We start from the raw sequence: 55,284 nt of genomic DNA on the forward strand, positions 1-55,284 counted from the left end.
GGCGAACCGTCACACCCCGATGTCATCCTCACGCCCACGCGGGCTCAGAACCCCGACGATCATGAACCCCGACAAGATCACGAAAGATCAAGGCTAGCCCGCCGGACCCCAGCCCGCCGGAGCCGCGCCGCTCGGGCGGCGCCACTAGGGTCGACCCGGCCGCCGGTCGCACCGGCCGCGGCGGGGCGAGTGCGAGGGTGAGCTGTTGTCCGACCTGTCGTCGATCATCAAGGCCTACGACGTGCGGGGCGTCGTCCCGGACCAGTGGGACGAGGGCGTGGCCCGTGCCATCGGCGCCGCCTTCGCCGAGTTCGTCCACCTGGAGTCCGGCGCGACGGCGGTGGTGACCGCCCACGACATGCGCGACACCTCGGTGCCGTTGTCCCGGGCCTTCGCCGAGGGCGTCCTGGAGCGGGGCCTCGACGTCGTGGAGGCCGGCCTGGGCTCCACCGACATGCTGTACTTCGCCGCCGGCTCGCTGGACCTGCCCGGCGCGATGTTCACCGCCAGCCACAACCCGGCCCGGTACAACGGCATCAAGCTCTGCCGGGCCGGCGCCGCGCCCATCGGCCAGGAGTCCGGGCTGGTGCGGATCCGCGAGTGGGCCGAGCAGCTGACCGACGAGCAGGGCAGCCGGCTCGAACGTGTGCCGGAGCGGGTGGGGTCGGTCACCGGCCGCGACGTGATCGACGAGTACGCCACCCACCTGCGCGGGCTGGTGGACCTGTCCGGCCTCCGGCCGCTGCGGGTGGTCGTCGACGCGGGGAACGGCATGGGTGGGCACACGGTCCCGGTGGTGCTGGCCGGGCTGCCGCTGATCGTCGTCCCGATGTACTTCGAGCTCGACGGCTCGTTCCCGAACCACGAGGCCAACCCGCTGGACCCGGCCAACCTGGTCGACCTGCAGGCCGCCGTGATCGAGCACGGCGCCGACATCGGGCTGGCCTTCGACGGCGATGCGGACCGGGTCTTTATCGTCGACGAGCGCGGCGAGGCGGTCAGCCCCTCGGCGATCACCGCGCTCGTGGCGGTGCGCGAGCTGGCCAAGGGAGCCGGGACGACGATCATCCACAACCTGATCACCTCGCGGGCGGTGCCCGAGATCGTCCGCGAGCACGGCGGGAACCCGGTCCGCACCCGGGTCGGGCACTCCTTCATCAAGGAGGAGATGGCCCGGACCGACGCGGTCTTCGGCGGTGAGCACTCGGCGCACTACTACTTCCGCGACTTCTGGCGTGCCGACACCGGGATGCTCGCCGCGATGCACGTGCTCGCGGCGCTGGGCGAGCAGTCCCGCCCGCTCTCGGAGCTCACCGCCGCCTACAGCCGGTACGCCGCCTCCGGGGAGATCAACTCCACGGTCGCCGACGCCGCCGGCCGGATCGCCGCGGTGCGCGAGACCTGGGGCTCCCGCGAGGGCGTCACTCTCGACGAGCTGGACGGGCTGACCGTCCAGCTGCCCGACGGTGCCTGGTTCAACCTGCGGGCCAGCAACACCGAGCCGCTGCTGCGGCTGAACGTGGAGGCGCCGGACACGGCGCGGATGCGCGACGTGCGCGACGAGGTCCTGGAGGTGGTGCGGTCATGAACGAGCGGGACCCGAACGGCGGTGCGGGAGAGGCGACCCTGGGCATCGACCCGGCGTTGCTGGCCGTCCTGGCCTGCCCCGACACCCACCACAGCCCGCTCACCGTCGACGTGGCGGCCGCCGAGCTGGTCTGCGGCACCTGCTCCCGGGCGTTCCCGGTGCGCGACGGCATCCCGGTGCTGCTGCTGGACGAGGCGCGGCGGCGCACCGCATGAGCTCCGCGGAGCTCGCCGAGGAGGTCTTCGACGACCTGGACCTGCTGCGCTCGCGCGATCCACGGGGTCTGTTGCCGGCCGTCGCCGGCGCCGGGGCGCAGGTCCGCGAGACCGCCCGGTTGACCGGCGAGGTGGGCCTCGAGCGGGTCACCGCCGGAGGTCGCCCGCGGGGCCTGGTCATCGTCGCCCGCCGGGAGGGCGCGGTGGCCGCCATGGTGCTCCGGGCGCTGCTCGGCCCGGCCAGCCCGGTCACCGTCGACGTCGTCCCGGGCCCGGCGCTGCCGGTGTGGATGGGTGCCAGCGACGTCGCCGTCGTCGCCACCCGGACCGGAGCGGGCCGCTACGCGGTCGCCCCGGCGTACGAGGCCGCCCGCCGGGGCGTGGCCGTGGTGGGCATCGGTGCCGAGGACGCGCCGCTGCACGCCGCTTGTGCCCGTGCCCGCGCGCCCTACGTCGCGCTGCCGGCCTCCCGGGTGCGGCACACCACGCTGTGGTCGCTGCTCACCCCGATGCTGCTGCTGGCCGACCAGCTCGGGTTGCTGCCCGAGGGGGTTGCGGACACCGAGGTGGTGGCCGCGGCGCTGGACGAGATCGCCGCGGAGTGCGGGCCGGCCAGGGAGTCCTTCGTCAACCCGGCGAAGACCCTCGCCCTCGAGCTCCTCGACGCGCTACCGGTGATCGTCGCCGAGGGCCCGCTGGCCGGCGCGGCCGCCGGGCGGGTGGGCGACCAGCTGGCCACCCTCGCCGGCCTGCCCGTCACCGGCTTCCGGCTGCCCGACCAGCGGGTGGCCGCCCGCGCCGTGCTGGCCGGCCCGCTGGCGCCCGAGGGCGGCCAGGACGACTTCTTCCGCGACCGGGCGGACGACGCCGGCCGGCGGCTGCGGCTGCTGACCATCCGGGACGCCGACGCCGGCGACTCCGACGGTGCCTCCGAGCGGAAGCCGCGCTCGGCGGCCGAGGCAATGCAGGAGGTCCTCCGCACCGCCGCCGACTCCAACGTCCCGGTCAGCCGGCTGGCCGAGCACGGCGAGCCCGACCGGCACCCGCGGCTGTGCCAGCTGGCCCGGCAGCTCGCGGTCGCCGACTTCACCGCCGTCTACCTGGCCCTGGCCCTGGACCACGAGCGCTCCCGCCCGTCCTGACCCGGCGCGCCGCTGCGGGTAGGCCCCGCCCGGTACAGCGGGCGGGGGCACCCCCGCCGGGTGAGGCCGGCTGTGGTGCAGCTCGCCGCCGGTCGACGTGTACCGGGTGACCGGTACAGCCGTAGCCTCTCGGGTGATGTGGCAGCTCACCAGCACCGTGCGGCACTACCCGTGGGGCAGCCGGACGGTCATCCCCGAGCTGCTGGGGCTGGACTCGCCCGCCGCTGAGCCCTACGCGGAGCTCTGGATGGGCGCCCACCCCGACGCCCCGAGCCGGATGGCCGACGGCACCCCGTTGGACGCGGCCATCGCGGCCGCGCCCGACGAACTGCTCGGGCCGGTGGTGAGCGCGCGGTTCGGTCCCCGGCTGCCCTTCCTCATGAAGGTGCTCGCCGCGGACCGGCCGCTGTCGCTGCAGGCGCACCCCACCCGCGAGCAGGCCGAGACGGGGTTCGCTGCCGAGGAGGCCGCCGGCGTTCCGAAGGACGACCCGACCCGCACCTTCAAGGACCCGTTCCACAAGCCGGAGATCCTGCTGGCGATCACCCCGGTCGAGGCACTGTGCGGGTTCCGGCCGGTCGAGGAGTCGCTGCACTGCCTGGCCAAGCTGCAACTGCCCGAGCTGATGCCCACCATCGCCGCGCTGGCCCGGGGCGGGCTGCGGACGGCGATCCCGCAGTTGCTCGCGCTGTCCACGAAGCGGCGCGAGTCACTGGTGAGCGCCGTCGCCGAGCGGGCCGCCAGCTTCGTCGCCGCGCACGACCCGGAGTTCATCAACACCTACCGCTGGGCCGCGCAGCTGGCCGGCACCTACCCGGGTGACCCCGGCGTCGTCATCTCGCTGATGTGTAACCACCTCAAGCTGGCGCCCGGCGAGGCCGTGTTCCTGCCCGCCGGCAACCTGCACGCCTACCTGTGCGGCGCCGGCGTCGAGGTCATGGCCAGCTCCGACAACGTGCTGCGCGGGGGGCTGACCACCAAGCACGTCGATCTCGCCGCGCTCATCGAGGTGGTCGACTTCAGCGACGGCAAGGTGCCCGTGCTGCACCCCGTGCTGGGCCCCGGCGGGCTGCGCTACCCCGTGCCGGTGGAGGATTTCGACCTCACCCGGGTGGAGCTCGGCGTCGATGCCGGGGTGCTGACCACCGCCGGTCCGCAGGTGGTGCTGTGCGCACGGGGCGCCGCCGTGCTGGGCTCCGCCGACGGCGAGCTGGAGCTGACCCGCGGCCAGTCGGCGTTCGTGCCGGCCGGCGCGCCCCTGTCGGCCCGCGGGCCGGCGCTGCTGTACCGGGTGACCACCGCCCTGCGCTGAGAAAGGACCCCGTCCTCCTCACCCCTCGCACGCTCGGGGCGAGCCTCTGGACGGGGTCACTGCCCCCCACCGCTCGCAAGCTCGCGGCGGGACCCTGCAGAAGGGCCGGACGGGGGAGGCGCGCGCGGCGGTACCCTCGATCCCGGTACGAGCCCCGCCGAAGCCTCGGCATGCTCGCTCAACCCCGCACACACCTCCCGCGCCCGCGCGCGCCCCGACCGGGGACGGCGCCCGGCCGGACACTGGAGCGACATGACCGCCACTCCCGGCACCCGCATCCTGACCACCGACGACTACAAGGTCGCCGACCTCTCCCTCGCCGGCTTCGGCCGCAAGGAGATCTCCCTCGCCGAGCACGAGATGCCCGGCCTCATGGCGCTGCGCGCCGAGTACGGCGACGAGCAGCCGCTGGCCGGCGCCCGGATCGCCGGCTCGCTGCACATGACCGTGCAGACCGCCGTCCTCATCGAGACCCTCGTCGCCCTGGGCGCCGACGTCCGCTGGGTGAGCTGCAACATCTTCTCCACCCAGGACCACGCGGCCGCCGCGATCGCCGTCGGCGACGGCACGCCCGAGGAGCCCACCGGCGTCCCGGTCTTCGCCTGGAAGGGCGAGACGCTGCCGGAGTACTGGTGGTGCACCCAGCGGCTGTTCGAGTTCACCGACGACGAGGGCACCGTCATCGGCCCGAACATGCTGCTCGACGACGGCGGTGACGCCACCCTGCTGATCCACCTCGGCACCCGCTTCGAGGCCGAGGGCGCCGTTCCGGACACGACCGACGCCGACTCCGAGGAGTACGGCGTCATCCTCGACGTCCTCCGGCAGAGCCTGACCACCGACCAGCAGCGCTGGACGAAGGTGGGCCAGGCCATCAAGGGCGTCACCGAGGAGACCACCACCGGCGTGCTGCGGCTCTACGACCTCGCCCGCGAGGGCCGGCTGCTCTTCCCGGCGATCAACGTCAACGACTCGGTGACCAAGAGCAAGTTCGACAACCTCTACGGCTGCCGGCACTCGCTCATCGACGGCATCAACCGGGCCACCGACGTCATGATCGGCGGCAAGGTCGCCGTCGTCTGCGGCTTCGGCGACGTCGGCAAGGGCTGCGCCGAGGCCCTCCGCGGCCAGGGCGCCCGGGTGATCGTCACCGAGATCGACCCGATCTGCGCGCTGCAGGCGGCGATGGAGGGATTCCAGGTCACCACCCTGGACGACGTGATCGGGACCGCCGACATCATCGTCACCGCGACCGGCAACAAGGACATCATCTCCGCCGAGCAGCTGGCCGCCACCAAGCACCAGGCGATCATCGGCAACATCGGGCACTTCGACAACGAGATCGACATCGCCGGGCTGGCCCGCACGCCGGGGGTCACCCGGACGACGATCAAGCCGCAGGTGGACGAATGGCGGTTCGCCGACGGCCACACGATCATCGTGCTGTCCGAGGGCCGGCTGCTGAACCTGGGCAATGCCACCGGGCACCCCAGCTTCGTGATGAGCAACTCGTTCTCCAACCAGGTGCTCGCCCAGCTGGAGCTGTGGACCAACCAGGCGGCCTACGACGGCCAGATCCCCGGGGTCACCGTGCTGCCCAAGCACCTGGACGAGAAGGTCGCCCGGCTGCACCTCGGCGCCCTGGGCGTGAAGCTCACCGAGCTCAGCAAGGTGCAGGCGGACTACCTCGGGGTGCCGGTCGAGGGCCCCTACAAGAGCGACCACTACCGCTACTGAGGAAGGACCCCGTCCTCCTCACCCCTCGCAAGCTCGGGGCGAGCCTCTGGACGGGGCCTGACCGTTCCAGCGGGTGCGGCTGGCATTCCGCCCCGCCCGGGGGACTCCACCGGGCGGGGTGGACCGCTTCCCTGCCCGCGTCACGCAGAATGGGTTCCGTGCCACCTTCCGCTCCCCCCGCGGGGACCAGCCGCGGCCGCGTCCTCGTCGTCGACGACGACGCCGCCCTCGCCGAGATGCTGGGCATCGTGCTGCGCCGGGAGGGGTACGAGCCGGCGTTCGTCTCCGACGGTGCCCGCGCCGTCGCCACCTTCCAGCAGCTGCGCCCCGACCTGGTGCTGCTCGACCTGATGCTGCCCGGTCGCAACGGCCTGCAGATCTGCGCGGACATCCGCACCCAGTCGACCGTGCCGATCGTCATGCTCACCGCCAAGGGCGACACCATCGACGTCGTCCAGGGCCTGGAGGCCGGTGCCGACGACTACGTGACCAAGCCGTTCAAGCCGGTCGAGCTGGTCGCGCGGGTGCGCGCCCAGCTGCGCCGCGGCGAGAACGGCCAGGCCGAGAACCTCACGATCGGGGACGTGCAGATCGACGTGCCGGCCCACCAGGTCACCCGCGGCGGCGCGCCGATCCCGCTCACGCCGTTGGAGTTCGACCTGCTGGTGGCGCTGGCCCGCAAGCCCCGGCAGGTGTTCACCCGCGAGCTGCTCCTGGAGCAGGTGTGGGGCTACCGGCACGCCGCCGACACCCGGCTGGTGAACGTGCACGTGCAGCGCCTGCGCGCCAAGGTCGAGCGCGATCCCGAGCGCCCCGAGGTCGTGCTCACCGTCCGCGGCGTCGGCTACAAGGCCGGACCCCCGTGATCGCGGCACCGTCCGCGTGAGCCGGCCGATGTGCACGGTGACCGGCCGGGCCACCGGCCGGTGAGGTCCGTGGCCGGGTCGCCGGTGGCCCGTGCCGGGGACCCCGCGCCCCGGCCGGACGACGTGATCCCGGGTGCGGCGGGCGGTGCCGACGGCGCGGCACCGGATCCCGTGCCGGCGCGGCGACGCACCACGGTGGCCCGGCGGATGAGGTTGCGCCTGCGCCGCCGCGCGCTGCGCGCGCGGCGCACCGGTCGCCGGGTCGTCCGGGCCGGGCTCCGCGCCTGGCGGGCGTCGCTGCAGCTCCGGATCGGTGCCATCGCCGCGGTCGTCGCGGCGGTCGTGGTGGTGATCGTGAGCATGGTGCTCTTCCGGCAGATCAGCGACCAGCTGCTCAGCGTGAAGCGTCAGGCCGCGGTCGACCAGTCCCTGGCCGGGGTGCTCTACGCCCAGTCCGAGGTCAGCGGGATCGCCACCGGCGACGCCGCGAGCGTCCGCTCGGCGCTGGACCGCGCGGTCCAGGGGCTGCGGTCCCGCGGCGGCGCGGCCGGTGACTTCGACGTCGTCATGCTGTACCGGTCCGGTGGCACCGAGCGACCGGCCTGGAGCCGGCCGCTGGTCTACGGCGCCCTGCCCGCCGACCTGCGTGCCCAGGTGGCCGACGGGTCGCAGGCCTACCGGTACGCGATGGTGCCCGACGCCTCCGGAAACCCGGTGCCCACGCTGCTGGTCGGGGCGCCTGTCCCGGCCGACGGGCAGAGCGGTGACCGGGTCGAGGTCTACTTCGCCTTCCCGCTGGAACAGGAGCGGGAGAGCCTGGAGCTCATCCGCAGTACCGTGGTGATCAGCGGGATCGCCCTGGTGCTGTTCGTCGTCGGCATCGGCGTGCTGGTCACCCGGCTGGTGGTCGACCCGGTCCGGCGCGCCGCGGAGAGCGCGCAGCGGCTGGCCGAGGGGCGGTTGGAGGAACGGCTGCTGGTACGCGGCGAGGACGACCTGGCCCGGCTGGCGACCAGCTTCAACGCGATGGCCGACAGCCTCCAGCGGCAGATCACCCAGCTGGAGGCCCTGTCCCAGCTGCAGCAGCGGTTCACCTCCGACGTCTCGCACGAGCTGCGCACCCCGCTGACGACGGTGCAGATGGCCGCCGACGTGCTGCACGACGCCCGCGGCGAGTTCGATCCGGCCGTGGCCCGGTCGGCCGAACTGCTGCACGCCGAGCTGGACCGCTTCGAGCGGCTGCTGTCCGACCTGCTGGAGATCAGCCGCTACGACGCCGGGGCGGCGGTGCTGGCGGCCGAGCCCCAGGACCTCGCCCAGGTCGTCGACCGGGTGGTGGCCGGGATGTCGGCGCTGGCGCAGCGGCGGGGCTGCGAGCTGCGGGTGCGGGTTCCCGCGTCGCCGGTGATCGCCGAGGTCGAGGGACGGCGGGTGGAGCGCGTGCTGCGCAACCTCGTCGGCAACGCCATCGAGCACGGCGCCGGAGAGCCGGTGGAGATCACCCTCGCCGCGTCCCGGACCGCTGCGGCGATGACCGTGCGCGACCACGGCATCGGGCTCAGCTCCGCGGACGCCCAGCACGTCTTCGACCGGTTCTGGCGGGCCGACCCCTCGCGGGTACGCACCGTGGGCGGCAGTGGGCTGGGCCTGTCGATCAGCCTGGAGGACACCCGGCTGCACGGCGGCTGGCTGCAGGTGTGGGGGCTGCCCGGCCAGGGCGCCCAGTTCCGGCTGACCCTGCCGCTCACCGTCGGTGCCGAGCTCACCGGTTCGCCGTTGCCGCTGCGCCCGGTTGGGCTGCGCCGCACCGGAGGGTCGTCGTGAGGCGGGTCCGCGGCGTGCTGGCGGCGCTGCTGGCCGGCGGGCTGCTGGCCGGGTGCAGCACGGTGCCCAGCAACTCCCCGACGGTCCGGATCACCCAGGTGGCGGAGGCCCCTGACGGACCCGTGGGCATCGAGCCGGTGCCGCCGGCCTCCGGGGCGGCGCCGGAGGAGGTCGTCGGCGGCTTCATCGACGCCAGCGCCAGCCTCATCCGCAACCATCCGGTGGCGCGGCAGTTCCTCACCGGGGAGGCCGCGCGCAGCTGGTCCGACAGCGGCGGCGTCACGGTCATCAGCGCCTCCTACTCGGCCGTGTCCACCCAGCAGGGCACGGTGGAGGTCACCGCCGAACTGGTGGGCACCGTGGACAGCCGCGGGGTGTTCGAGGTCGGTGACGGCACGGTCTTCACCCGCTCGTTCACGCTGACCGATGACTCGGGGGAGTGGCGGATCACCGACCCCGAGGACGGACTGCTGCTCCTCCTGCCCGACTTCCAGCGCACCTACGACCAGGTCGACGCCTACTTCCTCGACCCGACCGGCAGCCGGCTGGTGCCCGACCCGCGCTTCCTCGTCACCGGCCAGGCCCAGCCGAACGCGCTCGTCGAGCGGCTGATCGCAGGGCCCTCGTCGGCCATCGCCGCCGGGGTCACCAACCCCCTGGCCGACGCCCGGCTGCGCACCACCGTGGCCAGTGACGGGCAGACCGCGACCGTGGACCTGACCGGCTTGGAGGATGCCTCCGATGCCCGCCTCGCGGCTCTCTCCGGGCAGCTGGTGTGGTCGCTGGAGCAGGTGGGGTTGCGCTCGGTGCGGGTGTTGCGCAACGGCCGGCCCCTCGGCCTGCCCGACGTGCCCCCGCTGCAGAGCGTCGACGACTGGGCCGGGCTGGCCCCCGACGTGTCCCCGGTGGAGGCGGTCGGCCACTACCTGGAGGCCGGCGCCCTGCGGCGGGCCGACGGGCAGCCGGCGCCCGGGCCGGCCGGCGAGGGGGCCTACGGGCTGGCCTCGGCCGCTGTCTCGGCCGACGCCCGCACCGGCGCGCTCGGCCTCACGGCCGGGGTGACGACCGCCGGTGGCACCGCCACGCTGATCGCCGGACCGTACGGCGGCGAGCTGGTCCCGGTGCTCACCGGCGGAAGTTTCACCGAGCCCACCGCGGCGGGCACCCGGCCGGAGATCTGGACGGTGCGGGACGGCTCGGAGGTGATCCGGTTGCCCTCCGGTGGTGCCCCGCAGACGGTGAACGCCCCCACCCTGGCCGGCCTGGGCCGGGCCACGTTGTTCCAGCTGTCGCCCGACGGCGTGCGGGCGGCGGTGGTCGTGGAGACCGTGCAGGGCGGCCGGCTCCTGGTCGGGACCGTGGTCCGCACCGACGACGTCGTCACCGTGCGCGATCTCCGGTCGGTCACGCCGTCGTTGAGCCAGGTGATCGACGTGGCCTGGCGGAGCCCGGGGTCGTTGCTCGTGCTGGCCGGTGATCCGGGGGAGCAGCGCACGGTGCCCTACTCGGTCGGGGTCGACGGCTGGGGGCTCACCACGGTGACCACCGCCGGACTGCCCGGACAGCCGACCGCCATCGCCGCCGCCCCCAGCCGGCAGCCGCTGGCGGCGGCGGACGGCACGGTCTGGCTGCTGGCCGGGGGGAACTGGGTCACGCTGGTGCGCGGCGAGCAGCCGCTGACGGGCACGGCGCCCTTCTACCCGGTCTGACCCGGGGACGACGGCGGTCGTCCCCAGCGCACCCCGCGGTCCCGAGTCCCGCCGGGTGGCCGCGGTGCCGACCCGGCCGGCGGCAGGCTGACGCGGTGCCCACCCGGGGAGACGGACCGCCGGCCGGCTGGCGCGCGCTGACCGACCTGGTGCTGCCGCGCACCTGCGCCGGGTGCGGCGTCCCGGGCTGCGACGTGTGCCCCCGCTGCGGCCGCTGGCTCACCGCCCCGCGGCTGGCCGCGCCGCGCCGGCACCCGCCCGGGCTGCCGCCGACGGTGGCGGCCGGTCCGTACGCGGGGCCGGTCCGGCCGGTCGTGCTGGCGTTCAAGGAGCACGGTCGCGCCGAACTGGCCCGCCCGCTCGGCGCCGCACTGGCACTGGCGGTGACCGTGCTGCTGCGGGCCGGCCCCGACCTGCTTCCGGGGAGCGGCCCGGTGCTGCTCGTACCGGTGCCCAGCTCGGCGGCGGCCGTGCAGCGGCGTGGTCGGGACCATGTGCGGGAGCTGGCCGGGTGCGCGGCGGCCGAGCTGCGCGCGGCCGGGGTGCCCGCCCGGCCGCTCCCGGTGCTGCGGCGTGCCCGCGGCACGCGCGACTCCGCCGGGCTGGACGCCCGGGAGCGGCGGCGCAACCTCGCCGGGCGGTTCCGGGGCCGGCCGCCGCCCGGAGGGGCGCTCCCGCGCGGCATCCTCGTGCTGGTGGACGACGTCGTGACCAGCGGCGCGACGCTCACCGAAGCGGCGCGGGCGCTGGCCGCACTCCTGGCCGCGGGCTTGCCGGCGGGTGGTCCGCCGGGCGCCGGTCGGCAGCTCGGGAACGCACCCGTGGTGGCCGCGGTCGTCGCGGCGACCCCGCGCCGACCGTTGCAGCCGGCCCACCGGGACCGACCAGCAACCTTCACGGTCCGCAGTTGAGCTGGTGCCGGTCGGTCACGGCTCTGACTGTCGGGGTAACGATTTGGGGGCTAGCGTCGGTGGATCACAGCCCGCTCAACCGGGAGGTCCCATGGAGATCGTGGTCCGTGGTCGTAACGTCGAGGTTCCGGAGCACTTCCGGCAACACGTCGAGGACAAGGTCGGACAGCTCGAGCGGTTCGACGGGAAGTTGATCCGCATCGACGTCGAACTGCTGCACGAGAAGAATCCACGCCAGTCCGATCACTGCCAGCGGGTGGAGATCACCCTGCGGGGCAAGGGCCCGGTGGCGCGCGCCGAGGCCTGCGCCCCGGACTTTTACGCGGCGCTGGAACTGGCCGCGAACAAGCTGGAGAACCGGCTCCGGCGGGCCAACGACCGCCGGCGGGTGCACCACGGCCGGCGGACCCCGGCCAGCGTGCGGCTCGACGCGGTGCCGCTGGATGCCACCACGCCCGCGGTGGAGGCCGTCGAACGCGACCGGGCGCTCGCCGACGGACCCCACGTCACCGACCTCGACGAGCACCTGCCCGGGCAGATCGTCCGCGAGAAGGTGCACCCGGCGATCCCGATGACCGTCGACCAGGCCCTGCACGAGATGGAGCTGGTCGGCCACGACTTCTTCCTGTTCGCCTGCGCAGACACCGGCCAGCCGTCGGTCGTCTACCGGCGGCACGCCTACGACTACGGCCTGATCCGACTGGCCGCCCCGATCACCAGCGCCAACGGCGCCGCCGCGCCGAGCAGTGAGCGCCAGCCGGCGACCGTCTGACGACAGCCCGTTCGGCGGGCCGCCTCCCCGGCCGGGGAGGCGGCCCGTCGCCGTCCGGCGCTGCGGTCACCCAGGTGGAGCCACCTGCCCGACCGGTGAGCCGCGTCGCGACCCGGCCCACCGATCGGTCCGGCGGCCTCACCTCGGGTCCGGGTCAGTCGCCGGGCAGCCGGGAGAACAGCAGGGCGTCGGCCCAGCTGCCGTCGCGGCGCTGCAGGGCGGCCCGAACCCGGCCCTCCTCGGTGAACCCCGCCCTGCGTGCCACGGCAGCCGAGGCGGTGTTGTCGACGTCGACGAACGCGTGCACCCGGGCGGCGCCCAGCCTCAGCGCCCAGGCGGCCAGCGCGTGCGCAGCCTCGGCGGCGTAGCCGCGCCGGCGGGCCTGCGGCGCCGTCCACCACCCGATCTCCGGCCCCAGCCGGCCGGGGCGCAGGTGCACCCCCGCCGAGCCGACCAGCTGCCCGGCGGCCTCGATCGCGACCGGCATCCCCAGCCCGTCGGCACGCTCACCCGGTGCCAGCCGGGTCACCCAGTCCGCGGCGTCCGCACGGGTGTAGGGCGACGGCAGCGCCGGGAGCCAGATCAGCGTCTCCCGGTCCTGGCAGGCGGCGAACACCGCGTCGGCGTCTCCGGCCCGGTGGGGGCGCAGCGCCAGGCGCTCGGTGCGCACGGTTTCGGTGCGCAGGTCGACGGTGGACAGGTCCGGTTCGGCGGACAGAGGTGGCTGGCTCACCGCGCCATCGTCAGGCGTTGCCGAGCACCCGGTCGACCGATATCTCGATCACCACGCGCGCCGGGTTCTCCCGCGGCGTGCGGTAGCGGCGGGCGTAGCGCGCCTCGGCGTCGGCCACGGCGGCGGCGTCGTCCCGGACCGCTGCCAGACCCTCCAGGGTCAGCCAGCGGCGCCCGTCGACCTGGCACACCGCGACCCGCTGCTGCCCGGCGCGCACGTGGCGGGCCTTCTGCGAGCCGCCCGAGGTGATCACCCGGGCCGTACGGGTGGCCGGGTCGTAGGTCACCCCGACCGGGACGACGTGCGGGCTGCCGTCGGCGCGCAGCGTGGTCAGCGTGGCGAGGTGCCGTTCCTCGAGGAAGGTGAGCGCACCCGCGCCGAGGTCGGTCGGGTCCCTGGACACCCCGCGCACGCTACGGCCACCCTTCTCGCGCCCACCCTGCCCGCGCCCACCCCGCCGCCCCGCGCCGCACCGGTCCGGTCGGGTGAGCACCCTTGCCCGCTGGTCCGCCTACGCTGGGGGACGTGGTGTTCAACAAGATCCTGCGTGCCGGCGAGGGAAAGATCGTCCGACGGCTGACGAAGATCGCCGACGCGGTCGAGTCCCACGAGTCCGACGTCGCCGATCTGACCGACGCCGAGCTGCGCGCGAAGACCGACGAGTTCAGGGAGCGGTACGGCGACGGGGAGTCGCTGGACCGGCTGCTCCCCGAGGCGTTCGCCGTCGTTCGCGAGGCGGCCAGCCGCACACTCGGCCAGCGGCACTACCGGGTGCAGCTGATGGGCGGGGCCGCGCTGCACCTGGGCAACATCGCCGAGATGAAGACCGGTGAGGGCAAGACCCTGACCGGGGTGCTGCCGGCCTACCTCAACGCGCTGTCCGGCGACGGCGTGCACGTGGTCACCACCAACGACTACCTGGCCCAGCGCGACGCGGAGTGGATGGGGCGGGTACACCGCTTCCTGGGGCTGTCGGTGGGCACCATCCTGTCCGGGCAGAAGCCGGCCGAGCGGCGCGAGCAGTACGCGTGCGACATCACCCACGGCACGAACAACGAGTTCGGCTTCGACTACCTGCGCGACAACATGGCCTGGAGCAAGGGCGACCTCGTCCAGCGCGGGCACGCCTACGCGATCGTCGACGAGGTCGACTCGATCCTCATCGACGAGGCCCGCACGCCGCTGATCATCAGCGGCCCGGCCGAGACCAGCGCCCGCTGGTACGGGGAGTTCGCCCGCATCGCCCCGCTGCTCAAGCGCGACCGGCACTACGAGGTCGAGGAGTCCAAGCGGACGGTGGCGATCACCGAGGAGGGCGTCGAGTTCGTCGAGGACCAGCTCGGCATCGACAACCTCTACGAGGCGGTCAACACCCCGCTGATCGGCTACCTGAACAACGCGCTGAAGGCCAAGGAGCTCTTCCACAAGGACCAGCAGTACATCGTCAGCAACGGCGAGGTGCTCATCGTCGACGAGTTCACCGGCCGCGTGCTGTCCGGACGGCGATACAACGAGGGCATGCACCAGGCCATCGAGGCCAAGGAGAAGGTGCAGATCAAGGACGAGAACCAGACCCTCGCCACGATCACGCTGCAGAACTACTTCCGGCTCTACGAGAAGCTCGCGGGGATGACCGGCACGGCCCAGACCGAGGCCGCCGAGCTCTCCCAGACCTACTCCCTCGGCGTCGTCCCCATCCCGACCAACCGGCCGATGGTCCGCGAGGACGGCGCCGACGTCATCTACAAGACGGAGAAGGCGAAGTTCGACGCCGTCGTCGACGACATCGCCGAGCGGCACCAGGCCGGCCAGCCGGTGCTGGTGGGCACCGCGAGCGTCGAGAAGTCGGAGCTGCTGTCGAAGTTCCTGGTCCGCAAGGGCATCAAGCACGAGGTGCTCAACGCCAAGAACCACGCCCGGGAGGCGGCGATCATCGCCGAGGCCGGGCGGCTGGGCGGGGTCGTGGTGGCCACCAACATGGCCGGCCGCGGTACCGACATCCAGCTCGGCGGGAACCCCGACTTCCTCGCCGACGAGGCGCTGCGTGCCCGTGGTCTGTCGCCGGCGGAGACGCCGGAGGAGTACGAGGCCGCCTGGGACGACGCGCTGGCGAAGGCCAAGGAGCAGGTCGCGGCCGAGCACGAGCAGGTCACCCAGGCAGGTGGTCTCTACGTGCTGGGCACCGAGCGGCACGAGAGCCGCCGGATCGACAACCAGCTACGGGGCCGCTCCGGCCGCCAGGGCGACCCGGGGGAGTCCCGGTTCTACCTGTCGCTGGGTGATGACCTGATGCGGCGCTTCAACGGCCCGATGCTCGAGTCGATGATGAACACCCTGCGGGTGCCGGAGGACCAGCCGATCGAGTCCAAGATGGTCAGCCGGGCGATCCGGTCGGCGCAGACCCAGGTCGAGCAGCAGAACTTCGAGATCCGCAAGGACGTCCTCAAGTACGACGAGGTGCTCAACCGGCAGCGCACCGTCATCTACGACGAGCGACGCAAGGTGCTGGACGGTCAGGACCTGCACGTCCAGGTGCAGAGCATGGTCGACGACGTCGTGGGCGCCTACGTCGACGGCGCCACCGAGACCGGCTACGCCGAGGACTGGGACCTGGAGAAGCTCTGGACCGGGCTCAAGTCGCTCTACCCGGTGGGCCTGGACCGCGACGAGCTGCTCGGGCGCGTCGCCGACGGCGACCAGGCCGCGCTGACCGCCGACGTGCTGAGGTCCGAGCTGCTCGACGACGTGCACGCCGCCTACGCCGCCCGCGAGGAGGCGCTGGGCTCGGAGGTCATGCGCGAGCTGGAGCGGCGGGTGCTGCTGTCGGTGCTGGACCGCAAGTGGCGCGAGCACCTCTACGAGATGGACTACCTGCGGGCCGGCATCCACCTGCGCGCGATGGCCAACCGCGACCCGGTGGTGGAGTACCAGCGCGAGGGCTACGACATGTTCAACGCGATGCTCGACGGCATCAAGGAAGAGTCGGTCGGCTTCCTGTTCAACCTGGAGGTCAAGACCGCCGAGCAGCAGGCGGCCGAGGCGGCGGAGAAGCAGGCCAAGACCGAGGCCGAGGCGCTGGCCGCCGCGCAGGCCGGCACCGAGCGGGTGCTGGCCCGCCAGCGGGCCGCGGCTGCTGCGGCGGCGGCCCAGGCCCAGGCGGCTGCCGCGGCATCGCCGGCGCCCACGACCTCGGTGGACGACGAGGCCGAGCCCGTGCCGTCCACACCGTCGGGCTCGGCGCCCACCGCACCGACGCCCACTGCACCGACGCCCACCGCGCCGACGCCCACTGCGCCGACGCCCACTGCGCCGGCGGCTGCTGAGCCCGCGCCGGCTGCGGCGCAGGCCGGGACCGCCCGGCGGGTGCGCAGGCCGGCCGCGCCCGATCCCGCGGCTACTGCGGACGGGGCGGCCGCGGCGAACGGGTCGGGCACCGGGCCGGAGTTGTCGGTCAAGGGGCTGGAGGCGCCGAAGCGGGAGGCGCTGACCTACAGCGCGCCGAGCCTCGACGCCTCGGCCAAGGACGGCGGCCGGAGCAAGGCCGCGAAGTCGGCGACGGTCACCGGCACCAAGGAGACCCCGCGCAACGCCCCGTGCCCGTGCGGCTCGGGCAAGAAGTACAAGCAGTGCCATGGCGGCGCCGGCAGCTGACGGCGACTGCCGGAAAGGTCCGGTCACCCCGCACCGCTCCCAGGCTCGCGGCGGGCACCTGCAACGGGCCTGACCCGCGCGCGCTCGGGCGGGCTCGCGCTCGGGTGGTCAGCCGACCTGCAGCGCGGTGCACCGCCAGCGCCCGTCGATGCCCTCGAGCCGCGCGGCGACGGCGTGCGCCCGACCGGCCCGCCGCGCCACGGCGCTCACCTCGGCGACGCCGTCGACCGGCTCGCAGGCCCGCACGGAGGTGACCAGCAGCGCCGCCGTGCCGTCGGTGCACCAGCGGGGACGCCGGCCGGAGCTCAGCGCGGCGAACAGGGCCGGGGTCACGACCGGCTGGAGCTGGGTCATCGGGCGCCGGCCGGCGAAGGCCTCGAGGACCAGGGTGACCACCCGGCGACCGGCGGCGGAGGCGTCGGGCAGGTCGGTCCGGCGGGTGAGCGAAGGACCGAAGTCCGGCTCGGATCCGGCCCCTCGCGCCGGGTCGTCCAGCCGCGGGCGCGGGCCGGGTGGCGGTGCCGGCCGCGAGGGGCGACCGGGCCGGACCAGGGCCACCGGCACCCGCGGGTCCTGTACCGGCGGACCGGGGGACCGGACCACGACCAGGTGCAGCGGCCGCAGCGGGTTGGTGACGGCGGCCGGGGTGCCCACCGGCGGCGGCGCGGCCGGGCCGCCGGCGACCGGCGCGGCCGGGGAGGGGAGTGCGCTCACGGCGAGCTCCTGTCGGGGATCGGACGGTCGGGTGGGGAGAGGACCTGCCCGGGTAGCAGCAGGTCGGGATCCGTGCCGATGACGGCCGCATTGGCCTGCCACCACGCCTGGACGGCCGCGAGGATCGCGGCGTCGTCGACCGCGGCGTCGGGGGTCGGCGACCGGCCGGCGGCCAGCCAGTCGGCCGCGATGTCCCACAGGCAGTCCCCGCGCAGCACGACCCGGTCGGTCGCCGACGGGAAGCCCTCCGGCGGTGGCTCGACCGGCGCCTGCGGCCAGTCCGGTGGAGCGCCCCCCACCTGCTCGACGAACGCACCCGTGAGGCCGTCGACCGGGCGGTCGGCCGCCGCCGTCGCGAGTGCCACGTCCTGCGGCAGGGCAGGGGCGGTGACCAGTGCTGCGGCACCGGTGCTGAGCGTCAACCCGAGGGCGACGGCGGCCAGCCGCCGGGCACCTGCGGGCAGCAGCGCGACCAGCGCCAGGTCCGCCGCGCGGCCGGCCGCGCCGGGGAGCGTCGAGGCGAGGGTGAGCAGCAGGCCCAGCACGCCCCAGCCCCAGCACAGCCAGCCGGCCGCCGCGGCCACCGGCACCAGGAGCGCGTCGGGGCCTGCGGTGTCGACCAGGTGCTGGGGGGCGGTGACCGCCCGTCGGACCTGGCTCGCGTCCGGACCCAGGACGACGAGCGCCCAGGCGGCCGAGGCCATTGCGAGCGCCGTCGCCGTCCACCGGCTCAGTGACATGTCGACCTCCTCTTGGTCGACTGACCAAACACCATGAACGACAGCAAACGCAACCAAACGCAAGTATCTGTGGACGGCTAACCTGTCGACGTGCGCTGGGAGCAGCTGTTCGCCGATCTGGAGGCGCAGTTCGCTGCCCACTCCCCGGACGACGAGGAGCTGGAGGCGGCGTCCCGTTTCCGGGCCGAGTACGGCCGCCTGCTCCTGACCGATCGACTGCGCGGCGCCCGGGGATGGCCGGTCACGCTGACCTGCCGGGGTGCGGGCGAGCTCGGCGGCCGGCTGGTCGATGTGGGCACCGACTGGCTGCTGCTCACCGACGCGACGGGGCGCGAACTGCTGGTCGCGACCGCGGCGGTGCGGTCCGTCGGGGGGCTCGGGGCGGCCACCGCGCCGCCCGCCGAGGTCGGGCCGGTGGCCCGCCGGTTGGACCTCCGCCGGGCCCTGCGTGGCCTGGCCCGCGACCGCGCAGCGGTCCAGTGCCTCCTCGACGACGGCAGCGTCCTGGCCGGGACGGTCGACCGGGTGGGGGCGGACTTCCTGGAGCTCGCCGAGCACCCGCTGGACCTGCCACGGCGCAGGGATGCGGTCACCGGGGTGCGCGCGGTCGTCCTGGACGCGGTGGCCGCCGTGCGCACCGCCCGCCCGGTGGGGAACTGACCTCGGGCGACCGGCCCGGCCAGGTCAGGTCAGTGGACGGTCAGTGGGGCGTCTCGACCGCGGCGTCGTCGGCCGAGCGCTCGCCGGTGGTCGGTCCGCCGGCGGCCGGGTCGTCGGTCAACGCGCCGGCGGTGCCGGCCCGCGCCTCGGCGTACTTCTGCTGGATGAAGCGCTCGAGCTCGTCCTTCTCCACCCGCCACTGCCCGCGACCGCCGATCTGGATGGCGATGAGCTCCTTGCGGCGGACCATCGCGTAGGCCTGGGACCACGAGACGTTGAGGATCTCGGCCACGTCGTCGAGCGTCAGGAACCGCTGGGTCGCCATCAGGTGTCCGTCTCCTGTCGAAGGTCCCCGCCAGTGTGTCAGCCGGCCTCGGCCGGCTGGTCGCTCCACCCGAAGGTGTGGACAACCGGTGCGCGTGCGTCCGGAACTCGGTCATGATCTGCCTCCGCGCCCGGGGTTTCCGGTGCCGCCGATCTCGTCGGCGGGTGCGCCGGTGGATGGGAGCGGATGGATGACCGTGTCGAAGGCTGCACCGCCCGGTGCCGGCCGCGTGCCCGGCGACGCCCAGCCGGCGCCGGCCGGTCCCCGGCCACGGCGCGTAGGCCCTCCACGGTGGCTGGACCTGCGGCTGGTACTGGGTGTGCTGCTCGTCCTCGGCTCGGTGCTCGTCGGGGCACGTGTGCTCACCGCTGCCGACGCCACCGTGCCCGTGTGGGCCGCCGCAGGCGACCTGGCCGAGGGCACGGTGCTCGCGGCCGGGGATCTGGTCGCCGTCCCGGTGCGGCTGGACGACGTCGCCCAGGCATACCTGGCCTCCAGCACCCGGCCCGAGGGGCGTGTGCTCGCCCGCGCCGTCCGGACCGGGGAGCTGCTCCCGCGCTCGGCGCTGGACGAACCGACCGGCCATGTGCAACTGGCCCTTCCGGTGCAGGCCGGCTTCGTGCCGCCGAGCCTGACCCGTGGATCGCTCGTCGACGTCTACGCCCTGGCCGACCCGGTGACCGGCGCGACCGTGGCCGGTGGCGACGTCGACCTCGTCGTGACCGCGGCCCCGGTGCAGGCGGTGTCCGGCCGCGGGGAAGGGGTGCTGTCGACCGCCACCACCACCGTGCAGGTCGTCGTATCGATGCCCGCGCGTGATGCGGCCGGTGTGCTGGCCACCATCGGTGGCCGCGGCCTGGTCGTGGTGGTCCGTGACGACATCGACGGCGGCACGGCCCCGGGAGGTGGCGCCCCCGTCGCGGGCGCTGTCCCCGGATCCGGTGCTGCCGCAGGATCCGGCTCTGCCGCCGGCATCGGCGCCGGGCCCTCGGGGCCGGCCGGCTGATGGCACTGAACGTCTTCACCGCCGTCACCGGTGCCGCCTGGGAGTCGGAGCTGGTCGGTGCCCTGGACCGTGACGACCACGGGGTCACCGTGGTGCGGCGCTGCGTCGACGTCGCCGAGCTGCTGGCCGCGGCAGCCACCGGTACCGGGCAGGCGGCGCTGCTGTCGGCCGAGCTGCGGCGCCTCGACGGCGCTGCGGTCGCGCGGCTGACGGCCGCCGGGGTCGCGGTGGTGGGCCTGGTGGAACCGGGTGACGAGCCGGCCACCGAACGGCTCCGGAAGCTCGGGGTCGGCCGGGTCATCCCGGCGGACTCGTCCCCGGAGCTCATCGCCCGGACGCTCCGGGAAGCGGTGACCGGAGGGCCGCCGGCCGGCCACGACGTCGCCGACCCCCGGACCGCGCTGCCGGCCCTGGGCCTGCCCGCCGAACCGGCCGACGGACCGGCGGGCCGCGGGCGGGTGGTCGCTGTCTGGGGTCCGACCGGCGCCCCCGGGCGGACCACCGTGGCGGTGGGCGTGGCCGACGAGGCCGCCCGGCTGGGTGTCGCCAGCCTGCTGGTGGACGCGGACGTCTACGGGGGTGTGGTGGCCCAGGTGCTGGGGCTGCTCGACGAGTCACCGGGGATCGCGGCGGCGGCCCGGCAGACCGGGGCCGGGACCCTCGACGTCCCCGCGCTCGCCCGGCTCGCCTGGTCGGTGCACCCGCGGCTGCGGGTCCTCACCGGGCTGGCGCGCGCGGACCGGTGGCCGGAACTGCGGCCGGGCGCGGTGGCCGCGGTGCTGGAGGAGGCCCGCCGGCTCGCCGCCCTGACGGTGGTGGACTGCTCGTTCAACCTGGAGGAGGACGAGGAGCTGTCCTTCGACACCGCCGCTCCCCGGCGCAACGGCGCCACGTTGACCGTCCTCGAGGCGGCCGACGACGTGCTGTGCGTGAGCGGTGCGGACCCGGTCGCCCTCCAGCGGGCCGTGCGTGCGCTGGCCGAGCTGCGCGAGGTGCTGCCCGACGTCCAGCCGCGCCTGGTGGTCAACCAGCTGCGCCGGGGACCGGTGCCCGGCGACCCCCGTGCGGAGATCGCCGCGGCCTTCGAGCGCTTCGCCGGACAGCAGGTCGATACGTTCCTCCCGGCCGACCGGCGGGCGACCGACACGGCCCTCGCCGCCGGGCGCAGCCTCGCCGAGGTGGCGCCGGGATCGGCGCTCCGCATCGCGCTGCGCAGCCTGGCCGCCGAGCTGGCCGATGTGCCGGAGCCCGCCCGGCGTCGCCGCGGGCGACGGTGACCCGACCGACCGACCGACCGACTGTCCGGGCCGGCCGGGGCGACGTAGCGTGGGCCATCACGGCAGCGAGGAGGGTCACGTGGTCGAACGGCTGACTGCCCTGGACGCGTCGTTCCTCTATCTGGAGGACCCGGACACGCCGATGCACGTCGGGGGCGTGCTGGTGCTCGAGTGCCCGGCCGGGGTGCTGGACCACGACGCGCTGGTCGACCTCGTCCGGGCTCGGTTGCCCCTGGTGCCGCGCTACCGCCAGCGGGTGCTGGAGGTACCCGGCCACCTGGCCAACCCGGTCTGGGTCGACGACCCGGACTTCGACGTGAGCTACCACGTGCGCCGGTCGGCTCTGCCGCGTCCGGGGTCCGAGGAGCAGTTGCTGGACCTGGTCGCCCGGCTCACCGCCCGGCCGCTGGACCGCCGCCGGCCGTTGTGGGAGATGTACCTGGTCGAAGGGTTATCCGGCGGCCGCAGTGCGGTCGTCACCAAGACCCATCCGGCGTTGGTCGACGGGCTGAGCGCCATCGACATCGGCCAGGTCATCCTCGACGAGAGCCCGGAACCGGGCACCCCGCCCGACACCGGGGAGTGGCGGCCGCGACGCGCCCCCGGGCAGGTGGCGCTGGTGTGGGAGGCGGTCGAGGAGTACCTGGAACGCCCGTCCGCCGTGGTGGAGACGGCCCGGACGGCCGTCGGTGACGTCCGGGCCACCGCCGCCCGGTGGGCGGGCGTGGCCGGGGCGATCCTGGCGGCCGCGGCCCGGACGGCGATGCGGCCGGCGCCGATGAGCCCGCTCAACGCCCCGATCGGCCGTCAGCGGCGGGTGGCCGTGGCCCGGGCCACCCTGGACGACGTCAAGATCGTCCGCAAGGCCAACGGTGGCACCGTCAACGACGTGCTGCTGACCGTCGTGACCGGCGCGCTGCGGGAGTGGCTCCTCTCCCGCGGGGAGCCGGTGATCGGCTCCACCTCGGTGCGGGCCCTGGTGCCGGTGTCCGTGCGCAGTGACGAGGACGACGACGCCAGCCGGGTTTCCTCGCTGCTGGTGGACCTGCCGGTGGGTGAGCCCAACCCGCGGGTCCGGCTGGCGCGGATCAGCTACGCGATGCGGGCCCTGACCCAGAGCAACCAGTCGGTGGGCGCGGATACGCTGAGCGCGCTGTCGGGGTTCGCCCCGCCGACGCTGCACGCGCTCGGCGCCCGCGCCGCCAGCGGTCTCTCCCGCCGCCTGTTCAACCTGGTCGTCACCAACGTCCCCGGTCCGCAGACCCCCCGGTACGCCGGTGGGGCCCGGATGGTCGAGGTGTTCCCGGTCGTCCCGCTGGCCAAGGGTCAGGGGCTGGCGATCGGGCTCACCAGCTACGACGGCACGGTGTACGTGGGCCTGAACGCCGACCGCGACAGCATCAGCGATGTCGACGTGCTCGCCGACCTGATCGAGCAGGAGGTCGCCGCCCTCGTCGAAACCGCCTCCTGACCGCCGGCGCCGGCGCGCGGGCCGGTGCCGGGAGGAGCAGCCATCGCGCCCGGCGCTACGGTCGCGGTCCGACGACTGAGGGAGGCGACCGGGGTGCGCGTGTACCTGCCGGCCACGACCACCGTGCTGCAACGGTTGCTGGACGAGGGGCAGCTCGACGGCCCGCTGACGGTGTTCGCGGTGACCCCGCAGCTGCGCTCGCACTACGAGTTGAGCGACGACGAGGAACTGGAGTACGCCGCGCTGCTGGCCGCGGCCCGTGCCAGCCTCCGGCTGATCGACGTCGATCCCGCCGCGGCGCGCCGCCGGGTGGTGCTGGCCGCCGACGTCTCCGACGCGGTGGTCATCCCGATCGAGGACGACGCGGCCGACGCCGGTGCCGCGCGGGTAGGGGTCGACGTGCCGCTCTCCGTCGTCGCCAGCGCGCACGTGGACGCCGCCGAGGCCGAGGATGACGTTCGACGAGCCGTGGGCGTGGTGCTCGAGGCCGACCTCGGCAGCGAGGACGCGCAGTTCGTCGTGGACCAGGCCGAGGGGCACGAGCTGGGCTGGTACGCCACCCAGGAGATCGGCGCGGTCCTCGAGCTGCTCTGAGGCGTTCACCCGCCCGCCGTGACCCGGTGCCGGGCCACCTGCACCCGGGTCGTCGTCCCCGCCACCACCAGCCATCCCGAGCCGGGCCGCGCCGGCAGCGGCACGCGGGGCAACCGCAGCCCCAGGACCTGCCCGTCACCCGGCCCGGGACGCAGCAGCAGCGCGGTACGGGTCCGGCGGAGCGCGACCGTCGGGCCCCGGAACGTGCCGGCCAGCTCGGCCGCCCCACCGGCGGCCAGGACGAGGAGCTCGCCGCGGGGCCTGGCCAGCGCGGCCAGGGCGTCGGCCATGGCGTCGGCGAGCGTGCCGACGTCGTCGGCCACCACCACGGCCGGGCACCCCCGGACGCGGCTCACCCAGGTCTGCACGGCAGCCACGTCGTCCGGGCCGATGTGCTCCTCCGCGAGGTCCGCCGGCTGGGTCTGCGGGCCGGTCCCGAGGTGGAGCACGCGGGCACCGGCGTGCCGGCAGTGCCGGGCGAAGGCCCGCAGCGCGCTGCTCCGGCCGCTGGTGGGTGGCCCCACGACGAGCAGGCCACCGCTGCGCACCAGGTCGATCCCGATACTCGCGCCGTCGTCGGCACCGGGACCGATCGGCAGCCAGAGGTCATCGGAGCCCGACGCACCCGCCGGGAGCTCCGCGACGGGGTCGGCCGGCAGGGGGACGATGGAGATGGCCTGCCGCCGGGCCGGGTCGGGAACCGACCGGCCCGTCGACTCCCCGCCGGGTCGCCGTGGCAGGACGAGCTGGCACTCCACAGCGTCCTCGCCGACGAGGGCCCGGCCAGGCGGCCGAGAGGCGGGGACCGCCCGCGGCGGCACTCCGGCCACCGCGTAGTCGGCCCGGTCGGGCAGGGGCAGCACCAGCCTCGTGGCGGCGGCCGCGGCCAGGCGGCTCCCCGGGACAGCGCGGTCCGCGCTCAGCACGCAGGTCAGTCCCGCCGCGGCGCCCTCGCGGACCAGGCGCAGCAGTGCCGCCGAACCGTTGCCGGGGTCGGCGTCGTCGAGTTGTGCGGAGACGCTCTCGACGCCGTCCACCAGCAGCAGGAGGTGCGGTGCACCCGCCGGACCGTCCGACCGCCGCTGGTCCACGACGGCCTGCAATCGGGCCATCAGCCGCTCGGTGCGGTACGGGTCGTTGCGGTCGACGGTGGTCCCCGCGTGTGCCAGCCCGGAGGCCTCCGCGGCGAGACCGCCTCCACCGTGGTCGAGGACGTGGACGTGCAGGCGGGCCGGGGGCAGGCGGTGGACGGCCTCGCGGAGCACGGCGCGGAGGGCCGTCGTCCGCCCGCTGCGCGGTCCGCCGGCGGCCAGCCAGCCGCCGCCGGCGGCCAGGTCCAGCACCAGCGGGTCCTGCGACTGGCTGTCCGGGCAGTCGAGCAGGCCGACCCGCAGCTGGGTGGCGGGAGCACCGGCTGGGGCGCACCGGTCGAGCTGCTCGGCCGGCAGCTGGTCGGGGAGCGGGGGCAACCAGGGACGCCCGACCGGGGAGATCCGCTCGTGCGCAGCGCGGCGCCCGAGCGCGTCGACGACCCCGGCCAGATCACCGGCCGGCCGGATTCCGTCGGGAGCCGGGGCGGCCGAGCTGACCGAGGGAGTTGCCGCCGGCCAGGGCCGGCGCCGGACCTGGACCCCACCGGCGGGGCGCAGCGCGGGCGCGCCGGCCACCCGGGCCACCTGCAGCAGGACCGGTGCCGCGCTGCCGACGCGGAGGTAGGCCCGACCCGGTCGGTGCACCGGCAGGAGCGCGGCCAGCGGGCTGCCCAGTACGTCGCGGGAGTCGCTCTCGTCCGTCGTGCGCAGGCAGATCCGCAGCGAGCAGTTGGCCCGGATCTCGGGGCTCACGACCCCGGAGGGTCGCTGCGTGGCGAGCACCAGGTGGACGCCGAGCGAGCGGCCGCGCTGCGCGATGCCCACCAGCCCGCTGACGAAGTCGGGAAGTTCCTCGGCCAGCGTGGCGAACTCGTCCACGACGATGACCAGCCGCGGCAGGGTGACCTCGGCCGCCAGCTCCCCGACGTCGCGGACCCCGTGGCCGGCCAGTACGCGTTCCCGTCGCGACAGCTCAGCGGTCAACGACCGCAGCGCCCGGCCGGTCGACTGCGGATCGAGGTCGGTCAGCACCCCGACGGTGTGCGGCAGCCGTGCCGCCTCGGCGAAGGCGGCGCCGCCCTTGTAGTCGACGAGCAGGAAGGACACGCGGTCCGGTGGCTGGTGCAGGGCCAGGCCGGCCACCAGGGTCTGCAGCAGCTCGGACTTCCCCGAGCCGGTGGTGCCTGCGACCAGCGCGTGCGGGCCCTGGGCGCAGAGATCGAGCACGACGGGACCGCGCTCGTCCTCGCCCAGGACGCAGACCAGGGCGCGCCGGCTCCGGGGCCAGGCGCCCGCGGCGGTACCCGTCGCTGCGTCGATGTGCAGCCCCACCCCGGGCAGGTCGAGCAGCCGGCAGGAGTCCGGCAGCCCGGTCGTCGTGGTGAGGGCGGCCAGCCCGGCGAGGGACCGGGCAGTGGCGGCGGCCACCGGTACGGACACCCCGTCCAGGGTGAGCTCGCGGTCGACCGGGTGTCCCGGTGCCCGGAGACGGCCGACCGTGCCGGTCTCCCCGGTGACGGTGAGGCAGGCGGTGGGGGAGACCGCGAGCCGGCTCCCCGATGACGCGACGGCCACGCACACCACCCGCTCACCCGCGGTGAGAGCCGCCGCGGTCTCCGGCCGCACGTCGGTGTCCAGGACGACGAGCCGCACCGGCGGCCGTCGCAGCGGGCCGGGGCGGGGCTCCGGGGGCGTGCACCCGGCCAGCACCTGCAGCAGTCGTGCGTCGGCGGCCGGATCGTCCGGGCCGCACTCGACGACCCCGGCCAGGTGCGGCAGCCATGCCACCCAGCGCCAGTCGGCGGACCGGTCGGGGGCTGCGGCGACGACGACGCTCAGTTCTCCCGGCGGCAGCAGGGCGGTGAGCTGCAGCAGCAGGGCCCGGACGACCGCCGTCCCCGGTGCGCGCGGCCCGACGACGCCGAGGCCGGCGGAGCTGCCCAGGTCGACGGTCACCGGCAGGTGCTCGGCGACCGCCGGGGAGCGCTGTCCGTCCGGTGCCACCAGCGTCACCGCCGTGGGCCCCGGACCGAGCCCCAGCCGGACGGTGGGGCCACCGGGGCCCCCTGCCGTGCGTGACCACAGCGGGCCCGACCGGCGGTGCACGGCTGCCACGAGCGTGGCCGGATCCGGATGGGCCTCGTCGAGGGCAGCACCGGCGGCGGCCACGGCGGCCACCAGCCGGGTCTGCGCCTCGGCCGTGGCGGCCCGGTGCCCGGCCGTCGAGTGCCGCCGGTCCCGCCTGCCCGTCACCCGGTCGGACACCCAGCTGCCGACGGCCACCACCGGGCTGAGCAGGGCGAAGAACAGGAACTGCGGTGTGGCCAGCAGCCAGGCCATCAGCAGTCCGGCCACCGCGGGCACCGCGACGGCCACCCAGCCCAGCCGCCGTCCGGATCGCTGGGCCGGTTCGGCCGGGAACGTCACGGTGACCTCGGCAGCGGGAGGTGGCGTGGCCCGGAGCGGGCGTACCTGCTCCCGCCCGGCGGGAGCGGGTCGCCGGTCCAGCTGGACGCCCCGTGGACCGGTCAGCCGGATGGCGGTGGAGCCCAGCACGAGCACCGCGCCGACGGGCCAGGCGGTGGCGGTGGAGGTCACGGCGACCGTCCCGGCCGGGCCGAGCAGCCGGCTGCCGTTGGCCGAGCCGAGGTCGGCCGCGGTCACCTGCCCACCGCCCACCCCGATCCGGAGGTGCCGGCGGGAAACGCCGGGGTCGGTCAGCGCGACGGCACAGCCGGTTCCGCGGCCCACCACCAGGTCGCCCTGCTCCAGCGGCAGGATGCGCCCGGCGTCAGGCCCCCCGACGACGTGCAGCTCCAGGGCGCCGCCGGATGCGCCGCCCGGGTCAGCGGTGCCGCCGGCGGTCACCGGTCCCGGACGGCCGAGCCCGAGCACGGCGCCGTGCCGCAGGACGGCCGACGACAGCGAGGTGGAGCCGTCCAGTGCCGCCGGCCCTGCCCACAGCGAGGAGGCGGGCAGCCCCAGCTGGTCGCGGAGGGCGGCGAGCACGTCCGCGACGGTGCTGGTGTCGGTGGCCGCCACCTCCACGTCGACCGATCCCTCGGGAGAATCCAGCGTCCAGCCGCGGGTACCGGGAACGTCGGCGGCCGGGGAGGGGTGCGTCACCCGGCCGATGCTGCGGTGCCCCGATGCCCGCGACCGCCATGCCCGGGCAGCTGTGGAGGAGGCGGGCGGCTGTGGACGGCGCAGGGCCGGGGAGCGTGGCGCCGCCTAGCGTCACTGCGACCGGGAGGTCCCCGGAACGGAGGAGGAGCCATGAGGGTCGACATCGCGACGTTGCACACGATGGCCGGGCGGTGCGCGGGCGAGGCCGCGGACACCACGTCCCGGCACGCCACGCTGTCCAGCGGCATCAACAGCTCGGTGCTGGAAGGCTGGACCGACAGCCAGGCGGCCGTCCAGTTCACCGAGCTCTACGAGAAGTGGCGGCTGTCCAGCCAGGGGGTCAGCGAGGCGCTGACCGGCATGGGGCAGCTGCTCACCAGCGTGGCATCGGCCTACCAGCAGCACGAGACGGAGATGGCGGCCCGGATCGGCGCGATGATCTGACCGCCGCCCCGCCGGCGGTGTGGCCGGTCGCGGGGCGGATCAGGTGCCGGCGGAAGCCGGGGACGGCTGCCGCCGGCCGCCGAGGGTGGTCCGCCGCCGGGCCGCGGTCAGCCGCTCCCACGGCAGGATCGACAGGATCGCGATGCAGTGCGGCAGGAAGATGATGCTGACGCCGGCGTAGACCATGACGTGGAAGCCGAGCAGGAACGCCACCAGCCCGATCCGGGCCCGGTCGGTGCGCACCAGCAGGATCAGCGGCGCGGCGAACTCGACCACGACCATCACCCACTGCGCCGCCGGCAGCAGCCACGGCACGTCGAGGGTCCACGTCGACAGATCGGTGCCGCGCCGCACGACCGCCCGGGTGAGCGTCGAGCCGGTCGCCCAGTCGAAGCCGCCGAAACGCATCTTCGCCCAGGCGGCCAGGAAGTAGGTGAGCATCACGGTCACCAGCACCGCGGCCATCGCCCAGCCGGCCGCCTCCGACGACCGCCGGTCACGGAACCGGGCCCGCCCGATGGTGGGTAGCACGGCCAGCGCGACGAGGAAGGCGATCCGGTCGTGGTCGACCTTGCCGTAGCTCATCGCGATGACCATCCACTCCGCGTACAGGAGGAAGACGGCCCACCCGAGCAGCCGGGGCGCGTGACCGGTGGCCGCGGCCAGCGCGGCCAGCACGAGCGCCCACTGCACGACCACCACCAGGGTGTGCGTCGGGGTGGGCAGGTGCAGCAGCTCCCCGATCCGCAGCGGCGCGTACCAGTCGATCGGGACGTCGGCGTGCGCCCGCACCCAGGCGGTGGTGAGGAAGACGTCGACCGGGATGAACAGGTAGGCGACCACCCGGAACACCGCGATCCGGGCCAGCGGGACCGGCCGGAACCACCAGCGGGGGGTACCGGGGACGGCCGGCTCCGGCTCGGCCGGGGCGCGGTCCAGCGTCGCCCCGCTGCCGGACCGTCCGGTCACGGCTGGCCGGCCACGTCGTACTCGACGACGACCCGGTCGGCGTAGGCGCCGGTCCGCGTGCCGTCGCGCAGCTCGAAGCGGCGTTGCACGACCTGCACCTCCATCAGGGCGGGAGCGTCGGGGTGCCGGTCGGCGTAGGACTCGGCCAGCAGGCCGAGCAGCTCCGGATCGTCCTTGATCCGGGGAAGCTGACCCTCGAACTCGGCCCGGCGCAGCCCCACCTCGCCACCGGACAGCCGCACCTCCTCGCCGGCCTCGGTCAGCCCCACGACCCGGGTCGAGACCACCGGGGCGTTCGGGTCGGCGCGGGTCGAGTACATCTTGAACGGCCCGAACGGGAAATCGTGGTCGGTGCCCCACACCGTGCCGGCCAGCAGCAGCGCGAGCACGACCGCGGTCGTCGCCAGCCGGGACACCCGGCCGGCCCGGGAGAGAGGGACGACCTCGTCGTCGGCCGGGAGCTCGGGAGCGGACTGCAGCTGCACCGGTCCATCGTAGGATCGGCGCCCCGCCGGACCGGTCACCGTCGGGGCGTGGCGGCCCTGCCCGGAAACCCGGTCCGTCGACCCGGCGGGTTCACCGGGGCAGCACGCCCCACCCGCCCAGCGCCGCCGCCAGCCCGGGGGTGCACGGCAGCGCGGAGAGGCCGACGGCATCCACCCAGGCCACGTCCGCGGCGTCGTCGCCGGCCACCGGCTGCTGCCCGGGCGGACTGGGGAAGCAGGCGAAGTCGGCGATGGTGAACACCACGCCGTCGGCCGCCACCCGCACCCGGCCCAGCAGGGCCCCGGCGGTCACCACCAGGCCGGTCTCCTCGGTGACCTCCCGGACGACCGCCGCCTGCTCGGTCTCCCCGGGCTCGACCCGCCCGCCGGGCACCGACCACAGCCCCCGGTTCGGCGCGTGCCCGCGCTGGACGACCAGCAGCCGGCCCTGCTCGTCATGCACCACGGCACCCACGCACGGCACCTCGATCGGACCGTCGGACACCGGGCGAGGCTACGGCCGCCCGTCCGGCGGGCGCGACCGGACTCCGGTTGGATCCGTGCTTGACGTGCGAGCCCGAGCGCAGGACGGTGAGCGGCGATGAGCGTGTCCCCGGTCTGCCCACGCTGCGGCGAGGTGCTCGTGGTCCGTCCCGAGTCGACCGCCGAGGGCTGGTGCCACCTGCACGCGGCCGTCACCCCCCTGCACCACACCGCTCTCGTCGCCCACGACGCCATCACCGCGGTCTGCGCCGACGCCCGGGTCCCGGCCTGGGTGCCCGACCCGATGCCCACCGACTGGGCGGTCACCGGACTGGCCTGGGGCGGTGAGCCGGGAGCCCGGGCGATCGTCGTCGCCTGCGCCGGTCCCGCGCCGCTGGGCGGCTCGGCCGAGCTGCTGCTGGTCGCCGAGGAACCGGGCACCGGCCTCGGCTGCGGCTACGCCGGGCTGCCCGGCGTCGACCCCGGCGAGCTCATCGACGGGCCGTCGACCGCCGCGGTCCGGGCGGCCGGCCAGCGCGCCCCGCTGTGGCCGGTGCCCACCCGCGACGACCGGGCCGCCTTCGTGGGGGAGGCCTACGGTGTCTGGCTGTGGCTGGTCACCTGGCCGGGCTCGGCCGCCTGGTTGCTCGCCGAGGACCTCGGCCTGCTCGACCTGCGGGAACGGGTCTACCCCGACCTGCCCCTCGGCCCGACCAGCGACCATCTGCTGCCCGGCGCCTGACCGACCCGTGACCCGCCCGTGCGGCGTGGCGCACCCGAGACGGATGAGGTGTCTGTTACTCATGTTCCGCGACCTGCCCCCGGTCGTGACGTCGTCGTGGAGCTGGCCGCCCCGGCACGTCGTGACCAGTGCGAAGGGAACGGTGCGACCTTGCTGAAGAAGGTGCTCACCTGGCTGGTCATCGCCTTCGTGGTCTTCTACGTGATCAAGGCCCCCGAGTCCTCGGCGGAGATCGTCCGCAGCGCGGGTGAGGCCCTCGGCGACGCGGCGTCCTCGCTGGCCGCGTTCGTGGGTTCGCTGGCCTGAGCAGACCCGTGTCCGGCCCGCGATCCCAGCCGCCGGCGGCCACCGGATCGCCGCCGGGCCGGCCCGGAACGGGCCGGCCGCGACGGGAACGGCCCGCGCCGCGGGAACCCCGGGAGCGGCAGCCCCGCTGGGGCAAGGACGCAGCCAAGTACCTGCTTCCCGACGAGGAGCCGGTGATCGCCACCCGGCGGCACTGGGCGGTGCTGTTCGAGCCGGCGGTGCGCGGCCTGCCCGTGCTGGTCGCCGGCGGATGGGTGCTGCAACTGGACCCGGCGAACCGGGTCAGCAGCGTCGTCGGCCTCGTGGTCGCGCTCGGTGCGCTGCTGTACCTCGCCCTGCACGTGGGCGAGTGGTGGGTGCGGCACCTCCTGGTCACCCGCCGCCGCGTGCTGATGACCTCCGGCGTGATCATCCGGACGGTCGCGGTCATGCCGTTGCGCCGGATCACCGACCTGACCTGGAAGGAGACCTTCTTCGGCCAGCTGCTCGGGTACGGCACCTTCCGGTTCGAGTCCGCCGGCCAGAAGCAGGGTCTCGACGAGATCGACTACGTCCCGGACGCCGACGTCCTCTACCGGAAGCTCAGCCAGCTGATGTTCGGCACCGACTTCTCCACCAATCAGGTCAGCGACGAGGACGACGGCACCGGTTCCGCCGAGGACGGCGAGGACCGGCGGCCGCAACGCGGTGGCCGCAGCCGGCCGTCGCGGCCCGGCGTGCGGGACACCGCGCCGTTGCCACAACCGCCACCGCCGCCACCGCCACCGCCGCCGCCACCACCACCGCCGCCACCACCGCCGTCCGCCGGCAGCTGAGCGCGCCGGTGCCCGCCGCGCCGGCGTGCGGAATCACACCCGGTGCACCGCCGGTCCGTGCGGCAGGGTGGGGGAGTGCGCATCGACCTGCACACCCACTCCTCGGTGTCCGACGGCACCGACACCCCGGCCGCGCTGCTGTCCGCCGCCCTGGCGGCCGGGCTCGACGTCGTCGCGCTCACCGACCACGACACCACCGCCGGGTGGGGCCCGGCCGAGGCGGCCCGGCCGCCCGGGCTCACCGTCGTCCCCGGCATGGAGCTGTCCTGCCGCTGGTTCCCGGCCGACGAACCGCCGATCAGCGTCCACCTGCTGGCCTACCTCTTCGACCCGCTGCACCCCGCGTTCGTCGCCGAGCGGGCCCGGCTGCGCGAGGAGCGGCTCACCCGTGGCGAGCGGATCGTGACCGCGCTGGCCGCCGCCGGCCATCCGGTGGTCTGGGAGCAGATCGTCGAGCGCAGCGCGGGCGGGGTGGTCGGCCGCCCGCATATCGCCCGGGCCCTGCTGGAGGCCGGCGTCGTCGCCTCGGTGGACGAGGCGTTCGGCACCCTGCTGCACCACCGCAGCCCCTACTACGCGGCTAAGGCCGACACCGACGTGCTCGACGGGATCACGCTGGTCCGCGCGGCCGGCGGCGTGCCGGTGTTCGCCCACGGCCGGGCCCGTTCCCGGGGTCGGGTGGTCGGCGATGCGGCGATCGCGGCCATGGTCGAGGCCGGGCTGGTCGGGCTGGAGGTCGACCACCCCGACCACACGCCCGAGGAGCGCGCGCACCTGCGCGGCCTGGCTGATGCGCACGGACTGCTGACCACCGGGTCCAGCGACTACCACGGCACCAACAAGCTGACCCCGATCGGCGCCTGCACCACCGACCCGGCGCAGTACGAGGCGCTGCTCGCCGCGGGTACCGGCACGGCGGTGCTGGCGGACTGACCCGGGGTCAGCCGGCGGCCGAGGCCGCCGGGACGTCGGTGTAGCGCGCGGTCAGCACCTCCAGCAGGTGGCCGTCCGGACCGCGGAAGTACAGCCGCCGGCCGTCGCCGCCGGGGTTGACCTCCCCGACCTCGCCCGGCCGCCGGCCGGGCGGGTCGGCGGTGTACGGCGTGCCGTCGGCGTCGAAGCGGGCCCGGATCCGGTCGAAGTGCTCCTCGCCGATCAGGAAGGCGTAGTGCTGCGGTTCGGCCACCGGTGCGGCCGCGAAGTTGACGACCAGGAAGTCGTCGAGCTGGACGGAGGAGAAGAAGCCGTTCTCCCACGGCGGGCGGAGCTCGAGCAGGTCGACGAAGAAGCGGGTGGCGGCGTCCCGGTCGGAGACGCCGATGATGATGTGGTGCAGAGCAGTGGGCATGGGGAAGGTGACTCCAGGTCTGAGAGAGGGCCCGGTCGCGCGGATGCGTTCCGGGGATGCTGCGGCTCTCTCAGGTGGGCGGCCCGCGTGGCCACCCCGCGGTCACCGGCGGGCCGGGTACCCGACTCGCTCACGGCTGGAAGCCGACCCGGAAGTCATGGCGGTGACCGTAGCGAGGGTTGCCGGTCGGAACAAGCTCAGCCGCCCTGCACCCCGCGGACGGTGAGGGACACCGCCAACGCGACCATGACGACGGCGATCAGCGCGTCCAGCACCCGCCAGGCGGCCGGCCGGGCGAACACCGGCCGGAGCAGGCGGGCGCCGAACCCGAGCGCGGTGAACCACACGAGGCTGCCGACCGCGGCGCCGATCGCGAACGACCATCGCTGCTCACCGTAGGTGCTGGCCAGCGAGCCGAGCAGCACGACGGTGTCCAGGTAGACGTGCGGGTTGAGCCAGGTCAGCGCCAGGCCGGTGGCCACGGTCGCCGCCAGCCCGGTCGCCGGGCCGCCGGAACCGGCCTGCAGTGCAGTCGGCCGAACCGCACGCCGCGCGGCGAGCGCGCCGTAGGCCAGCAGGAACGCCGCGCCGGCGAAGCAGACCACCGGCACCAGCCAGGGCAGCCGGGTCAGCAGCGCGCCGGCACCGGACACCCCGGCGGCGATCAGTACCACGTCGGAGACTGCGCAGACGGCGACCACCGCGGCGACGTGCTCGGTGCGCAGTCCCTGCCGGAGCACGAAGGCGTTCTGCGCGCCGATCGCGATGATCAGCGACAGCCCCAGGCCCAGCCCGGCGACGGCGGCGAGCAGGGCGGGCGTCATGGTCACGCCCCGACGCTAGGCAGTCGATGCCCGGAAGCCCAGCTCACTTTTCTGTCGCACCGTTAGCGTTGCTTCATGGAGCTGGATCTCGCGCAGCTGCGCGCCCTGCAGTCCACGGTGTCCGAGGGCAGCCTCGACGCCGCCGCGAAGTCCCTGCACGTGACGCCGTCGGCGATCAGCCAGCGACTCCGGGCTCTGGAGGCAGCGACCGGCCGGGTGCTGCTGGTGCGCAGCCGGCCGGTGCGGACCACGCCGTCCGGGGAGGCGATGCTCCGGCTGGCCCGGCAGGTCGACCTGCTCACCGCCGACACGGTCCGCGAACTCGGCGACCCGTCACCGGCCGAGGGGGCCCGGCCGATGGCCCTGCCGATCGCGGTCAACGCCGACTCGCTGGCCACCTGGGTGCTGCCGGCGCTGGCCCCGCTCGCCGGGTCGTGCGCCTTCGACCTGCGCCGGGAGGACCAGCAGCACACCAGTGCGCTGCTCCGCGACGGCACGGTGATGGCCGCGGTCACCGCCGAGCCGGACCCGGTACCCGGCTGCAGCGCCACCCGGCTGGGCAGCATGCGCTACCGGCCGATGGCGGCCGCCGGGTTCGCCGCGCGCTGGTTCCCCGACGGCGCGACGAGCGCGGCACTGGCCACCGCACCGGTCGTGGTCTTCGACCGCCGCGACGACCTGCAGCACGGCTGGCTGCGCACCCGCACCGGCACCGCGGTCGACCCGCCGCAGCACTTCGTGCCCTCGTCGGCCGACTTCGTGGCGGCGGTGCGGCTCGGGCTGGGCTGGGGGATGGTGCCCGACCTGCAGCGCACCCCCGAGGACGACGGGCACCTGGTCGCGCTGGACCAGGCCGGCAGCGTGGACGTCGTCCTGTACTGGCAGCAGTGGCGGCTGCGATCCCCCACGCTGGACCGGGTGGCCACCGCGCTGCTCGCCGCCGCCCGCGTCGCGCTGGACCCGGCGTGATCAGGCAGGTCGCGGGCTCCCGCCGCGAGCGGGGTGCTTCTCGGGGGACAGGGGATGGTTCGTCCGCGCCCGGGCAGCGCGCACGATCGGTGACTCCCGCACCCGCGCCGGCACGGCCAGCGCGGTCTGCCGCAGCGCCTTCACCGTGGCCGTGGTGGCGGGCTCGGTCAGTCCGAGGGCGGGCAGCCCGTACATCCGCCGCGCCCACCGGGGGAGGGTCGCCACCGCGAGGGAGGCGAGGCCGGCCCAGCCCGGCCGCGCCGGGGTGAGCAGCTGCACCCAGCCCGGCATCGGCGGGAGCACGATGAAGCCGTACGCGGCGCGGGCCGGCGCGGTGAGCCGGAGCTCCGGGCGGACCCGATCGAAGTACTCCTCCAGCGCCGCCACCGATGCCGGGACGTCGGCGTCCGGGATGCCGATCAGCCGTGCGGCGGTGACCTGCTCGGCCACGTAGCGGTCGGCGTCCTGTTCGGGCAGTCGCACCCCGGCGCGGCGGGCCACCGACAGCAGCGAGTCGACCTCGCAGTTGTGCACCCACAGCAGCAGGTCGGGGTCGTCGACGCGGTAGCTGCGCCCGGTTGTCGGCTCCACGCCGGCCAACCGGTGGTGCATGCCCCGCACGCGGCGGACCTGGCGCAGTGCCTCGCGGCGGGTGCCGAAGGTCAGCGTCGCCACGTACTCGGCGGTGCGGGTGAGGCGGGGCCACGGATCGGTGCGGAAGCCCGCGGAGAACTGGTGGACGCCGTCCATGGCGACCGGGTGCAGCGCCTGGAGCAGCAGGGCGCGGATCCCGCCGACGGAGAAGCTCGGGTCGGCGTGGATGCGCCAGCTGACGCTGTCCGGGCCGAAGAAGCCCAGCCGGTCCTCCTCGGCGGTGAATTCCGACATCGCCGGCGGTGGGGTCACCGCAGCGCCCCGGCCGCGTCGTCCCGGGCGTCCTCGCGCGGGTCGTCACGCAGGTCGTCGCGCGGGTCGGTGGGGGCGGTGGACGCCCAGAAGTCCAGCAGCACCCTCAACGTGGCCGCGGTGTTCTCGATCGCCGGGGAGTGCACCGCGCCCTCGATCACCACGTGCCGGGCACCCAGCCGGTGGGCCATGTCCTGCTGCGTGGCCGGCGTCCAGGCGTCGTCGGCGATGCCGTGGGTGACCAGTACCGGCACCCCGGTGGCCGCCAGCTCGGCCACCCGGTCCGGCTCGCCGAGCATCGCGTCGGCCATGCCCTGCAGGCCGGCGGCGCTGTTGCGCAGGAACCGGGCGGTGAGGAACGCCTGCGTCGCTGGGGGCACGGCCGCCCGCAGCGGGTCGTTGCGGCCGAGTTCGTCGAGGGTGTCGCTGACCAGCTGTACGCCACCGGCGGCCAGCAGCGGGGCGAGGTGGTCGAGCAGCTCGGCCCGCGGCCCGGTCAGCCCGCCGGGTCCGGTGCCCAGGAGGGTCAGGGAGTCGGCCGCGGCGGGGTCGGTGAGCACCGCACCCCGGGCGACCAGCCCGCCGAAGCTGTGCCCCAGCAGGTGCAGCGGGCCGGTGGACTCGTCTCGCAGCTGCCGGAGGACGCCGACGACGTCGCCGGCGAGCTCCGCGACGGAGTACCGGGCCGGGTCGTCGGGGCCGGGCGACTCGTACTGGCCGCGCTGGTCGAGGGCGACCACGCGCAGCCCGGCCTCGGCCAGCGGGGTCAGCAGTGGCGCGAAGTCCTCCTTGCTGCCGGTGAAACCGGCGACCAGGAGGACGGTGCCGCCCGAGGCCGGCCCGGTGTCCAGCGCGACGAGGGGGCCCGCGGGACCGGGAAAGGTGATCCGGGCGGCCGAGTGGGGGCAGAGCTGGCGGAGGTCGTCGGGCGAGGTGTGTTCAGAACCACCGGGCAGGACCATGGCACCGAGTGTCCCCTGTGCCCGGCAGCCGTGCCGCAGACGCTGCTCGTCAACCGGCTGTTCGGCCACCCTTCAGGGGCCCGCGCCGAGCAGGCGAGGCGCGGGGCAAGGCCCTCTTCCAGGGGCCCACCGCGAGCGTGCGAGTGGTGGGGAGGAAGGGGGTCCTTCACCTTCTTCAGTGCAGGCCCAGCACTGTCTCTCCGGTGGCGTAGACGACAGCTGGTCCGATGACGGAGGCCCGCCCGCCGGCCGGGAGCTCCACGTCGGTCACGGAACGGCCGCGTTCGGTCCCGTCGGTCAGCGAGCGCCACACCAGGGCGCCGTCCTCGGGCACGAGGACGGCGGCGCCGTCGGCGGCGCGCACCGCGGGCAGCCCGGCGGCCGCGGTCTCCCAGCGCGGGGCGCCGGTCGTCCCGTCCAGGGCGTAGACGGTGCCGCGGGCCCACACCAGCGCTCCGTCGGCCATCCCGGCCTGGTGCACCGGCTCCGGGTCCGGGCGTTCGGCGACCCGGGGCGGCAGCTCCAGGTCCTGCAGCTGGGTGCCGTCGGCGGCAGCCAGCACGAGCAGCCGGTCGCCGACGACGACGTCGACGAGCCGGTCGGCACCCACCAGCGTGGCCGGCGCGCCATCGGTCTCGATCTCGCGGGTCCACAACGGGTCGCCCGCGAAGCCGTCGAACAGCTTGACCTGCAGCGCGCTGGACCCCGGGCAGCGTTGCAGGACCACCACACCGGTGTCGCCCACATCGGCGCCGACCAGCCGGCAGCCCGTGGGGGACTGGTAGCACCAGCGGAGCGTGTTGCCGGTGGGGTCGAGGGTGGCGACGCCGGTCGGCGAGCTGGCCAGCACGATTCCGGTGGTGCTCGACAGCCGGGCGTCACCCCGGAAGTCGACGTTGCGGTACCAGACCCGCATCCCGGTCGAGGCGCGCAGGGCCACCGCCTCGTCGCAGCGGCCCGCGGTGCCGAAGACCGCCACGACCACGCCGTCGACCGCCGTCGCGTCACACAACCGGGCGTTGTCGCGGAGGTGGTGCCAGGCCTCCCGGCCGGTGAGCGGGTCGCGCAGGACCACCCCGGCGGTGCTGGTGGTCAGCACCCGGCCGCTCTCGACGGGGCGCCGCGGGGCGGGGGAGGAGTCGGCCGACCAGCTCAGCTCGAGCCGGTCGGCCGGCTGTCCGTCGGGCGCCGCCGGCGCCGGCGCCGCGGTGCTGCTGGTCGCCGCGGCATCCGAGCCGCGCCACAGCAGCACCGCGACGGCGGCCACCACGAGGGCGGCCGCCGTCCACACCACGACGCGCAGCGGCGGGCGTCTCGGCCACCTCCAGGGGCCCGCCCCGAGCGTGCGAGGGGTGGGGGGGAGGTGGTCCTTTCTCAGGCGGCGGACTCGGAGCCGCTGCGACCGGAGCCGCCGCGGCGCCGACGTCGGCGTGGCTTGCCGGCACCCTCACCGGTGGAGCCGGTCTCGGCCGCCGAGGAGCGGGTGGACGCGGGCCCGTCGACCGCCGCGGCGGCGCCCTCGGCGGCCGGGCCGGCACCACGGGTCCGCCGGCGGGGCCGGCTCTTGCCGGGACCGGCCGGCTCGGCGTCGTCCCGGCTGCCGCCATCGCGACCGCCGCCGTCCCGACCGCTGCTGTCCCGTCCGGGACCGGACTGCGCGCCGCCGGACCGGCCGCTGCCGACCGGGCGCTGCCGCTTGCCGGTCTCGCCCAGGTCCTCGAGCTGCTCGGCGCCCAGACCCTCCCGGGTGCGCTGCGCGCGAGGCAGCCGGCCGGTGGCCGACTCCGGGACGTCGAGGTCGGCGTAGACCCACGGGGAGGTGGAGTAGGTCTCCGGCGGCTCGGCGAAGTCGAGGCCCAGTGCCTTGTTGATCAGCTGCCAGCGGGGGATGTCGTCCCAGTCGACCAGGGTCACCGCGACGCCGGTGCTGCCGGCGCGGCCGGTGCGGCCGATCCGGTGCACGTAGGTCTTCTCGTCCTCGGGGCACTGGTAGTTCACGACGTGGCTGACACCGGTGACGTCGATGCCGCGGGCGGCGACGTCGGTGGCGACCAGGACGTCGACCTTGCCGGCGCGGAAGGCGCGCAGCGCCTGCTCGCGGGCACCCTGGCCCAGGTCACCGTGCACGGCGGCAGCCGCGAAGCCGCGGTCGACCAGGTCGTCGGCGACCTTCTGCGCGGTGCGCTTGGTGCGGCAGAACACCATCACCAGGCCGCGGTCGCGCGACTGCAGCACCCGGGACAGCAGCTCGGGCTTGTCCAGGTTGTGCGCCCGGTAGATGAACTGGGTGGTCTGCGGGACCGTGCTGCCCTCGTCGTTGCCGTGCGCCCGGATGTGCGTGGGCTGGGTCATGAACGAGCGGGACAGGGTGACGATCGGGCCGGGCATCGTCGCGGAGAACAGCATCGTCTGCCGCTTGTCCGGGACCATCGCCAGGATCCGCTCGATGTCGGGGAGGAATCCGAGGTCGAGCATCTCGTCGGCCTCGTCGAGGACGAGGACCTTGACCTTGCCCAGGATCAGGTGACCCTGCTGCGCCAGGTCGAGCAGCCGGCCGGGCGTGCCGACGACGATCTCGACGCCGGCCTGCAGCGACTGGACCTGCGGCTCGAAGGCGCGGCCGCCGTAGATGGCCTGCACCCGGATGCCGCGCCTGGCGCCGGCGGCGGACAGGTCGCGGGACACCTGGACGCAGAGCTCACGGGTCGGGACGACGACCAGCGCCTGCGGGACGCCGTCCCCGCCTTCGGCCGGCGGGACCACCCGCTGCAGCATCGGGACGCCGAAGCCCAGCGTCTTGCCGGTGCCGGTGCGGGCCTGACCGATGAGGTCGTGCCCGGCCAGCGCCAACGGCAGGGTGAGCTCCTGGATGGCGAAGGTGCGGGTGATCCCGACCTCGGTCAGTGCGGCGACGACGTCGGGGTGCACGTCGAAGTCGCTGAACAGCGGGCTGTCGCTGGCGACGGGTGCGCCGCCCAGCTCCTCTACCTGCTGCTCGATCTCCTCGGGGGCCGGGGCGCCGGTCTCGGCGTGCTCCAGCTCAGGGGCGGGGATGTTCTCGCTGGGGATGTTCTCGGTGGAGGTCAGTTCTCTCGCCTCGGTCTGGTGGGGGACCGGGGGCGTCGTCGGTGCCCGGGGTCGGGCGTTTCCCGGCGACGCCTGCCGGTCCCGGGGTCGGTTCCGGGATCGTTCGTCCACGCGCCGACGCGGCCAGCAGACCGGGCGTCCAGAGCAGACTGCCCGGGAGACGGCCCACGAGGGGCCGGTCTCGAGGAGATCCAGCGGTCATCAGCGCACACGGAAATTGCACTACAGGGAACGAGCCTGGCGGCCCGCTCATTCCATTCTAACCTGCGGCGCCCGCTAGCCTCGCTGCGCGCGCCGGGGGCGACCCCCGGGCGGGGACGGAGGGACGCGTGTGGCCACGGTCGACCAGAGAGCCGTTCCCGACCTGCTGGGAGTGCTCGCCTACGCCGAGCTGACCGCGTTCGACCGCCTGGCCGAGGACGCCCGCCTGGCGCCGACGCTCGACGGGCGCGCCTCGCTGGCCCGGATGGCCGCCGCCGAGGTGGCGCACCACGGCAGGCTCACCGCGCGGCTGCGGGAGCTCGGGATCGAGCCGGCGGAGGCGATGGCGCCCTTCGTCGCCCCGCTCGACGCCTTCCACGACGGCACCCGGGCCAGCACCTGGCTGGAGGGGCTCGTCAAGGCCTACGTCGGCGACGGCCTGGCCACCGACTTCTACCGGGAGATCGCGGCGTTCCTGCCCCAGCCGGACCGGGCACTGGTGGAGGAGGTGCTGGCCGACACCGGTTACGCGGATTTCGCCGTCCGCGAGGTGCGGGCCGCGATCGTCGCCGACCGCGCCGTGGCCGGTCGGCTGGCTCTCTGGGCCCGCCGGCTGGTGGGTGAGGCGCTCACCCAGTCGCAGGCGGTCATCGCCGAGCACGACCGGCTGGCCGAGCTGATCATCGCCGGCACCGGAGACCTCGCCGGGGTCGGGCAGCTGCTGCAGCGGATCACCACCGCGCACGGCCACCGGATGCGCGCCTTGGGGTTGAACCCATGAAGGGCCCCGGTGCCCCCCACGCCTCGCGAGCTCGGCGCGGGCCCCTGCACCGGGGCCGTTCCATCAGGCCCTACCGGGTTCCCTACCCGGCGATGAAACCGACCCGCCGCTGGTCTGCCTCGGCGATCTCGACGTAGGCGATGCGGTCGGTCGGAACGACGATGCGGCGACCCCGCTCGTCGACCAGGGTGAGGAGACCGTCCTTGGCCGCCGTCATCGCCTTGGACACCTCCGCCGCGATCTCGTCCGGCGTCTTGGGGCTGTCGATGACCAGCTCACGGGGCGAGTGTTGGACACCGATCTTTACTTCCACGTGGAGATGCCTCCTCAAGTCGGACTGCTGCTCGCCCACGCTAGTCCAGCCGGGGGCGACCGACCCGGCGCAGCAGGTGCGCCGACAGCGAACGCCGGTGCTCAGCCGGCCGAGCCCGCGGTGCCGCCGTCGTCCTCGCGCAGCGGGAAGCCGGACATGCCGCGCCAGGCCAGCGACGACATCAGGGCCACCGCCTCGTCCCGGGACAGCGTGCCCTTGCCGGCCAGCCACCAGCGCGCGCTGGTCTCGGCCAGCCCCGTCATCCCGGCCGACAGCAGCAGGGCCCGCTCCGGGTCGGCGCCGGTCTCGACCGCGATCACCTCGGCGATCGCCTCGATGCACTGCCGGGCGCCCCGGTCGACGGCGTCGCGGACGTCGGGGTCGTTGCGCAGATCGGACTCGAAGACCAGCCGGAAGGCCTCGCCCTCGGCGTCGATGAAGTCGAAGTAGGCGCCCACCGCGCCATCGACGCGGGTCCGGTTGTCGGCCGTCCCGGCCATCGCCTCGCGCACCCGGTCGCTCAGCTCGTCGACCTGCTGCTCCAGCAACGCCAGGTACAGCTCCCGCTTGCCGGGGAAGTGCTGGTACAGGACCGGCTTGCTCACCCCGGCCCGGTCGGCGATGTCGTCCATCGCCGCGGCGTGGAACCCCTGGGCGACGAAGACGTCGCGGGCGGCCCGCAGCAGCTGCTGCCGCCGGGCGTCGCGGGGCAGCCGGGACGTGCGGCGGGGGGACGCCGGCGCGGCGGCGGGTGCGGGTCGGCTGGGCTGCATGGCGGGGCGATGTTACCGGCGCGTCGCCTCCGCGGTCCGGGGTGCGGGGGCGGACTACCGTCGTCGGGTGACCGACGCCCGCCTCTCCGACGTGCCCCTGCCGCGGTCCCGGACCCTCGTCCCGCCGTGGCCGGGGCAGCAGGTGCCCGTCGCGGGTGGGCAGGTGTTCGTCCGGCACACCCCCTGGGTCGGCCCGGTCGGCGGCCGTGGGGAGCCCGGCGGCGGCGCCCCCGTCGAGCGAGCGCTGTACGTCCACGGGCTCGGCGGCGCCTCCACCAACTGGACCGACCTGGCGGCCCTGCTGGCCGTCCGGTTCGACGGGTACGCACTCGACCTGCCCGGGTTCGGCCGGTCCGCGCCGCCCCCGCGGGGCACCTACTCGATGCAGCGGCACGTCCAGGCGGTCGTCGACGTCCTCGAATGGGTCGTCGACCGCCCCGGGCCCGGCCGTGGCCGGCCGGTCCACCTGCTGGGCAACTCCCTCGGCGGACTGGTCAGCGTGTGGGTCGCCGCCCGTCGCCCCGACCTGGTCGCCACGCTGACGCTGGTCTCCGCGGCCATGCCGGTCTACCGGGTGCCGGCCGCCTTCGACCGGGCGATCGCCCTGGTGCTGCTGCCCGGCGTGCCGGCGCTGGCCGAGAAGCGGCTGGCGGGGGTGAGCCCGGAGCAGCGGGTCAGGGGGTTGGTGCAGATGTGCATCGGTGACCCGTCCCGGGTGCCCGAGGCCAGGCTGGCCGAGGCGGTGGAGGAGCTGCGCGAGCACGACGCCCAGCCCTGGGCCGGCCAGGCCCTGACCCGCAGCCTGCGCGGGCTGATGACGTCCTATCTGCGGCTCGGCCGGGCGAACGCCTGGCGGATGGCCCGGTCGGTCCGGGTCCCCTCGCTCGTCGTCTGGGGCGACCGGGACCGGCTGGTCGACCCGGCGCTGGCGCCCCGGCTGGCCGCGGCGCTCCCCGACGCGAGGCTGCAGGTGCAGCCCGGGGTCGGGCACCTGGCGATGCTCGAGGCGCCGGAGGCGACCGCCCGGGCCGTGCTCGCCCTGGCCGAGGACGCCGCCCGCCGGTCGGCCGGCGCCGACGGCGACGGGCCCGCCCGGCAGCGGGCCTCCGGGCGGGCCTGAGGATCGGTCCGCCGCGACGACCTCCGGCGAGGTCTCCCTGGTCGGTGGTCCTCCGTGAGAACCTGGGCGGCGTGACCCGACCGGACCTCCGCACCCAGCGTGGTGCGGCTCCGGATGCGCCGGTGCCGGATCAGCGCGGGCGGGGGGCGGCGGAGCCACTCGTCGCCCGCCGCGCCCCGTTGGGCGCCACCCGACCAGTCGCCCGACGAACGGAGTCCGCCGGGCGGGCCCGGCGCTTCGTCCGCCGTTACGGATGGCGTGCCTACGCCGTCCCGGTGCTCACCGTGGCCACGCTCGTCGCCCTGGTCGACGTCGCGGCCACCAGCGTCGCCGGCCCCGCCCCCGGAGCCGAGCCGGCCGCTGCCGGACAGACCACGCCGGTCAGCCCGGAACCCACCGCGCCGCCCACTGCGGCCGTGGGTGAGGGCGTGCCTGCAGACGCAGACGCCGATGTTGACGCCGCCGCCGCGGCGCCGGGGCCCGCCTACGTCGAGCAGGGAGCCGGGACGGTGAGCGTCGTCGACGGCACCTCCGGGGTCTACGGCACCGGACCCCTCCAGCGGTTCGTCGTCGAGGTCGAGGACGGCATCGGCGTCGACGGGGCCGGCTTCGCCACCGCCGTGGAGGCCACCCTCGGCGACCCGCGCTCCTGGGGGAACGGCGGCCGCCTGTCGGTGCAGCGGGTGGGCGCCGCCGAGGCAGCGGCCGGGGCCTACGACTTCCGCGTGAGCCTGGTCAGCCCCGGCAGCATGGAGGTCTACTGCCCCGGGGTGGGCACCGGCGGCTACACGTCCTGCCGGTACGGCGAGCGGGCGGTGATCAACCTGGCCCGCTGGGAGACCGCTGTCCCCGACTACGACGGCGACATCCCCACCTACCGCCAGTACGTGGTCAACCACGAGGTCGGGCATGCCCTCGGCAACGGCCACCAGCCCTGCGCCGGCCCGGGCCAGGTCGCCCCCGTCATGCACCAGCAGACGCTCGGCCTGGACGGCTGCACCAAGAACGCCTGGCCGTATCCATGACATCGTCATCCTCCGGATGACACCGCGGCCAACGGCCGTCCCCAACGGTCGATGAGCCGTTGCCCGCGTCTTCGGCGGGAGCCTCCGGCCCCGCGCCGGAGCCGCGGACGGCCTCCGGCCGGCCCGGGGTTGCGTCTCTTCGGTGCCTTCCGTGGTGCTCGTCCAGTCCACTGCACTACTCCACAGACAGCCTCTCGGCGACTCGGAACACTCCGCCATGTCACGCTGTTGCGCAGTACAGGACGTCGGCGCAGGCCGACCGGTCCTGCCTGAACCTGCAGTCGCTGCGAAGGAGCCCCCGTGTCGTTGCCACCCCTGGTGGAGCCCGCTGACGACCTCTCGATCGACGAGGTCCGCCGCTACAGCCGCCACCTGATCATCCCCGACGTCGGGATGGACGGGCAGAAGCGGCTGAAGAACGCCAAGGTGCTGGCCGTGGGTGCCGGCGGCCTCGGCTCGCCGGTGCTGCTGTACCTGGCCGCGGCCGGTGTCGGAACCCTGGGCATCGTCGAGTTCGACACCGTCGACGAGTCCAACCTGCAGCGCCAGGTCATCCACGGCCAGTCCGACGTCGGCCGGTCCAAGGCCGAGAGCGCCCGCGACTCCATCAAGGAGATCAACCCGCTCGTCGACGTCCGGCTGCACCAGACCCGGCTGGACAGCTCGAACGTCGAGGAGATCTTCGGCCAGTACGACCTCATCGTCGACGGCACCGACAACTTCGCCACCCGCTACCTGGTCAACGACGCCTGCGTGCTGCTGAACAAGCCGTACGTGTGGGGCTCGATCTACCGCTTCGACGGCCAGGTCTCGGTCTTCTGGAACGAGCACGGCCCCAACTACCGGGACCTGTACCCGGTGCCGCCGCCGCCCGGGATGGTGCCCTCCTGCGCCGAGGGTGGCGTGCTCGGTGTGCTCTGCGCCACCGTCGGCGCGATCCAGGCCACCGAGGCCGTCAAGCTCATCACCGGCATCGGCGAGACGCTGCTGGGCCGGCTGATGGTCTACGACGCCCTTGAGATGACCTTCCGCGAGATCAAGGTCCGCAAGGACCCCGAGGGCGAGCCGATCACCGGGCTGATCGACTACGAGGCCTTCTGCGGTGTCGTGTCCGAAGAGGCCCAGGAGGCCGCTGCCGGTTCGACGATCACCGTCGACGAGCTCAAGGACATGATGGACGCTGGCAAGGACTTCGAGCTGATCGACGTCCGGGAGCCCAACGAGTACGAGATCGTCTCGATCCCCGGCGCGACGCTGATCCCCAAGGACGAGATCCTGTCCGGCCGGGCGCTGTCCCAGCTGCCGCAGGACCGGCCGATCGTGCTGCACTGCAAGACCGGTGTCCGCTCCGCCGAGGCGCTCGCCGCGGTCAAGGCGGCCGGCTTCAAGGACGCCGTCCACGTCCAGGGCGGCGTGACGGCGTGGGCGACGCGCATCGACAAGGCGCTCCCGACCTACTAGAAGGACCTCGTCCCTCCCCACGATAGAAGGACCCCGTCCTCCTCACCCCTCGCAAGCTCGGGGCGAGCCTCGGGACGGGGCCGGCGCCGCGGGTCCCTGGGACGCGGCCGTTCCAGCAGTTCACCCGCGCCCCGGTACGCCACTGCGCGTGCCGGGGCCCGGCTGCGTTTGACTGGTCGCATGTCCGATATCTCCCGTGCCGAGTTGCTGGAGCGCTACCAGCGGGCCCAGGCCCAGTTCACCGACCGCGTCGACGCCGTCGCGCCCGGGCAGTGGCACGCGCCAGCTCTCCCGGGATGGACCGTCGCGGACCTGATCGCCCACGTGACCGCCGACCAGCTGGCGGTTCCGCAGCTGCTGGCCGGTGGCACCCCGGACATCCGCGCCCGGACCTCTCCCGACGAGCTGCTCGGCGACGACCCGCTCACCGCGTGGGAGACCGCGGCCGACGACGCGCTCACCGCCTGGGCCGGGGACGGCGCCCTGGACGGGGCCGTCGAGCTGCCGGACGGACCCGCTCCCGCCGCCCATCACCTGCGCTCGACGACCGCCGCGCTCACCGTGCACGCCTATGACCTGGCCGCCGCGGTCGGCGGCGACACCGACCTCGACCGGGAGCTCGTGGCCGACGCCCTGCAGTTCGCCGAGGAGCATCTGGGGGACGACGGCGTCCCCGGTCTGGTCGACCCGCCCGCGGTCGTCCCGCCGGGCGCGGAGCTGCTCACCCGGCTGCTGGCCCGGTACGGCCGTCGGGTGTGATCACCGGAGCGCCCCGGGTCTGCCGGTGTGCGCCGCTACGCGCCGCTGCTCCCCGGCATCGAGCGCCACGCAGCCGATCCCGGAGGTCGTTCGAATGAGCCAGCCGCCCCAGGGCCCTCCTCCCACCTGGCCGGGGTTCCCGCCGCCCGAGGGGCCGCCGGGCCAGCCGCAGCCCGGGCCGTCCGGCGGCTGGGGGCAGCCCCAGCCCGGCCGGTACGGACCTCCGCCCGGGCAGGGTGGCTGGCCGCCGCGGCCGGCGCCGGGCCACGGGGAGCCGCCGACCCAGGCCGGCGGCGGGGGCGGGAGCAAGGGCCTGCTGATCGCCGGGATCGTCGGGCTGGCGGTGGCCGTCCTGGTGGTGACGGTCCTCGCGCTCACCCTGAACAGCGGCGGTGCGGACAGCGTCGCCTCCGCGCCCGCCCCGGTCAGCATCCCCTCGACGTCCGGTCCGTCGACCGCGCCGTCCACCGTGCCGGCCGGGCTGGACGCCTTCCTCGCCAGCCTGCCGGCGGACTTCGTCGACTGCGAGGAGGCGCCCCTCGCCGCCGACGGCGACCTCCTGGCCGCGGGATGCGGCGAGGCGACGAGCCGGCCGGGGCCGACGGGCGCCCGGTTCTACCTCTACCCGGACGTCGCCACCCTGGACGAGGTGTTCACCACCGACGTGCTCGGCAGCGGGCTCACCGAGTTCCCCGACGGCCAGGACTGCTCGACCGGCATCGGCTACGGCGGCTGGGACGTCGACGGCGCCGTCGGCGGCATGGTCGCCTGCACGATCGTCGACGACGGCACGGTGAGCATCGCCTGGACCGACGACGAGTTCCGCACCGAGGGGATCGTCGTCGCGCCAGGCAGCGCGCAGGCCGACGTCGCGGAGCTCTACGCCTGGTGGACCGAGAACAGCTTCTACCAGGGCTGAGATGACCGATCGCCCGCCGGCCGGACCGGACGTCGACGAGGCGGTGTTCGACGCCGTCGAGTCGATCCCACCGGGCCGGGTGAGCACCTACGGCGCCATCGGGCGGCTCGTCGGGGTCGGTCCCCGGCGGGTCGCCCGCGCGCTGTCCGGCGGCGGGGCGGCCGTTCCCTGGTACCGCGTCGTGCGCGCGGACGGAACGGCGGCCGAACCCGTCCGGGCCCGGCAGCTGGAGCTGCTGGCCGGTGAGGGCGTGCCGGTGCGCGGGCAGCGGGTCGACCTGGCCGCCGTCGGGTGGCCGGACGAGGGCTGGTGAAGGACCCCGTCCTCCCCTCCGCTCGCAAGCTCGCGAGGGAACCCGGGACGGGGCCACCTCCTCTCCGCTCGTGAGCTCGCGGAGGATCCCGGGACGGGGCCACGCGGACTGTCGGTGCCCCGTGGTCCCATCGAGGCGTGCGGGGAGAAGTAGCAGTCGCAGACGCAGGGATCCCGGCTCCGGGCGCGAGCCCGGCGCCGGTCTACCGGCTGGTGCAGCCGGCGGCAGCGCCGCCGGTCCGTCCCCGGCTCGATCCCACCCAGCAGGCGGTGGTCGATCACGCGGGTGGCCCGCTGTTGGTGCTCGCCGGCCCCGGCACGGGCAAGACGACGACGATCGTGGAGGCGGTGGCCGCCCGGATCGAGGCCGGCGCCGACCCCGAGCGGATCCTGGTGCTCACGTTCAGCCGCAAGGCCGCGGCCGAGCTGCGCGCCCGGATCACCGCGCGGGTGGGCCGCACCATCCGCGAGCCGGTGGCCCGCACCTTCCACTCCTACGCCTTCGGCGTGCTCCGCCGGGCCGCGGTGCTGCGCGGTGAGCCGTCCCCGCGGCTGCTCACCTCGGCCGAGCAGGACGCCGTCGTCGCCGAGCTGCTGCGCGGCGACGCGGCCGAGGACGGCATCCGCTGGCCGGCCGAGCTGGCTGCCGCGCTGGGCACCGACGGGTTCCGCGACGAGCTGCGCGAGCTGCTGCTGCGGGCCACCGAGCGCGGGGTCGACTCCCGTCGGCTCGCCGCCTGGGGGCGGGGGCGCGGCCTGGCCCACTGGGAGGCCGCCGCCCGGTTCGCCGACCAGTACGCGGGCGTCACCGCGTTCGCCACCGCGGCTCGCGGTGGGGCCAGCGGCTACGACCCGGCCGAGCTGGTCCGGGCGGCCATCGACGAGCTGCGCGACGACCCGGAGCTGCTGCGGTTCGAGCGGGAACGGGCCGGTGCGCTGTTCGTCGACGAGTACCAGGACACCGACCCCGCGCAGGTAGAGCTGCTCGAGCTGCTCGCCGGGGGCGGTGGCGACCTGGTCGCGGTCGGCGACCCCGACCAGGCCATCTACGCCTTCCGAGGAGCCGAGCCGCGCGGCATCCTCGAGTTCGGCGACCGGTTCCGGCATCGCGACGGCCGGCCCGCCGACCGGCTGTCGCTGGGCGTCTGCCGGCGCTCGGGCGCTGATCTGCTGGCCGTCAGCCGCCGGGTCGCCGAAGGCCTGCCCGGCCCCTGGGAGCACCGCCGCCTGGTGCCAGCGGAGGGCACCGAGCCCGGGTCGGCCGAGGTGCACGTCTTCGACTCCCCGGCCGTGGAGGCCGCCTACCTGGCCGACACGATGCGCCGCGCCCACCTCCTCGACCGGGTGCCGTGGTCGCAGATGGCGGTCGTCGTCCGTTCGGCGGCGGCCAGCCTGGGGCCGGTCCGCCGCGCGCTGACCCAGGCCGGGGTGCCGGTCGCCGTCTCCGCCGACGACGTCGGCCTGGCCGGGCAGCCGGCGGTCCAGCCGCTGCTCGCCGCGGTCGGCGCGCTGCTCCCGCCCCGCGCCGGGGGCGGGCGTGTCCCAGCCACCGATCCGGCGACGCCCGATGCCGTTCCCGCGGCGGCCGGGCTCGACGAGCCGGGCGCGGAGGCGCTGCTCGCCTCGCCGCTGGGTGGCGCCACCGTGCTGGACCTACGCCGGCTGCGCCGTGCCGTCCGGCGGGCGATGGCCGGCCGTGGGGAGGACCCGGCCCAGCGCGGCGCACCGCTGGCCGTGCTGCTCACCGACGCCACTCTCCTCGACGCGGTGCCCGAGCACGTCGCCCGGCCCGCCGCCCGGGTGGCGCGCGTGCTGGACGCCGGACGGCTCTCCCTCGCCGGTGGCGGCAGCGCCGAGGACGTGCTGTGGGCCATGTGGCAGGCCAGCGGGCTGGGCCCGAAGTGGGCCCGGGCCAGCGCCGCCGGCGGTCCGCACGGTGCGGTGGCCGACCGCGACCTCGACGCCGTGGTGTCCCTCTTCGACGCGGCCGCCGGGTTCGTCGACCGGCTGCCGCACGCCGAGGTCGCCGCCTTCGTCGACCACCTGGCCGCCCAGCAGCTGCCCGGCGACACCGGCGCGGCCCGGGCGCCGGAGGGCGAGACGGTGCGGCTGCTCACCGCGCACGCGGCCAAGGGCCTGGAGTGGGACCTGGTCTGCGTGGCCGGCGTGCAGGAGGGGCTGTGGCCCGACCTCCGCACCCGGGCCAGCCTGCTCGGCGCCGAGGACCTCGTCGACGCCGCGGCGGGCACCGACCCGGCCAACCTCGACCGCCGCACCCTGGCGCTGGCCGAGGAACGCCGGCTGTTCTACGTCGCCTGCACCCGCGCGCGCCGCCGGCTGGTGGTCACCGCCGTCGACGGCTCCGTCGAGGGCGGCGACGCCGGGGCCACCGCCTCCCGCTTCCTGGACCTGGTGGCGGCGCCCCCGACCGGCGGGGACGCCGAGGGCGCCCGGCCGCACACCGCCCTGCCCCGGCAGCTGACGCTGCCCTCCCTCGTCGCCGAGTTGCGGCGCCACCTCACCGACCCGCACACGCCGGCCGCGCGACGGGCCGGTGCGGCCGCCGTGCTGCGCCGGTTGGCCGACGAGCGGGTGCCCGGTGCCGCGCCGGCGACCTGGTGGGGGTTGGCGCCGCTGTCCGAGGACGCTCCGCTGGTCGACCCGCACGAGGTGGTTCCGGTGCGGCCCTCGGCGATCGACACCTTCCAGCGCTGTCCGCTGCGCTGGGTGCTCGGCGCGGTGGGCGCCGAGGCCGCACCCGAGGCCACCCGCACCGTGGGCTCGGCGGTGCACGATGTCGCCCAGCAGGTGGCCGAGGGCCTTCTGCCGGCCGAGGCGCGGGCGGTGCTGGACGCCGAGCTCGACGGCCTCGACCTCGGGCCGGGCTGGTTCGACCAGCGGCAGCGCGACCGGGCCCAGGAGATGCTCGCCAAGTTCCTGGCCTGGCACCAGCGGGCCGACCGAGAGCTGGTCGCCGCGGAGGAGGACTTCGACGTGGTGGTCGGCCGGGCGCGGCTGCGCGGCCAGGTCGACCGGCTCGAGCGCGACGGCGCGGGCCGGCTGGTGGTCGTCGACCTCAAGACCGGCAAGACCCCACCCCGCACGGTGGAGGAGCACGGCCAGCTGGCCGCCTACCAGGTGGCGGTCGCGGAGGGCGCCTTCGCCCAGCACGGCACCGCGACCGGCGGTGCCGCGCTGCTGCAGGTCGGCGGCGCGCAGAAGGCGGCGAAGGAGTACGCCCAGCCACCGCTGCCGGCCGAGGTCGACCCGCGACAGACCTGGGCGGGGGAGCTGCTGGCCGAAGTGGGTGAGGGCATGGGGGCGGGCAGTTTCGCCGCGCGCACCGACGCCGACTGCGAACGCTGCGCGTTCCGGCGCAGCTGCCCGATGCAGGAGTCCGGCAGGCAGGTGACCCGGTGACGCTGCGCGATCCGTGGTCGTCCGATGGCTTGTGGCCCCGCCCCGGGGTCCCCCGCGAGCCCGCGAGCGGAGGGGACGACGGGGTCCTCCAGCAGCTGGCGTTCGACCTCCCCGGCCTGGTCACCCCCGACGTGCCCGACCTACCACAGCTGCTCACCCCGGCCGAGGTCGCGGACCGCTGCGGGCTGGCCTACGCGCCGTCGGCGGAGCAGGCCGGCGTGGTGCAGGCGCCGGTGGACCGGCCGCTGGTGGTGGTCGCCGGCGCCGGGTCGGGCAAGACCGAGACGATGGCCGCCCGGGTGGCCTGGCTGGTGGCCAACCAGCTGGTCGCGCCGGAGGCGGTGCTCGGCCTCACCTTCACCCGCAAGGCGGCCAGCGAGCTCAACGCCCGGGTACGGCTACGGCTGGGCGCGCTGGCCGAGCATCCCGACACCGACCCGGCGCTGAAGGAGCGCCTCACCGTCGCCGCCCCGACGGTGGCCACCTACCACGGCTACGCCGCCGCGCTCGTCGCCGAGCACGGGCTGCGGATCGGCGTCGAGCCGGGCGCGGGCGTGCTGGGCCCGGCGATGTGCTGGGGCCAGGCGGCGACGGTGGTGGCCGGCCACACCGGTGACATGAGCGACGTGGCCCTGGGCCTGGTCACCACCACCGAGGACGTGCTGCAGCTGGCCGCCGAGCTGGGCGAACACGACATCAGCCCGGCGGCGCTGCGCGCCTGGACCACCCGGCTGGAGCAGCGGGTGGCCGGCTACCCCGACGCGGGCAAGAAGAGAGGGCCCTACGCCGAGGTGGTCAGGATGCTCGCCCGGCAGCGCGCCCGCGTGGCGCTGCTGCCGATGGTGGAGGCCTTCGAGGCCCGCAAGCGGACCGCCGGCGCCATCGACTACGCCGACCAGGTGGCCTTCGCTGCCACGGTCGCGGTCACCTCGCCCGAGGCCGGCCGGCGGGAGCGGGCCCGCTGGCGGGTCGTCCTGCTCGACGAGTACCAGGACACCAGCGTGGGGCAGCTGCGCATGCTGGAGGCGCTGTTCGGCGGCCCCGGTGGGCACCCGGTGCTGGCGGTCGGTGACCCGCGGCAGTCCATCTACGGCTGGCGGGGCGCGTCGGCCGGCACCATCGAGCGGTTCGGCCGCACGTTCCCGGGCACGTCCGAGCGGCCGTTCGAGCGGCTCACCCTGTCCACCAGCTGGCGCAACGACCGCGCGGTGCTGGCCGTGGCCAACACCGTCGCCGGGGCGCTGCCGCCGCCCGCGGAGGACCAGCCGCTGCCCGACCTCACGTCCTCGCCGGTCGCCGGCCCGGGCGAGGTCCGCTGCGGCCTGTACGAGACGGTCGAGGAGGAGACCGAGGCGCTCGCCGACCGGCTCGCCGCCGCCTGGCACGGAACGACCGAGCCGGCCGGTCGTGACGAGTGGGGCCCGGAGGGCTCCGCGCAGGAGCGACGCAGCGGCTCCGAGCAGCAGGGGGACGGCACCTGGCTGCGGGGCCGTCCGAAGGACGGCAGTGCGCACCGCCCGACCGTGGCGGTGCTCGCCCGCCGGCGCGCGCAGCTGCCCGGTATCGCCGCGGCGCTGCGGGGCCGGGGCGTCCCGGTAGAGGTCGTCGGCCTGGGCGGGCTGCTCGACGTGCCCGAGGTCTCCGACGTGGTCGCCACCCTGCGGGTGCTGGTCGACCCCACCGCGGGTGACGCGCTCGGCCGGCTGCTCACCGGCGCCCGCTGGCGGATCGGCCCGCGCGACCTGGCCGCGCTGGAGTCCCGCGCACGGGCGCTGGTGCGCGAGCGTGCATCCGGCGCGGAGGCACCTGCGCCCGCGGACGGGCCGGCGGTGCCGACGCCCCCGCGGGAGCGCGGCAGCATCGTCGAGGCGCTCGACGACCTCGGCCGGCCGGAGGCGTACTCCGCGGAGGGTCACCGCCGGCTGCGCCGGCTCGGCACCGAGCTGGCCGGGCTGCGCGCCCGGCTGGGGGAGTCGCTGCCCGACCTGGTCGACGAGGTCACCCGCACGCTGGGCCTGGAGACCGAGCTGGCCAGCCACCCCGACGTCAGCCCCGGCGGCGCCCGGGCGCACCTCGACGCGCTGCACGAGGTGGCCGCCCAGTTCTCCGAGCTGGCCGAGCTGCCCTCGCTGCCGGCCTTCCTGGGGTACCTCGCCGACGCCGAGGTCCGGGAGCGGGGCCTGGAGCCCGGTGAGGTGGCGGTCAACCCGGAGGCGGTCCAGCTGCTCACCGGCCATTCCGCCAAGGGGCTGGAGTGGGACGTCGTCGCCGTGCCCGGGATGACCGTGGGCCAGTTCCCGGCCCGCACCGACGCCGCCGACTCCTGGATCCGCGACCCGGGGGCGGTGCCCGCCGAGCTGCGGGCCACCGACCGCGCCGAGCTGCCGGCGCTGCGGCTGCCGGTGCCCGGGTCCGGTGACCAGGCGGCGGTCCGCGACGCGCTGGAGGACTACGTCGCGGAGTGGAAGGCGTTCGGGCTGGCCGAGGAGGTGCGGCTGGGCTACGTCGCCGTGACCCGGGCCAAGCACCTGCTGATCTGCTCGGGCAGCTGGTGGCGCGACGGCAAGACGGTGTGCGGGCCGTCCTCGTTGCTGGAGGCGGTGAAGGCGGCCTGCGAGGCGGGCGCCGGCGTGATCGACGCCTGGGCGCCCGAGCCGGAGGAGGGTGCCGACAACCCGGCGCTGGCCGAGTGGCCGGTCGGGGTGTGGCCGGCCGACCCGCTGTCGTCGGGACGGCGGCGGGCGCTGACCGCGGCCGCCGAACAGGTCGCCGCCACCCGGCCGCACCCGCTCATCGACGACACCCTTGGCGCGACCGATGACCCGCTGGTCGCCGAGTGGGTACGCGACGCCGACCTGCTGCTGCGCGAGCGCGCCGAGCACGGCCGGGGCACCGTCGACGTCCCGCTGCCGGCGCACCTGTCGGTGTCCGCACTGGTCGCGCTGCGTCGCGACCCGGCGGAGCTGGCCCGTCGGCTGCGCCGGCCGATGCCGGCCGCCCCCGCGCCGCTGGCCCGGCGGGGCACCGCCTTCCACGCCTGGCTGGAGGAGCGCTTCGGCACCTCCCGGCTGATCGATCTCGACGAGCTGCCCGGCTCGGGGGACGCGTCCGCCGCGTCGGACGCCGCGCTCACCTCGCTGCAGGGCGCCTTCCTGGCCAGCCCGTGGGCCGACCGGCAGCCGATCGACGTGGAGGCGCCGTTCGAGACCCCGCTCGGGCCGCTCACGCTGCGCGGGCGGATCGACGCCGTCTACGCGACGCCCGACGGGGGGTTCGAGGTCATCGACTGGAAGACCGGCCCGGTGCCCGGCCCGGCCGAGCTCGCCGCTGCCGGGGTGCAGCTGGCCGCCTACCGGCTGGGCTGGTCGCGGCTGATGGACGTGCCGGTGGAGCGGGTCAGCGCCGGGTTCCACCACGTCGCGGCCGACGTCACGCTGCGGCCGGTGGACCTGCTCGACGAGGCAGGACTGCTGGCGCTGGTCACCGGGACGGGCTGACGGGCCCGGCGCCCGGTGGCCACCCGCCCGAGGCCGGGGACGTCGGCCGCTTGGGTACGCCCGCCGCCGGGCCCAATGGTGTGGACGTCCGGTGGTGAGGGGCACGGGCGCGCTGCACGGAGACGAGTTGCTGCGCAAGGGGAAGGCTCGTGTCCTCGAGGGCGGCTTCAGGGACACCGCCGCCGAGCCCACGTCGGGGCCGCTCAGCGGGTCATCGACGTGTGCGGCTGGCTACGGTGAAGGCCCCGCACGAACCAGGTGACCCATACCAGCAGGACGGCTACATGGGTGGTCACAAAGCAGGCGTAGCCCCAAAGCGGCGAACGCGCGCGCCCGACGACTGTTATCTCCGGGAGGCTGGCGGCAAGCGGACCGATCAGCTCCCAACTCATCATGGCCCAGCCGACCGCCTCCACCTGTCGGTCGCTCAGCCGGCCGCTTCGCTGCAGACGACGCGTCACCTGCACCAACGCGACATTCATTACGGCCATTACGGCTGGTCCAGTCTGGATGCCAGCTCGGCCCCGGAGTCGTCGTACGACGGGACTGACGAGGGCCGCCGGTTCAGCCAAGAGGAAGGGCGCCTGGAGGTCGATCAGGGAAGCGCGAGCGCGCCTCTTGAAGTCCGCCTGGGGCGGCGGTGCGGTATTCAACGGCTTTGCGACCACGGGTTGATCATGCCCGAAACAGCGGGGCCCGCGAATCTGGACGATCAGGTCCCTAAGTTGGCCGCTCGGGGACACTTCGGTACGACCGCGTCAGCTCCCGAACGAGTAGCGCAGCTCAGCGTTGATGAGCTCATTGAGGTTTTCTCACCAGGTTCGGCGGCCTGAAGGACGTCGTCGCTGGTCGTCGCGGGTGTTCCGGATGTAGGCGCGGGCTCTCGGGGTCACGATCGT

49 protein-coding genes are annotated in these 55,284 nt (G+C 75.2%); 31 read left to right on the forward strand and 18 right to left on the reverse strand.

Annotated features, from left to right (window positions below; translation table 11 throughout):
• Positions 1-205 precede the first annotated feature (205 nt).
• The 10 genes from ACYVG5_RS19210 to hpf all read left to right on the forward strand — a co-directional run bounded on the left by ACYVG5_RS19210 (position 206) and on the right by hpf (position 12,076).
• Positions 206-1,588, forward strand: a complete 1,383-nt coding sequence (locus tag ACYVG5_RS19210; RefSeq protein WP_222050255.1) for a phosphomannomutase/phosphoglucomutase — start codon at positions 206-208, stop codon at positions 1,586-1,588.
• Entirely contained in the window at positions 1,585-1,803 is a 219-nt protein-coding gene (locus tag ACYVG5_RS19215) for a Trm112 family protein (protein WP_246630965.1), read from the forward strand. The genes ACYVG5_RS19210 and ACYVG5_RS19215 overlap by 4 nt, the downstream gene beginning before the upstream one ends.
• On the forward strand, positions 1,800-2,945 hold the full coding sequence (locus ACYVG5_RS19220) for an SIS domain-containing protein (protein WP_222050256.1): 1,146 nt from the start codon (positions 1,800-1,802) through the stop codon (positions 2,943-2,945). The genes ACYVG5_RS19215 and ACYVG5_RS19220 overlap by 4 nt, the downstream gene beginning before the upstream one ends.
• Positions 2,946-3,081: 136 nt before the next feature.
• Complete coding sequence (gene manA / locus ACYVG5_RS19225) at positions 3,082-4,257, forward strand: mannose-6-phosphate isomerase, class I (protein ID WP_222050257.1); 1,176 nt, start codon at positions 3,082-3,084, stop codon at positions 4,255-4,257.
• 252 nt (positions 4,258-4,509) lie between these two features.
• Positions 4,510-5,994, forward strand: coding sequence for an adenosylhomocysteinase (gene ahcY / locus ACYVG5_RS19230; protein WP_222050258.1), 1,485 nt, complete (start codon positions 4,510-4,512; stop codon positions 5,992-5,994).
• Positions 5,995-6,143: 149 nt separating this feature from the next.
• Complete coding sequence (gene mtrA, locus ACYVG5_RS19235; protein WP_222050259.1) at positions 6,144-6,860, forward strand: MtrAB system response regulator MtrA; 717 nt, start codon at positions 6,144-6,146, stop codon at positions 6,858-6,860.
• 69 nt (positions 6,861-6,929) lie between these two features.
• Complete coding sequence (mtrB, locus tag ACYVG5_RS19240; protein WP_460683450.1) at positions 6,930-8,684, forward strand: MtrAB system histidine kinase MtrB; 1,755 nt, start codon at positions 6,930-6,932, stop codon at positions 8,682-8,684.
• Positions 8,681-10,393, forward strand: coding sequence for an LpqB family beta-propeller domain-containing protein (locus tag ACYVG5_RS19245; RefSeq protein WP_222050260.1), 1,713 nt, complete (start codon positions 8,681-8,683; stop codon positions 10,391-10,393). Before mtrB ends, ACYVG5_RS19245 begins: the two co-directional genes overlap by 4 nt.
• A 95-nt stretch (positions 10,394-10,488) precedes the next feature.
• A complete protein-coding gene (locus ACYVG5_RS19250) occupies positions 10,489-11,304 on the forward strand; it encodes a ComF family protein (RefSeq protein WP_222050261.1) in 816 nt (271 codons plus the stop codon).
• Positions 11,305-11,395: 91 nt separating this feature from the next.
• Entirely contained in the window at positions 11,396-12,076 is a 681-nt protein-coding gene (hpf, locus tag ACYVG5_RS19255) for a ribosome hibernation-promoting factor, HPF/YfiA family (RefSeq protein WP_222050262.1), read from the forward strand.
• 154 nt (positions 12,077-12,230) lie between these two features.
• Here hpf and ACYVG5_RS19260 read toward each other — a convergent pair whose 3' ends face one another.
• Positions 12,231-12,809: a GNAT family N-acetyltransferase gene (locus ACYVG5_RS19260; RefSeq protein ID WP_222050263.1), complete on the reverse strand. Its 579-nt coding sequence runs from the start codon at positions 12,807-12,809 to the stop codon at positions 12,231-12,233.
• Between the two features lie 10 nt (positions 12,810-12,819).
• The gene (locus tag ACYVG5_RS19265; RefSeq protein ID WP_222050264.1) at positions 12,820-13,212 is read right to left on the reverse strand and encodes a TIGR03618 family F420-dependent PPOX class oxidoreductase; all 393 of its coding nucleotides are present in this window, start codon (positions 13,210-13,212) and stop codon (positions 12,820-12,822) included.
• A 122-nt stretch (positions 13,213-13,334) separates the two neighbouring features.
• Here ACYVG5_RS19265 and secA point away from each other — a divergent pair, with 122 nt between their 5' ends.
• Complete coding sequence (gene secA / locus ACYVG5_RS19270) at positions 13,335-16,460, forward strand: preprotein translocase subunit SecA (RefSeq protein WP_222050265.1); 3,126 nt, start codon at positions 13,335-13,337, stop codon at positions 16,458-16,460.
• A gap of 108 nt (positions 16,461-16,568) precedes the next feature.
• Here the strand turns inward: secA and ACYVG5_RS19275 are convergent, their stop codons facing one another.
• Both ACYVG5_RS19275 and ACYVG5_RS19280 read right to left on the reverse strand, forming a co-directional pair.
• Positions 16,569-17,174, reverse strand: a complete 606-nt coding sequence (locus ACYVG5_RS19275) for an Rv3235 family protein (protein ID WP_222050266.1) — start codon at positions 17,172-17,174, stop codon at positions 16,569-16,571.
• Positions 17,171-17,914 carry a LysM peptidoglycan-binding domain-containing protein gene (locus ACYVG5_RS19280; RefSeq protein WP_222050267.1) on the reverse strand — a complete coding sequence of 248 codons (744 nt, stop codon included), beginning with the start codon at positions 17,912-17,914 and terminating at the stop codon, positions 17,171-17,173. The genes ACYVG5_RS19275 and ACYVG5_RS19280 overlap by 4 nt, the downstream gene beginning before the upstream one ends.
• Positions 17,915-18,004: 90 nt before the next feature.
• Here ACYVG5_RS19280 and ACYVG5_RS19285 point away from each other — a divergent pair, with 90 nt between their 5' ends.
• Positions 18,005-18,574 (forward strand): hypothetical protein, encoded by a 570-nt coding sequence (locus tag ACYVG5_RS19285; protein WP_222050268.1) that lies wholly within the window; start codon positions 18,005-18,007, stop codon positions 18,572-18,574.
• A 40-nt stretch (positions 18,575-18,614) separates the two neighbouring features.
• Here the strand turns inward: ACYVG5_RS19285 and ACYVG5_RS19290 are convergent, their stop codons facing one another.
• Complete coding sequence (locus tag ACYVG5_RS19290; RefSeq protein WP_222050269.1) at positions 18,615-18,899, reverse strand: helix-turn-helix domain-containing protein; 285 nt, start codon at positions 18,897-18,899, stop codon at positions 18,615-18,617.
• Positions 18,900-19,089: 190 nt separating this feature from the next.
• Between ACYVG5_RS19290 and ACYVG5_RS19295 the strand changes: the two genes are divergently transcribed.
• The 4 genes from ACYVG5_RS19295 (at position 19,090) to ACYVG5_RS19310 (ending at position 23,247) form a co-directional block, all read left to right on the forward strand.
• A complete protein-coding gene (locus ACYVG5_RS19295) occupies positions 19,090-19,905 on the forward strand; it encodes an SAF domain-containing protein (protein WP_222050270.1) in 816 nt (271 codons plus the stop codon).
• Positions 19,905-21,182 (forward strand): AAA family ATPase, encoded by a 1,278-nt coding sequence (locus ACYVG5_RS19300; RefSeq protein ID WP_222050271.1) that lies wholly within the window; start codon positions 19,905-19,907, stop codon positions 21,180-21,182. Before ACYVG5_RS19295 ends, ACYVG5_RS19300 begins: the two co-directional genes overlap by 1 nt.
• A 79-nt stretch (positions 21,183-21,261) precedes the next feature.
• On the forward strand, positions 21,262-22,653 hold the full coding sequence (locus ACYVG5_RS19305) for a WS/DGAT/MGAT family O-acyltransferase (protein ID WP_460683451.1): 1,392 nt from the start codon (positions 21,262-21,264) through the stop codon (positions 22,651-22,653).
• Between the two features lie 93 nt (positions 22,654-22,746).
• Positions 22,747-23,247, forward strand: a complete 501-nt coding sequence (locus tag ACYVG5_RS19310; protein WP_222050273.1) for a DUF6912 family protein — start codon at positions 22,747-22,749, stop codon at positions 23,245-23,247.
• Positions 23,248-23,252: 5 nt separating this feature from the next.
• On the opposite strand, the gene ACYVG5_RS19315 is transcribed toward ACYVG5_RS19310, so the two are convergent.
• Positions 23,253-27,464, reverse strand: a complete 4,212-nt coding sequence (locus tag ACYVG5_RS19315) for an FtsK/SpoIIIE domain-containing protein (RefSeq protein WP_222050274.1) — start codon at positions 27,462-27,464, stop codon at positions 23,253-23,255.
• Positions 27,465-27,614: 150 nt separating this feature from the next.
• Between ACYVG5_RS19315 and ACYVG5_RS19320 the strand changes: the two genes are divergently transcribed.
• Positions 27,615-27,908 (forward strand): WXG100 family type VII secretion target, encoded by a 294-nt coding sequence (locus tag ACYVG5_RS19320; RefSeq protein WP_222050275.1) that lies wholly within the window; start codon positions 27,615-27,617, stop codon positions 27,906-27,908.
• Positions 27,909-27,947: 39 nt separating this feature from the next.
• Here the strand turns inward: ACYVG5_RS19320 and ACYVG5_RS19325 are convergent, their stop codons facing one another.
• From ACYVG5_RS19325 to ACYVG5_RS19335, 3 genes are all read right to left on the reverse strand, one after another.
• Positions 27,948-28,877 carry an HTTM domain-containing protein gene (locus tag ACYVG5_RS19325; RefSeq protein ID WP_460683452.1) on the reverse strand — a complete coding sequence of 310 codons (930 nt, stop codon included), beginning with the start codon at positions 28,875-28,877 and terminating at the stop codon, positions 27,948-27,950.
• Positions 28,874-29,362: a hypothetical protein gene (locus ACYVG5_RS19330; RefSeq protein WP_222050276.1), complete on the reverse strand. Its 489-nt coding sequence runs from the start codon at positions 29,360-29,362 to the stop codon at positions 28,874-28,876. The genes ACYVG5_RS19325 and ACYVG5_RS19330 overlap by 4 nt, the downstream gene beginning before the upstream one ends.
• Before the next feature lie 91 nt (positions 29,363-29,453).
• On the reverse strand, positions 29,454-29,867 hold the full coding sequence (locus tag ACYVG5_RS19335) for an NUDIX hydrolase (protein WP_222050277.1): 414 nt from the start codon (positions 29,865-29,867) through the stop codon (positions 29,454-29,456).
• Between the two features lie 96 nt (positions 29,868-29,963).
• On the opposite strand from ACYVG5_RS19335, the gene ACYVG5_RS19340 reads away from it, so the two are divergent.
• From ACYVG5_RS19340 to ACYVG5_RS19355, 4 genes are all read left to right on the forward strand, one after another.
• Positions 29,964-30,587: a DUF6758 family protein gene (locus ACYVG5_RS19340; RefSeq protein WP_222050278.1), complete on the forward strand. Its 624-nt coding sequence runs from the start codon at positions 29,964-29,966 to the stop codon at positions 30,585-30,587.
• A gap of 150 nt (positions 30,588-30,737) precedes the next feature.
• Positions 30,738-30,893: a hypothetical protein gene (locus ACYVG5_RS19345; RefSeq protein ID WP_460683453.1), complete on the forward strand. Its 156-nt coding sequence runs from the start codon at positions 30,738-30,740 to the stop codon at positions 30,891-30,893.
• 8 nt (positions 30,894-30,901) lie between these two features.
• Positions 30,902-31,708, forward strand: coding sequence for a PH domain-containing protein (locus ACYVG5_RS19350; protein ID WP_222050279.1), 807 nt, complete (start codon positions 30,902-30,904; stop codon positions 31,706-31,708).
• A gap of 75 nt (positions 31,709-31,783) precedes the next feature.
• Complete coding sequence (locus ACYVG5_RS19355; protein ID WP_222050280.1) at positions 31,784-32,641, forward strand: PHP domain-containing protein; 858 nt, start codon at positions 31,784-31,786, stop codon at positions 32,639-32,641.
• Between the two features lie 7 nt (positions 32,642-32,648).
• Here the strand turns inward: ACYVG5_RS19355 and ACYVG5_RS19360 are convergent, their stop codons facing one another.
• Both ACYVG5_RS19360 and ACYVG5_RS19365 read right to left on the reverse strand, forming a co-directional pair.
• A complete protein-coding gene (locus tag ACYVG5_RS19360; RefSeq protein WP_222050281.1) occupies positions 32,649-33,056 on the reverse strand; it encodes a VOC family protein in 408 nt (135 codons plus the stop codon).
• A gap of 197 nt (positions 33,057-33,253) precedes the next feature.
• Positions 33,254-33,880 carry a LysE/ArgO family amino acid transporter gene (locus tag ACYVG5_RS19365; protein WP_222050298.1) on the reverse strand — a complete coding sequence of 209 codons (627 nt, stop codon included), beginning with the start codon at positions 33,878-33,880 and terminating at the stop codon, positions 33,254-33,256.
• A 75-nt stretch (positions 33,881-33,955) separates the two neighbouring features.
• On the opposite strand from ACYVG5_RS19365, the gene ACYVG5_RS19370 reads away from it, so the two are divergent.
• Positions 33,956-34,849: a LysR family transcriptional regulator ArgP gene (locus tag ACYVG5_RS19370; protein ID WP_222050282.1), complete on the forward strand. Its 894-nt coding sequence runs from the start codon at positions 33,956-33,958 to the stop codon at positions 34,847-34,849.
• Here the strand turns inward: ACYVG5_RS19370 and ACYVG5_RS19375 are convergent, their stop codons facing one another.
• The 4 genes from ACYVG5_RS19375 to ACYVG5_RS19390 form a co-directional block, all read right to left on the reverse strand.
• The gene (locus ACYVG5_RS19375) at positions 34,850-35,755 is read right to left on the reverse strand and encodes an oxygenase MpaB family protein (RefSeq protein ID WP_222050283.1); all 906 of its coding nucleotides are present in this window, start codon (positions 35,753-35,755) and stop codon (positions 34,850-34,852) included.
• Entirely contained in the window at positions 35,752-36,717 is a 966-nt protein-coding gene (locus tag ACYVG5_RS19380; RefSeq protein WP_222050284.1) for an alpha/beta fold hydrolase, read from the reverse strand. The genes ACYVG5_RS19375 and ACYVG5_RS19380 overlap by 4 nt, the downstream gene beginning before the upstream one ends.
• A gap of 175 nt (positions 36,718-36,892) precedes the next feature.
• Entirely contained in the window at positions 36,893-38,011 is a 1,119-nt protein-coding gene (locus tag ACYVG5_RS19385) for an outer membrane protein assembly factor BamB family protein (protein WP_460683454.1), read from the reverse strand.
• 80 nt (positions 38,012-38,091) lie between these two features.
• Positions 38,092-39,915 carry a DEAD/DEAH box helicase gene (locus tag ACYVG5_RS19390; protein WP_460683455.1) on the reverse strand — a complete coding sequence of 608 codons (1,824 nt, stop codon included), beginning with the start codon at positions 39,913-39,915 and terminating at the stop codon, positions 38,092-38,094.
• A gap of 220 nt (positions 39,916-40,135) precedes the next feature.
• On the opposite strand from ACYVG5_RS19390, the gene ACYVG5_RS19395 reads away from it, so the two are divergent.
• A complete protein-coding gene (locus tag ACYVG5_RS19395) occupies positions 40,136-40,786 on the forward strand; it encodes a ferritin-like fold-containing protein (RefSeq protein ID WP_222050285.1) in 651 nt (216 codons plus the stop codon).
• A gap of 82 nt (positions 40,787-40,868) precedes the next feature.
• Here the strand turns inward: ACYVG5_RS19395 and ACYVG5_RS19400 are convergent, their stop codons facing one another.
• Positions 40,869-41,099 carry a DUF3107 domain-containing protein gene (locus tag ACYVG5_RS19400; RefSeq protein ID WP_222050286.1) on the reverse strand — a complete coding sequence of 77 codons (231 nt, stop codon included), beginning with the start codon at positions 41,097-41,099 and terminating at the stop codon, positions 40,869-40,871.
• Positions 41,100-41,200: 101 nt separating this feature from the next.
• On the reverse strand, positions 41,201-41,872 hold the full coding sequence (locus tag ACYVG5_RS19405) for a TetR/AcrR family transcriptional regulator (protein ID WP_222050287.1): 672 nt from the start codon (positions 41,870-41,872) through the stop codon (positions 41,201-41,203).
• Positions 41,873-41,939: 67 nt separating this feature from the next.
• Here ACYVG5_RS19405 and ACYVG5_RS19410 point away from each other — a divergent pair, with 67 nt between their 5' ends.
• From ACYVG5_RS19410 to ACYVG5_RS19445, 8 genes are all read left to right on the forward strand, one after another.
• A complete protein-coding gene (locus ACYVG5_RS19410) occupies positions 41,940-42,992 on the forward strand; it encodes an alpha/beta fold hydrolase (protein ID WP_222050288.1) in 1,053 nt (350 codons plus the stop codon).
• A gap of 71 nt (positions 42,993-43,063) precedes the next feature.
• Complete coding sequence (locus ACYVG5_RS19415) at positions 43,064-44,017, forward strand: DUF3152 domain-containing protein (protein WP_460683456.1); 954 nt, start codon at positions 43,064-43,066, stop codon at positions 44,015-44,017.
• A gap of 300 nt (positions 44,018-44,317) precedes the next feature.
• Complete coding sequence (moeZ, locus tag ACYVG5_RS19420; protein WP_222050290.1) at positions 44,318-45,478, forward strand: adenylyltransferase/sulfurtransferase MoeZ; 1,161 nt, start codon at positions 44,318-44,320, stop codon at positions 45,476-45,478.
• Between the two features lie 180 nt (positions 45,479-45,658).
• Positions 45,659-46,237: a TIGR03086 family metal-binding protein gene (locus ACYVG5_RS19425; RefSeq protein WP_222050291.1), complete on the forward strand. Its 579-nt coding sequence runs from the start codon at positions 45,659-45,661 to the stop codon at positions 46,235-46,237.
• A 94-nt stretch (positions 46,238-46,331) separates the two neighbouring features.
• Positions 46,332-47,156: a hypothetical protein gene (locus tag ACYVG5_RS19430; protein WP_222050292.1), complete on the forward strand. Its 825-nt coding sequence runs from the start codon at positions 46,332-46,334 to the stop codon at positions 47,154-47,156.
• A 1-nt stretch (position 47,157) separates the two neighbouring features.
• Positions 47,158-47,469 (forward strand): MGMT family protein, encoded by a 312-nt coding sequence (locus tag ACYVG5_RS19435; RefSeq protein ID WP_222050293.1) that lies wholly within the window; start codon positions 47,158-47,160, stop codon positions 47,467-47,469.
• A gap of 212 nt (positions 47,470-47,681) precedes the next feature.
• Positions 47,682-50,888, forward strand: a complete 3,207-nt coding sequence (locus tag ACYVG5_RS19440; protein ID WP_460683457.1) for an ATP-dependent helicase — start codon at positions 47,682-47,684, stop codon at positions 50,886-50,888.
• A complete protein-coding gene (locus tag ACYVG5_RS19445; RefSeq protein WP_460683458.1) occupies positions 50,885-54,385 on the forward strand; it encodes a UvrD-helicase domain-containing protein in 3,501 nt (1,166 codons plus the stop codon). Before ACYVG5_RS19440 ends, ACYVG5_RS19445 begins: the two co-directional genes overlap by 4 nt.
• A gap of 203 nt (positions 54,386-54,588) precedes the next feature.
• Here ACYVG5_RS19445 and ACYVG5_RS19450 read toward each other — a convergent pair whose 3' ends face one another.
• Positions 54,589-54,867 carry a hypothetical protein gene (locus ACYVG5_RS19450; RefSeq protein WP_222050294.1) on the reverse strand — a complete coding sequence of 93 codons (279 nt, stop codon included), beginning with the start codon at positions 54,865-54,867 and terminating at the stop codon, positions 54,589-54,591.
• Positions 54,868-55,284: the final 417 nt, after the last annotated feature.

The organism is Modestobacter lapidis, assembly GCF_054780755.1.

Excerpts from the sequence above, each read along its gene's own strand:
- ahcY (WP_222050258.1), top strand. The coding sequence starts at position 4,510 with ATGACCGCCACTCCCGGCACCCGCATCCTGACCACCGACGACTACAAG.
- ACYVG5_RS19290 (WP_222050269.1), bottom strand. The coding sequence starts at position 18,899 with ATGGCGACCCAGCGGTTCCTGACGCTCGACGACGTGGCCGAGATCCTC.
- ACYVG5_RS19300 (WP_222050271.1), top strand. The coding sequence starts at position 19,905 with ATGGCACTGAACGTCTTCACCGCCGTCACCGGTGCCGCCTGGGAGTCG.
- ACYVG5_RS19220 (WP_222050256.1), top strand. The coding sequence starts at position 1,800 with ATGAGCTCCGCGGAGCTCGCCGAGGAGGTCTTCGACGACCTGGACCTG.
- ACYVG5_RS19295 (WP_222050270.1), top strand. The coding sequence starts at position 19,090 with ATGACCGTGTCGAAGGCTGCACCGCCCGGTGCCGGCCGCGTGCCCGGC.
- ACYVG5_RS19280 (WP_222050267.1), bottom strand. The coding sequence starts at position 17,914 with ATGTCACTGAGCCGGTGGACGGCGACGGCGCTCGCAATGGCCTCGGCC.
- ACYVG5_RS19320 (WP_222050275.1), top strand. The coding sequence starts at position 27,615 with ATGAGGGTCGACATCGCGACGTTGCACACGATGGCCGGGCGGTGCGCG.
- hpf (WP_222050262.1), top strand. The coding sequence starts at position 11,396 with ATGGAGATCGTGGTCCGTGGTCGTAACGTCGAGGTTCCGGAGCACTTC.
- ACYVG5_RS19365 (WP_222050298.1), bottom strand. The coding sequence starts at position 33,880 with ATGACGCCCGCCCTGCTCGCCGCCGTCGCCGGGCTGGGCCTGGGGCTG.
- ACYVG5_RS19435 (WP_222050293.1), top strand. The coding sequence starts at position 47,158 with ATGACCGATCGCCCGCCGGCCGGACCGGACGTCGACGAGGCGGTGTTC.
- ACYVG5_RS19215 (WP_246630965.1), top strand. The coding sequence starts at position 1,585 with ATGAACGAGCGGGACCCGAACGGCGGTGCGGGAGAGGCGACCCTGGGC.
- ACYVG5_RS19340 (WP_222050278.1), top strand. The coding sequence starts at position 29,964 with ATGAGCGTGTCCCCGGTCTGCCCACGCTGCGGCGAGGTGCTCGTGGTC.
- ACYVG5_RS19360 (WP_222050281.1), bottom strand. The coding sequence starts at position 33,056 with ATGCCCACTGCTCTGCACCACATCATCATCGGCGTCTCCGACCGGGAC.
- manA (WP_222050257.1), top strand. The coding sequence starts at position 3,082 with ATGTGGCAGCTCACCAGCACCGTGCGGCACTACCCGTGGGGCAGCCGG.
- ACYVG5_RS19380 (WP_222050284.1), bottom strand. The coding sequence starts at position 36,717 with ATGGTCCTGCCCGGTGGTTCTGAACACACCTCGCCCGACGACCTCCGC.
- ACYVG5_RS19370 (WP_222050282.1), top strand. The coding sequence starts at position 33,956 with ATGGAGCTGGATCTCGCGCAGCTGCGCGCCCTGCAGTCCACGGTGTCC.
- ACYVG5_RS19425 (WP_222050291.1), top strand. The coding sequence starts at position 45,659 with ATGTCCGATATCTCCCGTGCCGAGTTGCTGGAGCGCTACCAGCGGGCC.
- ACYVG5_RS19430 (WP_222050292.1), top strand. The coding sequence starts at position 46,332 with ATGAGCCAGCCGCCCCAGGGCCCTCCTCCCACCTGGCCGGGGTTCCCG.
- mtrA (WP_222050259.1), top strand. The coding sequence starts at position 6,144 with ATGGGTTCCGTGCCACCTTCCGCTCCCCCCGCGGGGACCAGCCGCGGC.
- ACYVG5_RS19405 (WP_222050287.1), bottom strand. The coding sequence starts at position 41,872 with ATGCAGCCCAGCCGACCCGCACCCGCCGCCGCGCCGGCGTCCCCCCGC.
- ACYVG5_RS19450 (WP_222050294.1), bottom strand. The coding sequence starts at position 54,867 with ATGAATGTCGCGTTGGTGCAGGTGACGCGTCGTCTGCAGCGAAGCGGC.